Below are 57,671 nucleotides of genomic sequence, written 5' to 3'. Positions count from 1 at the left end.
TGAATAATTTCGCCCAACAATGGATTGGATTTAAGACAAAAGTAGCTTTGAAGCGAGATTGGGGTGTTCGATTTTAGTTCAATTGAGTTGAAATTCGCTTCAAAATGCCAAAAAATCCGTTATCGAACAGTTATGTACCGAACTTAATGCCTTATTATAGCCGAAGCAGCCAAACCTAGGAGCCGCGACCAATTGAAAAGGCACGCCATCAGAATACCTTTAATCTGAAATAATAAAGGGGCTGCCCAAAAGTGGACAGCCCCTCACCGAAATCAATGCAATGTTTATGGCATCACGGTATGAAACGTTTGTTTCTCCCCATTACGCCAACGAATCTCAACTTTCTTAACCGTTGCCTTCAACTGCGGGAAAAGTTCTTCATTTGTCCATTTTTCCCCCGATTTCTTCCACAGTTGCAATGTGACGTACCATTTTGCTCGCGTTTTTGCCCCTCGTACAAAACAATTCAATACGGAACTCTCGTCCCTTACCGGATGAAGCCCATGACAACTGATATTTTCTATTCCCTCCCAGCCCATGAGCCCTACCATAGCCAATTGGTATTCCCCATTATCTAAAATCATCGCCTCCTGCCCTTTATACTCGATTTTTTGTGAATGAATAGGACGATCCTTCCATTTTGGAAGGGCATAATGCCCCAACCGAAAGGCCAAAGGCTTATCGGAAAGTAATTGATCACACCTCAGAATTCCATTCGTTATTGCCCGCTCCGATAAGGCTATATGTATAGTCGTATCCGAAGCTAAGGTCGCCATACGACGATAGACCCCTTGCTCGTATCCTTTAAATTGATAAATACGAAGTGATTCCCACTTCTCTGACGGGGTTTGAAATGCATAATTCATTGAAATTTCTCCGTTCTTTCCGTCTGCCTGCCAAGGAAATGCACTGTTATAGGAGAGTTTATTGTAATTTTCTGTTCCTTGATAATAGCCTACGATCTTACTTGTATTCCAAGATCGAATTTCGGAAGCACCTATCCTATCATAATCAGTGATTAACATTTCAGCACCTTCTACATAAGTGTTTAGTACCTTAGCAATTGGAATTTGATGATCCCAAGCACCCTGATTTTCTGAAGCAGTCCAAAATTTACTGTTTTCCGGAACCAATAGACCTAAAAAGAATTTTCCAAACCAATATACACTTCCCCGACAGCTATATTCCTGTACAGCAGGGTCAAAAGCGCCATAAAAGCCCAGGTTCGGAATACCATCTGAAAGAAAATCCGGGTTTTCTAAAAACTGTAACAAGGTACCTGATGCAATTCTTCGCATCCAACCATAATTAATGGACGGATCATCCAATAGCCCTAATAATGGAAATGGCACTGCAGCCCCCATACGATAAGAAATACTACGTCCCCACATAATCATTTCGCCATTACGGCTAAACAAATAGGGGTAACTTTTCACCACATCACGGAGGTTTGATTTGAATTGAACGGCAAGTTCGGGATACATTGTCGAACCATAGTTATTTGCCCATAGCGTTCCATAAAGCTGAAAGGCCCACATACTATAGTAATCATAGTAAGGACTATCATTGTACCAGCCATCACCATGATAGTCTTTAAGACATTTTTCCAATAAATCCTTGAGGTATTCTTCCCGAACAAGATAACCTCTACTTTTAAAAAAGCTCAGGATCATGATATTGAAAAAGCGCCAATTCATCTGTATCGTTGGTCCATTGCCATAACTCAACATGGTCTGTGCAAGTGCGTTTTTTATATTTTCCGGCAAAGGATCCCACAACACTTCTGGAGCTGCCATTAGCGCAACCGCCAAACCTCCAAATTCGACCAGCTTTTGACTCGGTCCTCCTTTTTCCGGGAGGGGTGCAATATAGCTTTCAGAAGTCTCATCCGATAGCAGTTCCAATTGATGCCTATAATAATCTGCTACGCGAATACCTCTAATCTCATAGTCAGCATTTTTCTTTAAAAGTGGTACTGCGATGAAAAGCGTACGGCACAGCCCCTCCAATCGTTCCGTTTCGTTATGCAAGCCATCTCTAGGATAGCTACGCCCGGGTTGCTTGGGAAATAACATGGGGCTATTTAAGTCCTGAACAACAGAAAATGCTCCTTCCAACAAATAGGATGCGGCATCCATCCAATGTCGGCGCGTCAGTCCAGTGTAAGGACTTTTGTTAAAATCTGGATTTTTTAGTTCGAAAACTGAACTATTCTGGCTTAGAGCGGTTGTTGCGAAAGCAACATAAACGCAGGTAACCCCCAGGATTCGAAGTATGTCCTGTTTTATTTTCATGTTGCTTAATTTTATCATTTTCTTCTCCCTTTGTCGCGCCATTCCAACACTTTTACTGCTGTTGGCCCCGTTTCTGCTAATCCCTCACCATCTTTCTGTACCGTAGCTTGTACGAATAGCGCAATTTTACGTTTCTTTCGCCACAACTCGGTATCGTAAGTTGGTTCCCATGCTTCTACAGATTCTTGACAAAGATCAGTAATCTCCGGGGATGCTTGCTGCATATCCTGTAACGTCAAAATCGAAGGCCGGCTGCCCCTCTCCTGATCACGAAAGATCAATGTTAATGCAATCTTTTTATCCTTACCCCGAACCAATAGCTGCGGTCTTGCAATAGGAATCTCCTTTGTACCACCACCACTTAAGCTAAATGGGGTTTTTCTAAAATCAAAAGATCGCACCTTCCATTCGCCATCCTGTAAATAAATAACTTTATACTGCGGAATCTGTGATTCAGGAGCACGCCAATAGCTTGCAATAAAAGGATTCCCCTTCTCGTCAGCAGCAATTGATGTTTGATTAATCAATTCGTGTTGCTGCGGAATCCGGGCAGCATACTCTACTGTGGACGCTTTCATCGGTAGATCATACCTTATCCCATTGCTTCGCTCCCATGTTAATCCGCCATCTTTTGAACAGGCATAAGCCATATCATGATTGCTCGCCACATTCGGGCTTTCACGCCAGACCCAAGAGAGATGTATCGTACCCCGAGTATCGACATAACTTTGCCAATACGCATTTCTCTTTCCCTCCCCATCAATCAAGTTACTGTGGACACGTTTCCACTGCTGCTGTTTTATATCATAGCTATTCACCACGAGATTGCCATTGCCGGATCCACCATCCCTATATAGAAATAATAGTCGACCATTGGGCAGTTTTAAGAATTCGGGATAAGTAACCAGTGTTTCATTTTGACCTACCATAATCTGCTCGTAACCAAGCACGAGGCTATTCGGATGGATGGAACGGGCATATCTCAATCGACCATTATGCTGATCCCAGCATACGTGAAGATATCCAGCCTGATCTACCATAATGCTAATCACGTTATGCGCATCTTTAGCATTGCCGGTATAACCTGTTCGACGCAGCTGCCAAACCTTTCCTGATAGCAGACGTCGACCTAACACGAGATATTCCTCGTTGTCGTAATAGGCTATATATTGATATTTACGGTTACTGATTAAAGAATTTTTGCGAAATACGGCTGTGTTGACCGTATTCTTTGCCCATCCGCTTCCGGCTATTGTTTCCTTAATTTTTTGTCCCTGCACCGGACACAGAAACAATAAGAATGCAACGCACAACATTCCTATTTTTAAAATTTTTCTCCGATATCTTTTCATTCATTATTTTAATTGAGATGCACTATTGGTTTTTAGAGCCACTATTAGTTGATAGTTTTACTCGAGTCCTTGGTCCAATCCTGCCCTGACCAAATACGCTTGGCACTCCAGTCTGTCACTTCACTTGTCCAGAAAGGATCTTCATCCGGCAAGCCCAAAGGCAAGAAAATTACTGCACAGAGATAAGGGCTACCTTGATTGTTATACGAATCTGCCAGGCCGGGCTGGTCACCATACACCCCTAATGTCAACCAGCCATTTTGGTAGGTACTTGGATTTTCTGTCGTCTTTTTCAACACAGCAGACAGCGCTCCGCGAACCTGCCCGTTGGTCAGTTCTTTAGGAAGTCGCTTCTTGAACGCCATATCAGCTAAGTGATGAAAAGCCGCAGCACGATAAACTACGGATCTTCCTGTTGGCGGAAAACTACCATCCGCATTGATTAATCGCTCCTGAATAATAGCATATCGTTCGTTACGGAGTCTGATTTTCACAAACATGTTATCGTAATTTTTGGTTTTCAATTGGATCATATCCATGATCCCCGCCAAAAAAGGATGAATAACATAACTATTATAGTAATCAAAGGCATAATGTGGACCATCCATATACATGCCATCGCCAACATACCATTGCTCCAGTTGCTGCAAGGCATAGTCGACCCGCATCACATCCCAATCATCTGCATATTTCGCCAAAAAAGCTTCATTCATCGCCGAAAAAAGCAACCAATTCGAATAAGCTGGACGAAATTGACGCGTTACCTTTATCGATGATATCAAATTCGTTCTGGTTTGATGATCGATATGCTCCCATAGCCACGGACTACGCATAAAACCTAAAGCAATAAAGGAGGCGTCCACAAGCTGCTGCCCGCCGAGATCAAAGCGCATAAAATCACGTGCATTACTATCCAACGCGTTTTTAAGCGCCAGAACAGTCCAAGTTCTATATTGCTCGCGTAGCTTTCTTTCCGCTTCCGACCCTCCATCCAATGAAAGCCAAGGAGCAATACCTGACAATACTCTTCCCAATACCTCAACATATTGCACTTTAATACGATGTTGTTTGTTGTCCACCTGTGCCGATACCATCTTAGGCATGTTTATTCGAAGACTGTCATGTGCTAAACTCCGCAATACAGGACGCAGCATACGATCCATTTCCTGAAGCCAGAAAGTTCTATTTGTCTCATCATTGCCTGTAGATTTCTTTTTTTTGATTTGTGCTTGGACAGCCCCTATTACTGACAGCAGCAATAGAAAGAATAATAAAATTCTATTTTTCATTTATATGATTAACTTATTTTCTATCCAGATAACGATACATTTCTGTACCGGCCAATAAGAATGCTCCTACCCCGAATGGAGCTGTAGAATTGGCATCAACCAACTGTCCGGGGATAGCCTTCTCACCGATAGGCTGTACGAAGCCGATTCTACCGTCAGCTTGTAAGGAAATTTCACTGAGGTAGTTCCATCCCTTAAGTGCCGCTTTCGAAAACTTCGGATCAAGTAGTATTCCTTGATTTATTCCCCAAAGTAGACCGTAGGTAAAGAAGGCAGTCCCACTAGTTTCCCTTCCGGGCGCATGTTCCGGATCCAACATGCTTCGTGTCCAAAACCCTTCTTCCTGCTGGCAGCTGACGATCGCAACCGCCATGTCTTTGAATCTTTCATGGTAATAATTGTAATGTTTATCCTGCTTGGGCAAATCTTGAAGAACCTTTGCCAAGGCTGCAAACACCCAACCATCACCTCGCGCCCAAAAATCCTTCTTGCCATGGAGGCTTTTGTGTTTTGGATAGACATATTTTGAATCGCGATAGTATAAATGATCCTCCTGATCGAACATGATACTATCTGCATAGCGCAAATAGGTATACATTTTATCAAGATAAAGTGGATCTTGGGTCAATTTGTACATTTTGGTCATGACAGGCATGACCATATACAAACCATCAGCCCACCACCAATAATCAGTGTTGGCTGAATGAATCTGATAGTCCATAACTTCTTTAGCCCGAGCTATCTTTTCCGGACTTGGCGACAAATTATAAAGATCAATATAGGTCTGGAAACAAATCTGCCAATCTCCAAAAAGCACATAATCATCCGTTTCACCATAGCCATATTTCCAATGCTGCTTGTTGGTTGATTTAGCACCTTTCCAATCATTGAATCTTGCCCAATCTTCAGAATATTTCAAATCACTTTGTGAATTTGAAATCTTATAGAATTCCATATTTCCAGTATGATAAGCCGCCTGGTCCCAAAATGCCCAAACTTCCGGATTGTGATGAGATTGCCAATAGCCGTTTGCTCTTTTGAGCTGAGAAAGAACAATTTCTTTTTTCAGTTTCTGTCCAAAAGAAAAATGTCCAATAAGTAATAGGCACAAAATAAAATTGATACGCATGTCTTGAGATTTATAAAATTTGATTCCCAACCGGGATAAACAAAACTACTTCAAATCGTTTTGGAAGATGTTTGAATAAAGACTAATCATAACCCAAAATGGGATCATTTTAGGCCTAAAAGGCTAAATGATCATGTTTAATGGCTTCACTCTAAATAAGCGTACAATATACACTTATTTGAAAAATATTTGTATCTTTAATCAATATAAACCTAAAAAATCTTAACGTGGTCTGTCTTTATTCGCAATATAATACGGATGTATTGAAGCGAAATGCTACCATACGCTAACGTTAAATCTAGGAGATCGAGCGCTGCAACTATGGTTGGGTAAGAATTTTACCAAAACTGGATTGGACAGGTCGAATAAAAGCTAATTAAGATGAGCGCATCTATCCGGCAAGTAATCGCATTTTTGCATCTATATCTATCCCTAATAACTGCTGTATATAGTCAACAGATGAGACTTGACCCCGTGCCAAAAAATTATGAGCTTCCCTCACTAACGATCAATCAGACGATACAGGATCGAGAGGGATACATCTGGTTTGCGTCCACACAGGGCTTAAGTCGCTATGATGCATATAATATCCTGAATTTTAAACTAAGGGATTCAGCGGGGAAAGTAACAAGCCAACAAGCTATTCGAACGCTTGTAGAATTAGAAAATAAACTAATTTTGGGAGGAGAGAAAGGTGTTTATGTATTAGATAAGCGCAATTATAAGGTCTTCCCGCTAAATGATCCACGTGTGGCAACTGTTCGTGTCAATACTTTGATGGTTGACCGTTCGAAACGGCTCTGGATCGGTACAGATGATGGCATTTTTATCTATGACAGTGCATTAATGCCTTTGACAGATGCGCAAAGCGCGCACTTCCTGAATAATAGGATGAGGGGCAAAACTATTAATACGATCTTTCAGGATAGCCAAGCTCAGATCTGGCTAGGTGTCTGGGAAACTGGCTTATTTAAGCTAAGTCTTGGCAACAATAAATTACAGCCTTATCCTAGACTTGGCCCACGCAACAATCCTTTCAAACTCATGGAAGACGATCATGGACAACTCTGGATATGTACTTGGGGAGACGGCATTTATTTATTCAATCCACAGGATCCGAATAATCCATACAAAGAAATTAAAATCAAAAATAAACGCCGTCATGGCGGTAAGGAAGATCTATTTTACAACATCATTCAAGATCGAAGCCGTCATTATATCTGGATTCTCTCTTTCTCAGGGATATCAACACTTCAATATCAAAATGGCCAATTGCAAGAAATCGATCTTTCTAGTTACTTCGACAATACGACGAATATCTTCAACGATATTTACCAAGATAAATATGGGACATTATGGCTTGCTGTCGGAGGCAAAGGAGTGTCAATGTTTAGCTTTAACAAACCAATTGTTAAAAACTATAGTTTCAAACAGATCAAAGCATTATATAGTATTGCCCCGAACCTAAATATGCTCTATCGAGATCATACAGGTATTTTATGGTTTAATCTCGAACGCTTTGGATTTGGTAGCTTGTCCCCAAAAACAAATCAATTAAATACGTATAGTAATTCTAATTTCAGAGATTTGATTTCAATACGCGCAGTGACCTGTGCTACAGATTTTGGAAAAGAACTATGGGTAGGTTCAGCATATGAATCGTCAATAAATGTTTTTCAGAAAACCAACAATAATATTAAATTCTTACGGAAGATCGATTTAGTGCAACAGATCGAACACCGGGGAATTCCCTCTTTTTTCGTCTCAGATCGACAAAAACGACTTTGGATCGCAACGACACAGGGACTGCTATTAAAAAAGTCGGAATCAGAAAATATCAGGATCATCCCAGAGATAAAGGATCAACCAGTAGCTATTGCACAAGGTCAACAAAACCATATTTGGATCGCAACCAAAGAAAATGGAATCTATTGTATCGATAACCGTAATCTACGATCCATACTGACTCATCTTGGTAAAGAGACTCCCGGATTAAATAGTGACCAAATTGAGACGATGGATGTTGATCTAGACGGCAATTTATGGATCGGTACCAAAGATAACAGATTATTGAATTATCAACTTGCCACCCGAAAAGTATCGGAAGTCGCCAATAACACATTATTTGAGAAAAACCAGCTTCTTGATGTTATCTGTCTCAACCACAATACTTGGTTATCTACGACACGTAATTTATACAAGATCAACAACGCAAGCAAGAATATCAGTGAATTTTCTGCAGCTGATAGCCTCCAAGTCAATATGTTCTCAAAACGAGCTTTTGCTGTGGATACAAATTCCAATACCATTTATTTTGGCGGTTACAATGGTATCGTTCAACTCAATGATCAAAGTATCTTACCCATTTTCAAAGAAAAGGTCCTTATTTCCGACATAAAAATTAACAATAAGTCCATTATCCTGCAATCAAACCAGGAATTGTTCAGCGATGACCAGACTGAACTAACACTGAATCCCCAAGATCAAAACATTGAAATATCCTTTTCATCACTGCCTTTTACGCAGGAAGATAAGATACGTTATGCTTATAAACTGGAGGGGGTCGACAAAGATTGGATCTACGCTCCTCGAGATCGCATCTTTGCAACATATAACAATTTGAGTAAGGGAAGATATAGATTTTTAGTCAAATCAACTGACTTATATAACAAATGGAATCCCACTTTTACTCAAATTGAGATTATAAAGAAACCTTCATTCTATGAAAGTAATCTAGCCTATTTTATCTACGCCTGCATCCTCGGTGGCATCGTATTGTTTTTTATTAATTACTCCTTCAATCGCCTCAAGTTGAGAGGAGATTTAAAAATCGCTCAAATTGAAAAAGAGAAGGCTAAGGAACTCGCACAATCCAAACTCAGCTATTTTACCAATATTTCACACGATTTGCTGACTCCTCTGACTATTATCTCCTGTTTGGTTGATGATGTTCAGATGTCTACAAATAACAATTTGGAACAATATGATAAAATACGGCTTAATCTAAGTCGGTTAAAACGATTACTGCAACAAATCCTCGATTTCAGAAGAATGGAAAACAATAGCATGAAACTCCAAATCAGTGCATCAAATTTCCCAACTTTTGTTAATCAATTGGGGGATATGCATTTTGGCCCAATAGCCAAAAAGAAAAACATTGTTTTTGAAATTCAACACGGGGACTGTCCAGAAATTCTCTTCTATGACGTCGATAAAGTCGACAAAATTCTTTTTAATCTCTTATCCAATGCTTTTAAATATACAGACCAAGAAGGCAAAATTACACTTACGTATCATGTGGAGGAACGAAAAGAATACAGTTGGCTCCTAATCTATATTCGTGACAATGGTATTGGAATATCTCACGAAGATATAGAGAAAATTTTTACGGTATTCTATACCAATAAATCAACAAAGCATCTTGAAAGTAACGGCATAGGGCTATCCGTTACAAAGCAGCTGATAGAGGCGCATTATGGTGAAATCCGTGTGGAGAGTCAACTCCATATCGGGAGTATGTTTGAGATTACAATTCCTGTCGATAAATCATTCTATTTAAAAAAGGGAATTGAAGTTATGGAACAACCATTCGCCGAAGAAATAAAAAATACCATTGTCGAATCACATGAAACTGAAAAAAAATTATCGAACACCGTCTCAGAGCCAAGGCTGAACCTGTTGCTGGTGGAAGATAATGAAGAACTCAGTTCAACTATGGCCAGCATCTTAGGCCAAAATTACCAGGTACACATAGCTTATAACGGTGTCCTTGGCTTGGAAGTGCTCGAAAACACTGAAATAGACATCATAGTGAGTGATATCATGATGCCTGAACTCGACGGGCTGAATTTTTGCAGAACCATTAAATCCAATGCGGAATTTAACCATATTCCAGTTTTGCTGTTAACTGCCAAGAACAGCATCGAAGATCGTATCGAATGCTACCAAGCTGGTGCGGATGGTTATATCAGTAAACCTTTCGAGGTTAAAGTATTGGAAGCAAAGATCCAAAGCTTTATTATCAACAAACGCTGCAGACAACTGGTTTTCCATAACAATACGAAGATTAACATTTCAACACTTAACCACACACCGCTGGATGAAAAATTTGTTCAAAAAATGATTCAAGTTATCGAAGAATATCTGTCCGATGACCAATTCGACGTCATTAAACTTGGTAATATCTTGGGATTGTCCAAATCCACACTCTATCGGAAGACAAAAGTACTCCTGAATTTATCTCCAAGCGAATTCATAAAAAACATCAGGTTAAAACATGCTTGTCAAATTATGGAAAAAGATAAGTCTATTTCTGTTAGTGAGGTAGCGTTCGAAACAGGTTTCTCGGATCCCCGTTATTTTGCTACTTGTTTTAAAGCAGCATTTGGAATAACTCCGAGTGAGTTTCAAAAGAGATCGACTTCAAACTCCTTCGTAATCTGATAACTTATACTAAAGGGCTGCCACGGTAGTTTTACATTTCCGATCAGGGTACTTTCGAAAAAGGAACTATTAACCTGTGCATTATGCCCTTTTTAGTCAGATTTATATTTCTTAATATTCGATTTAATCAACATATTCTTCAACACCAGCCAAAATGATACAAAAAACTTAATTTTTAGAATTATTGAGAACCTAACAGCCACATAATTCGATGTGGCTTTACAACATTTATATATTTATTTAAACGATCCCTATTTATATGAGTTGACTGAACTGGATATTTGCCAGCTATCCCCGTCACGTACCAATGTCATAAGATCAGTCTTGGTAAAGTTTTCAAATTTTAGAGTCACTTTGGCAACCATATAGTCTACTGACTCTTCTAAGATGTCTGTGCTTACCGCACAGTTCAACTTCTCTCCTTTTTGTTTTTTCAAAGATTTAACCACTGCTTCACGGTCATGAGATTGTGAATAGGAAGTTTGAATCTTTTGCTTGAAATCTTCGGCAAACAACTGCTCTACTCCTGCTGACTCGCCTTCTGTCGTAACCGCAACATAATGCTCCAGAGCAAAGTCTGCGGTTGAAAAGTTAACGTCTGCTTTTTCAGATTTTGATGTTTTTTTGTCAGCTGCCATAGCGAAGGTAGATACGGCGATTAAGGTTGCTGTTACGAATGTTTTTACGAGAGTTTTTTATCGAAATGATTTGTTTTTTATTTGATGATAAAGCATGAGTGCTTTTTGAATACACTCATGATGGTTCATAATGTCTTTATTTTATTGTGTTAGTTTTTTATCTGTTCTTATTTGTTGACTCAAAACTACAACACAATCAGTCCCTAGCCTATGGGCATTAGACCAACGAGCAGGAAAACTCGGTAAATGGCGGGAATGGGAAGGTGAATTTACACTTCTACCATTGTTTTTTAGACCTTATAGCCCAGCCGGATTTTATAAATATCGTTCCCCTATATTGTGCTTGCTGTAAGGCTTTCTCTCAATGAAGCAAAAGGTATCGCCAAGTATATAGAACTAAAAAATCGAATAAATAAGTGCGAATAATAGATCAACCCCCACGAATACCAAACGGTCAAAATCATTTCATTTCCTTGCCCTACTTTTACTGCCAGAGAATTAAAACATGCCAAAAAAAAGCATGTATGGTTTAACAAAAAAAAGTAAAAAATGAAAAAATTAGTAATGAGTTTGGTCGCAGTAGCTGCGTTATCAACTGCGGCATTTGCCGGAACAGGTTCAAAAGCTTCTAAAGAAAATGCAAATGTAAAAACAACCAATTACAAGCTAGCTAAAAAAAACGCTAAGGTTAAAGTTACCGAAGCGTCAAAGGAAAGCAAAAGCATGTTGACAAAATGTGTTTATACCCTAAATGTTTACAATAGCAGCGGCCAAGTGATTGACACCTTCACTTCGCAAACTTACGTAGAAAATTCCTGTTCAGGATTCTTCGCCAACTGCAGAACGATTTATAGACATATGCTTGCAAGTGGCGAACTAGGGATATAGTCTGAGAACTATATTTCAATTGAATTACAATGTAAAAATTTAAGCGGGGCTAAGGCCTCGCTTTCTCCAATCCAACGACCATGTACAAATATTCTTTATTCTTTGTATTCTTATTGGCCACAGCAGTTTCTTATGGCCAAAAACTAAAGGCATTGTACGAATACCTGCCATCGCCCATGGCAACTTTTCGGGAAGAGGTTTATTTTCAGGATGGGACAAAAACGTCCGTTCGCGATTCGCTACCACAGCCCAAGCCCAAGGCTACTAGCAATGGTGATGATGAGGAACTGAGCGGCAGTATGTCGGTCACCCTAGATATGGGCAAAATCTACCGAAACATTGTCATCCAAAAAAACGATGCGACGCAACTGCTCGAAACCCGCTCGCTAAAAGGGAGCAACTACCTCGTTAACGACGAGCTTCCGCCCTTAGCGTGGAACACCAACTTCACTGACGTAGATACCCTAGGCAAACATATATGCCACAAGGCCACCGCCATCTACCGTGGTACCACCTTAGTCGCCTACTATACCAACGATATTCCGATACCTGCCGGGCCCTACAAATTTGGTGGCTTGCCCGGGCTTATCGTCATGCTATATAATGAAGGCGCCAACCCGCACTATTGGTTGCTTAAAGAAATTGAATACCCCTACACAGGTGATGTGCCCGTTAACGAAAAATACATAAATACGTTGCCCAAACTCAGCTTAGAGAACTACATAAAAAAAGAAGATTTAGAAACCGAGGAGCGGATGCGCATGATGATGAGCAAAATGCCCATGATGGAAGGTGTAACCGTAGAGCGTAAAAAAGTTCGTGGCAGTGTAGAACAAGTATATGAGTGGGAAAAAAATTAAGCATAGAATAGGATGGCTTTTCCTATGTCTATTGCCTATATTTGGGCAGGCACAGGTAGCCATACATGGGAAGGTCAGCGCCAAAGGCGAGCCTTTAGGCGGTGTACGTATTGATTTGCGCTTTGCCGACGATTCCCGAATGCTGACCTACACCTTTAGTGATGGCCAGGGAAATTACCGCTTGCAAACCACACAACGCGGAAAATTCATTTTGCAGTTCAAATCACTTGGCTCGGAACCGCTTAGCCTGGCTATTGCTCAAACACAAGCTGACACCCTTATTGACGTGCAAATGCGCCCCGGTGGTGTACAGCGCTTACAAGAAGTGATTGTACATGCCAAACAACCCTACCGAAATGGCCGAGATACCCTTGAACTGGCGGTAAGCTCTTTTTTGCAGGGCGATGAACGCAACGTAGAAGATTTGCTGCGCAAAATTCCAGGGATCAACGTAGGTAGCGATGGCAGCATCAAAATAGGCAAAAAAGAGGTGGAAAAGGTCATGGTCGAAGGTGACGATTTTTTTGAAAAGGGCTACCGCCTGCTTACGCAAAATATGAGTGTGCAGTCGCTGGAAAAAATCCAGATACTGCAGCGCTATTCCAGTAACAAACAATTAAAAGGCATCGAAAACTCGGACAAGGTCGCCCTTAATCTGCAACTGAAAGCGGATAGCAAAAACCAGTGGCTGGGTTCAGTGGGATTGCAGGGCTCACCAACTGGCCCAAAGTATTATCAAGCCAGCGCTAACCTCATGAATTTCGGCAAGCGCAACAAATACTACCTTTTGGCCAGTGGCAATAATAATGGCTACGATGCCGTAAGCAGCATCAACCACCTTATACAGTCCGGTTCGACTAATGAACCTGGACAAATTGGCGTGGATGTAAGCACGCCTATCCTAATTGACAATACACCCAACCTGCCCAACTTCGATTATCGGCGCACGAATTTCAACAACGACAAGCTTATCTCATTAAATACCATTTTAAATCCGATAGCTGCATTCAAAATCAAATGGCTGGGCTTTGCCAATCCAACAAAAAAATCGTTTTACCGCAATACCGTACAGGAGTATAACTTGGAAGACATTCAATTTACCACAAACGAAAACTATGAATTTGCGCGCAAAATCGACAATTATTTTACCAAAGTGGAACTGCAATACGAGCCCAGCCCCCATACCTCACTGAAGTATACCGGTACACTGGGGTCTCTGAACAGCAATGAGCTGGGTACCCTGATTTTTAATAACATAGCCAGCTTAGAAACTACCAAAAACAAAGGCTACCTCACCAACCACAACCTATCATACAGCTATAAGCTGTCCGAGCGCAAAGCGCTGGTCAGCTCCGTCCGCTTTATCAACCAGCAGTCGCCGGTTGATTACAGTATCAATCAATATTACTACCAAGACCTCTTCGGATCTAACTCGGTGAGCGAGGTGCAACAGCATATAGACAACAACCTGCGCTATCTGGGAGCTACCACGCATTATGTAAGCCGGCAACAAAACGGCAATTTTTTCGAGCTAGGATTGAGCTCAACCTATCAACAGCAAGAGCTCAACACCCTGTTGCGGCTACTGTCTGGCCCCAAAGCGGAGAACAAAACGGTAGTGTATCCACCAAAATTTGCTAATGAAATGACCCTCCGCTTGTTTCAGACTAACATCATTTCTAAATACACGGTTAAGCACCGCAGCTGGGAAATAACTCCCCGTCTGCAATTAGGTATAGCAAACAGCTGGCTGATTAATTTTGAGAAACAAAAACACAAAAACAGCTTGCAACTCTCTCCCGGCCTATCGGGAAAATGGGCCATACACCGCAAAGGGCGGCTGGAAACTGATTTGTTTTTTCAACAGCAGAACTCCAAACTTACCGACCTGATACCTAACTATTACACCACGGGTGTGCGCAATTTCATTAAAGGAATGGATAACATGGCAACCTTGAGCAGTTCGGGCGGAACGCTTCAATACACCTACGGTAATATGAGCGACCGTTTTTTTACCAACCTCTGGATCGGGCATCAGATCCTGTTTGACTATATTGGAACGGAAAGCGACCTCAACCCCAATTTTAACCTCGTGCAACAGCGCTTACTCAAAGACAAAACTCTGACCTATGGTAAGGCCGAGCTGAATTATTTTGTAAAATCCCTAAACGGAAATTTAAAGTTGGATGTGGGCTTCAACACGGTCGACTATGAAAATGTCGTCGTCGGCTTGGGACTTAGGAAAATTCGTACAAACAGATACGACTATGGGCTTTCGTTCAGAAGTTCGTGGAAATCCTGCTTCAATATGTATACAGGGTATAGCCTACAAACCAACAGCTACCGTATGGAAGGTGAGACAAATACCTTGACAAATAGTCAAGCTTTTTTAAATCTCTTTTTGCGCTTTGGCGACAATCTACAGTTCAGCCTCAAGAACGAATCTTATCGCTTTGGAGCCATGCCCCAACAAAAAAACCAAACTTATTATTTTTCGGACTTCTCAGTATTTTACGAACTCAAAAGATACAAGACCCGCTTTGACATAACAGCCAAAAACATCTTTAACACCCGCTCTTTCAGAAACGCCATGCTCACAGACGTTTCGCGTTCCACCACCGAATACCGGCTCTTGCCCCGGTACATAAGCTTTGGAATAGACTATAATTTTTAAATTTTTAGTAGAGGACTTTCGTGAAAATTGCCGGCCTAATTCAGCTATAAATAACTGGAAAGTATAACGTTACACTTCCATGCGGATAAGAGTGTTATACTCAATCAATATTCACTGCTCGAAGAAAGTTGATACAATAAAAATAAAAGCCACATCTTTCAATGTGGCTCTACTGCATATGTATTTGCTTGAGATGGCTCTTATTTATAAGTGTTGACTGAACTGGATACTTTCCAGCTATCGCCTTCTCGCGTCAAAATCACGAGATCAGTTTTTGTAAAGTTCTCAAACTTCATTGTCACCTTGGCTACCATATAGTAAATTGACTCTTTGATGATATTGGCATTTACTCCGCAATCCAAGCGTTTACCCTTTTCTTTTTCAAGTATTTAACAACCGCTTCACCGCTGTTGGTCTTTGCATTGGAAGCTTGAACCTTCTGGCTGAAATCTTCGACAAAAAGTTGTTCTACACCTACCGGCTCTCCCTCGATAGTTGCTGCAATATAATGCTCTAAAACGAAGTCTGCTCTTGAAAGGTCACTAGGAATAAATGGATATTATTTTTTATTTTTATATCAGACAATTTAACAAAAATTATCACTGTTAACCGTTTTATGAAAGTACAAGTATCAGCAAGTTTTAAAAAACATGCACGCAAAACAATTTTATCTATTTTCGTTTTTGCTTTTACCTATATTTTCCTGCTCTTATTTGCTATAGGAATAACAATTGGTTTTACCTTTTTAGGCTTATTAGTCTTTACCTCCAAACCGATGTTCTTAACGGCCATTGCCTGTATAGGTTTGTTCGCCTCCGGTCTTACTGTCTTATTTTTTCTTATAAAATTTATATTCGCTTCGACAAAAGTAGATACCGATCATCTCACCGAAATTACCGAGCATGATGAGCCTGAACTATTTTTGTTGATCCATCAGATTGTTAGCGAAGTCGACACCAGCTTTCCAAAAAAAATATTTTTATCTCACGATGTGAATGCTTCAGTATTTTATGATTCCAGCTTTTGGAGCATGTTTCTTCCAATAAGAAAGAATCTACAAATTGGTGTAGGATTGATCAATGCTGTAACTCAACAGGAATTAAAAGCTATTCTTGCGCATGAATTCGGACATTTTTCACAGAAAAGTATGAAAGTTGGAAGTTATGTTTATCATGTCAATCAAATTATCTACAATATGCTTTACAAAAATGAATCGTTGGACAATATATTTGAAAAATGGGGAAATGTTAGTGGCTATTCGGCTATTTTTATCGGTATATCGGTCTTTATCATCCAACAGATTCAAAACATCCTGAAATACTTGTATAAATATGTTAACCTAAATTATCTGGCATTGTCCCGGGAAATGGAATTTCATGCAGATGAAATTGCAGCTCACGTGGCAGGTTCTAAAGCCTTGGCAGACTCATTGCTGCGTCTGGGTTTTGCAAATCATGCTTTAAATTATATTTTTAATTTTTACGATGGAAAAATCAGCGAAAATATCCGGAGCAACAATATTTATCACGAACAGAATTGTGTGATGCTTCTTCTTGCGGAAAGATCTAGGTATCGAGTTCAAGAAGGATTCCCACAGATCGAATTAGCAACATTAAAAAAATATGATAAATCAAAATTGAATCTCGAAAATCAATGGGCTTCCCATCCGACCGATGAAGAACGCGTGAAAGCCTTGTGGAAACTTGATATCATAAAGAACAATGTTTCAAATGAACCTGCTATTGCTTTGCTTTCAAATGGTGCAGCAATAGCTGATCAAATTTCTGAGAAGTTATTTTCGCATATTCAATATCAGCAGGTACCAGCAACTTTGAACCTTAGTGAATTCAAAGATAATTTTGAAAGCCAGATCAACAGATATACAATCGATCCAAAATTTAACGATTTCTATGATTACAACAATCCTCTACTAAAGGGAGACTTAGCTACTGCTGAAGAACTTGAAGAGCTGACATTTGACGAATTGTTTGCAGATCGTAAAATCGAGTCATTATATGAACTCAACAGTCTAAAAAGTGACAAGCATATCGTGGAAGCCATACAAAAGGGAGACATCAAATTAAAAACCTTCGATTATGATGGAAAAAAATATCGGGATATCGATGCCGATGAACTCTTGATAAAAATTGAGAATGACATCCTGGATATAACACGTCAGGTAGATAGTTATAATTATCAAATACATCATTACTTTCTACGATTATCCATCGCACAGGAGCGTAAGGAAGAATTTGATCAGAAATATGACGATTTTGAAGCTTTCCACAAAACATTTGATGAATCTCAAATGATATACGATGATATGAACGAAAACACGGCATTTTTCTTTCAGACTCTGCCATTTGGAGAAATTGAAGCGAGAGTGAGTGATCTCAAAAGAAGGGAAGTATCTTTCAAAAAGAGATTGTCCAATCTTCTATCACTACAGGAAAACATACAGCCCCCAATGGATGCAACCTTATTGTCAACACTCAATAAATACATCAATACGGACTTACTATACTTTAATGTAGATGAGTACAAAGAGGAAAACCTTCAAATTTTGCTCCAAGCGATTGCAGAATATAAAAGATTACTAGATGATATCTATTTCTCAAAGAAAAAGACATATTTAGATTTTATACTTAGGCTTGAAGAAGACAAAACCCGACAATAAAAATAAAAACCACTTCTTACGACCTGGCCATACAACTTATATATCTGTAAGGAATAACTCTTATTTATACGAATGAAATGATCTGAAAACCTTCCAACCATCATTTTCGTAGGCAAAGGTCGCAAGGTCAGTCATGCTAAAGTTTTCAAATTTCAGTGTAATTTTTACAATCATATAATCTGCCGATTTTTCGACGATCTTGATATTCACTTTGCAGTTCAGAATTTCTCCATTTTGATTTTTCAATGATTGGATCACTGCATTACGCCCGTAGGTCAATATACTGGAAGCCTGTATCTTTTGACTAAAATCCTCAGCAAACAACCGCTCTACGCCCGCTGATTCACCCTTCGTCGTTACCGTAACATAGTGATCAAGGGCGAAGTCTGCTGTGGAAAGATTCACGCTTTCTTCCTTTGATCTTGAGCCAGGTCCTTCTGCTGCCATAGCGAATGCAGATATGGCGATTAAGGTTGCTGCTACAAATGTTTTTGCGAATGCTTTCATAATGTCTTTATTTTGTTAGTTATATTGTTCTTATCTTTTAATTCAAAACTCCTATCTAATATGCATGTAACCTATGGACTTTAGGCCAATGATCTTTGAAAGGTTTTATCACCTGCATGCCAAATACTATACCATGAGCCGAAATAAGTCCATTTATGGCTTCTAGGTCGAATAATGGTTTTTTCAAGGTTTTTTTCTAAAAAAGGAGATGTGCGGATTCGAACAGTTTAGAAACATTTTGTTCGCACGCGTACAATCCGCTCTCCACAAGGTGCTCTTATACGTCTAAGAAAATCAATGTTTATTGATGATAATATCACCTACCATCTCATTATTTTGAGCTGGATTCCGACCCATTTGTATTATAATCACGGACAAAAAAGCATTATATTGGTATTCAAAACAGATATTATGCAGAGAGTATTTGCAAAAATGTTGTTCAGGTCTTAAAAAGAGATCGGAATATTATTGGATTAGCAGTCGCTGGCTCCTGGCTAACCAGTCAAATTGATAAGTGGTCTGATCTGGACCTGGTTATAGTCACCAAAGAGGATCTGAACGCCGACAGCTCACGGATGGTCGAATATGCTAGCCTCTTTGGCAATCTCTTGTCGGCTTTACCAGGTGAACATGTAGGCGAAAAAAGATTGTTAATCTGTTTATATGACGCCCCTCTATTACACGTAAATATTAAGTTTGTCACTCTTGAGGAATTTTGCATCAGGATTGAAGATCCTATTATTCTATTAGATACCGACAATATTTTACAAAAAGTAATATGCACAATTTCCGGTTTCTGACTTCCAATGGATCGAAGACAGATTTTGGACCTAGTTACACTATGGGCTAACAAAAATTGGAAGAGGTGAATATATTGAAGCCCTCGATTTTATGGCATATTTGCGTATGGTAGTATTTGGTCCTCTACGTCATATCAAAAATAATAATCTTCCGAGGCGTGTACGTAAAGCAGAAAATCCCGTCTTAAAATATATGGAAGACTTACGCAACTATTGAAATAATAGAACAGACTCTATCAAATTTGCTAGCCAATGGAAACAATGCTTTTATTTTTCCTGCGCAAAAATTGCTCCTAGTCCGTCAGCTGCCATAGTGAACCGAAAGGGGAAGGTGAAACCTCTGTGGGCAGCACAGATTTCTAATAACCCTTTTTTAAGGAAACTTCGTTGAGCAAAGGTTGCCCAGCAGCCATTCTTCTATAATTATCCACCAATTGCAAGACCGAAGAGCCAATATTTGTCCTACTCGCGACATGAGGTGTTATAAAAATAGAGCTGCAATTCCAAAATGGATGCTCTTTGGGCAATGGTTCTTGTTGAAACACATCGAGGTAAGCGCCGGCAATCTGTCCTTTGTCGATGGCTTCTATTAAATCGTCATCCACAAGATGGGCGCCCCTACCAACGTTAAGTAAAACAGTTCCCATCGGGCAAAAGGAGAAAAACTCATGATTCAAAATTCCGCGGGTGGCATCAGTCAATGGCAAAACGTTCACAATAAAATCCGTCTGCTCAACTGCTGAACTAAGTCCTGCGATACCTGTAAAAGAAATTACCCCCTGTATATTTTTTGGAGAATTGGACCAACCATTAACCTTGAAACCTAGCTGAGCCAATCTTTCGGCGACATCCCCCCCTATTTCACCTAATCCTAAAACTGTTACACACGTTTGACCAATGGACTTATACACTAGGGGATGCCAATGTCTTTTCCTCTTTTCTGTAGAATAGGCTGAAAAATTCTTCATTGAATGCATCACACAGGTCAAAACATGTTCAAACATATCGCTTTTTAGCATGTGATCTACAATCCTACAGGTGTGAATATGTGAGGGAATGGTTTCAGGAAATAAATGATCGATCCCAGCTCCCCCAGACTGGATCACTTTTAAATTGGGAAAATGAGCATAATAACCCGCCTCAGGCTTCCAGCAAAGCGCAAACTCGACCTCATCATAGTTTTGGATATCCGGATAGATCTCGACTCTTGTTTCAGGCAAATGCTTATTGATTTCGAGCTTCCATTCTTCGGCTCGGCCGCTATTCAGTATCAATGCTATACTCATATTTCTTTCGTTTATACGAAAATAACATTTATCTTAAAAACAGCAATACGTCTTGATAAACCTCCTACTGAAAACTACCCGAGGAAGGCTATGGTTTTGCTTCCACCACGTTTTTCACCGTACCAAGTAATCCCGGTTTATCGAGCATACGGTCGACAACAGGATATCGGTGTCCATTGCATTTTTTGGAAGTACGACGGTATCAGCTATGGGTGCAGCCGAGAATAAGCAGTCGGCGGCAAGTTTCACAGGATTCAGTGACCGGCTATGCCATGTAACGCAGCTGATCATTGCGCGAAAATTCAGTTCGAAATTATCACTGACTGTTGTCCCTTCTTATCTTCATCGGAATTATATAGCGTACAATGACCAAAATGATCTCTTTGCACTTGGGATTGGCGGTCGGGGTCAAAGTCAGTAATCGGATGGCGCTTGTCGCAGACTATATATTTCCTTTCCGGAAAATCATCAAATAAAAAATATCGCGAGGAAGTGAGTGGTCAGCGCTATTATAATGCAGTGGGTGTCGGTCTGGAAATGGACACCGGAGGACAAAAGTTAACGCCGAATTGTCGCCATGCTGTAGCGACAATTCAGCGTTAATGCTCCTCATGCACAAATCGTATCACTCCCGATGGCAAGTGTCAATACCCGAATTTCGCCAAACGCCCATACATCTCCACGAAAGCACATTGGTCTAACAGCCATTTTGATTTTTTAGGATTCTCCATGGTCCAGTCGGTATCAAAAAGTCCATGCTGATCCCGCATCCGAAGCCATGCGAAATCAAGATTTTTCGCAAAAATGTCTAAATATTTTCGATCTCCATCCTGTTCGAACAGGCTGATATAACCGCGCATCATTACGGCATGGAACCATAAATTACTGTTTTTTAAGAGAGGAAAATCTTGTCCTGTTTTTGTCTCAAAAAAATAGCCCAGGCAAGCTTCGGCAAGCTGTTGCGCATCATCCAGGTATTTCTTTTCTTTGGTCAACTGATAGAGCAAGGCCGCAGCCTGCAGCATCTGACCTGAATTATAGGAATACTTGGCTTTGTCAACTTTACCATCGAGATGTATATTATCCCAATAAAGTTTATCATTTGGGTCCTGCAAACCTGCTTTTGTCCATTCATACAAACGTTGGCCTTCAAGAAGATAGTCCTTCTGTTTGGTCGCCTCAAAAAGTTTTAAAGCAAATACTGCAGCAGGCGCATTCGAACAGCTATTTTTAGATTCTTTTTTTTGCTCGCACCAATAAATACCACCGCCAAGCTTATCGTCTTCACCACTTTTTACAAAGGTCCAAATTTCCTTTGCATGCTTAAGATAATCCGTCTTTTTGGTCTGTATGTAGCTATCTGTAAAATCAATGCCCAACCAGATATTATCATCGTAAAAGCGATCCGATGCCGGCGCTGAATTGATATAGGAGGCATACCCCACTGGTTTACGCTTTTCGTCCCGATATTCACTGAGCCCTACGAGCACTTTCTGGTCCAATATTTTCTGATAGGCTGTTTTATTTTTTGACTGTTCCATCAGTGCATTGACCGCCGAAAAACTACCCGAGAAAGGCCAGAGATAGGCATATTTTTTTTGCTGTTCTGCCTGTGTAGTATTATTCAAATAGTCCGCCTTAAAATTTTCGTCAAAGGGATATTTCTCGGCCAGTAATTTATTTTTGGCGTTCCCATATTTGTCATAGATCACATCCAAAGTCTTCTGGGCATAATCAAAAAATTGACCGTTTTTAACCTGCGCCTGAGCTGTTAGACAGTATAAACCTGTCATGAGTGCTATCGTCGCTATCCTATTTATTTGTTTCATCAGCATCTATTATTCTAATATAGCCATCAGGACCTGACTGGTAACCTAATGGCTAGTGTATAATCTATTATTTTACCTTCGTCTGATAACGTGCCACACTCTCAAACAGCATTGCAGCGCTGGCATAGGCTGTAATTTCACTGTTTCCGACCGGCGGCTGCGACCAGGAAGAGCCAAAGAATAAGGTCGAACTATCCCTTTCGCTGAAAAGTAAAATGCTATAGCTTTATCGTATTTGGTTATCCCCTCTCCTAAGCGATATACAATAGATCTTTAGTGAACAAGAGAGGGATCGTGTCGGCATTTCCAAAATCTGGGCCCTAGCTGAACTATTGATACATCCATAGGATTGAGTAAAACAAATATAATGAAACTAAAACGGTTTTGCTTATTTCGGAAGAAAATTATAGGATAGAAGGCGAAGAACCGGCAAAGTATCGAACAAAAATGACGACTGAAAATAAAAAAACAACACAAAAAAGAAGGGACATTAAACCCAATTAACTAACTTCATCTATATAATAACATTTAAATCAAATATCCTAACATACATTCAGATTGACAATTTTTGTTTGATCAAGATATAAAACTACAACTGTATATGGAAACTACTATCTCAACAGAGAAATTGCTATTAAAGCCTGTCGAACTGTCCGATTTGCAAAATCTGCACAATCTCAGGACCAATCCTCAGGTTGCTAAATACATTGGCAGAGATATCAATAAAAGTCCTGAAGAGACAAGACAGTTTATTGAGATGGTCAGAAAAAATAAATTTTATTTTACGATTAAAACAATAGATCAAAATGAATTTGTGGGAACTATAACCTTGTGGAATATTGACCGGAGCAAAAAATATGCAGAACTAGGTTACGAATTACTTCCGCAATTCCAAGGAAAAGGATTGATGAGTGAAGCCGTAGAGGCCCTATTAAAATATGCTTTTGATGAAATGGGAATTGAGGCTATAGAAGCGTATACACATCGCGAAAATATAGCTTCCAAAAAGCTGCTGGAACGCCGCGGTTTCAAATTGGTAGCAGATAAAATTGATGCGGACAATTTAGACAATATTATTTACGGAATAAATAAAAATGAACAAGAAATCTCAATTGATCACTACTGATCTAATTTTATTAATTTCGTAGGCATTACATACCAGATAACAAAGGAACAGATGAAATTTAGCTTTCTAATTGTAGCACTATTTGTTTATAGCTTTGGCCACGCACAGGATTCAGATGCGTCAAAAAAAGCCAACATCAGTCATATTATCTCCCTGTTCAAACAAAAAAACATAGATGAGATTTCAACGGTCATAAACTACCCCTTGAAGCGGGAAAATCCCATTCCAGCGATAACAAAACCGAACGAATTCAAGCAAAGGTTTCAGGAGGTTTTCGATCAGACACTCGTGGATCTGATTGCGCATTCAAAACCGGACCAATGGACAGTAGTTGGCTGGCGCGGAATCATGCTGGATAATGGCACACTATGGATAGATAGCGAAGCCGGAAAAATAACCGCAGTAAATTATCAGAGTCCATTTGAAAAAAATTTAAGACAAACACTGATTCAAAAACAAAAAGAACACATACACCATTCTTTAAAACAATTCAAAAAACCAGTTTATACAATAAAATCTGAAAAATACCTGATCAGAATAGATGAATTAACCAACGGAAAATACAGGTATGCTTCGTGGAATTCCGAAAAAAAAGAAAACATGCCACCTGACATTATCCTGAGTAACGGCAAACTGGATTTTGAAGGAAGCGGAGGTAATCACGTCATCGTTTTTACCAACGGGATTTATACCTATGCTATCTACCGAAATATTATAGCGGAAAAAGATGCAACGGATATTACGCTTGTTGTCAAAAAAAATAAGCAAAAAATTTTAACGCAAGGGGCAACATTGATAGCGGAATAAATATTATTCCTCTTCTTTGTTAAACATCGTTCTGAAAAATTCCAAGGTTGATTTTCCTCCCATGGGAAGATAAATAAATCCATGACCACCCTTCGCTACTGATTTCAGCACCCATTTTTTCTGTTGTTTCTTATGCTATCTAGTTTTTATTTGTTGATTCAAAACTACCACATAACGCAATCTTAGCCTATTTTCTTTAGACCAACGGAAAGGAAAACTCGGTGAATGGCAGAATTTGGGAGGTGAATTGTATCAAGCACTGATGAATTCGCATACATTGATTTCCGCATGGAGAGAAGATACATTGGTGGACTGGGAAATGCAATTTCAGCTGGCCACCTTGTCGTTTATTACCCGAACCACTAGTCCATCTTGACTATCAAGGCAATGGGATAGGCCAGCTTATTCTGGAAAAAATGCAAGATATCTATGTTCATTTTTCATATGCAAATACTTACAGCAGACGGGAAATCTGTAGATTTCTACAAAAAGAACGGGTTTGAGAGAGCCGGAAAAACTGAATCAATGCGGATTTATAAGGGCAATGAACATTAATCAATAAAGTGCTATCTATTATGGCATAGCACTTATCAACTGCCTTAGCAAATGTGGACACTAGGGGTAAAACTGCTCTTATTGCTTATTTTACACCAAAACAAAACAGCAGGCTAGCATATGAGACACAGGCTAAACAATCGGTCAAATTAGAAGATACTGAAGACAATGAAAAATTAGGAATTCAGCTCAAATCCTCGATTTCATTTTGAATATTGAGTCGTGCCTTTTCTTCATATTTTTTATAGAAAAAATCCGTTTTAAATATTCTTTCCATCTCGAGAAAACTTTGTAAAACATGCTTTCTACCCTCATCAAAATAAATTGAATCTCCATATTCTTTACGGATACCAGCGACGTATTTTGCATAAGATACCTTATCAGCTCCCAATATAGACATGTCAGCATCAATAAAATAATTGATATCAGAACTGCTATTCATTGAATGTGTTTTTGTTGCCAGAATCATCTCCTGACAAATGTTGATCAAATCCGATGGATAGTTCAATCTACGTAAATGATCCACCGCAACCAGTGCACTTTTTTCTTCATTTGTACCATCCAGCATAAAGTATACGATATCATGATAGATCAGGGCCAAATAAGCCGTAGGATAATCTGACAAATGATGTTTACAAAGATCCAACTGCCGGCTAAAATGTTGCAGATGTGCCAACGTATGGTAGCCTCTTCGCTGATCGGAATATGATGCTGTGATTTCATTCCAACATGACTCCAATAGCGGGATATCATCGGTATATGGTTCCAAGCACGAAAAATATATCGCTCTCATTTTTAAGTGATCAACTATCATAAGTAAAGCTAACTATTTTTATGCGTATATTCTTTTTCAGACAATTTATGAAGGTAACTTTAAAAAGGAATTAAAAAAGAATGACGGATGTCCGTCCTATAAAATCTGTAAACTGGAATATGAAAACAAACCACCAGTATATACCTAAGCCGAAGATAGCTGGTGGAAACATAAAAAAGCCACATCTCACGACGTGGCTACTAAACTAAACTTATAAACTTACGATTCACTAATAGTCAGGCTACGAGCTCTAACTTGACTCACCATTAGTTTTTATTCTTTATCTTATTTATAGGCATTAACTGAACTGGACACTCTCCATGCTCCATGCTCATTGACCAGTGTCACAAGGTCTGTCTTTGTAAAGTCTTCAAATTGCATCGTTACTTTCCCTACCATATAGTCTGCTGACTCTTCGATAATCCGGGTACTCACTTTACAGTTGAGCTTCTCGCCGCTTTGCTTTTTCAGGAATTTGACAACTTCTTTTCGGTCATTTGTTGTTGCATTTCCCGACTGGATCTTCTGAGTGAAATCTGCTGTAAATAATTGCTCTAAACCGATAGACTCCCCCGCAGTGATCACCGCAACATAATGGTTAAGAGCAATGTCTGCCGTGAATAGATTAACTATGGATTTTTCGGATTTTGAAGAGGTTTTATCTGCTGCAATAGCCAAGGTGGATACTGCTATCATTGCTACTGCCAGGAATGTTTTTATAGATGCTTTCATAATGTTCGTTCTGTTGTGCTTATTTCTTAATTCAAAACTACAGCGCAATGGTTGTCTAACCTATCAACTTTAGGTTAACGGATATAAAAACTCGGTAAACGAAGGAAATAAATAGGTGAAATTTAAAAAGCAATCATTAACAAAGAAGGACTTGCGAATCAAACAGATCTAAAAGCAATACTTTTGCTCAAAACTAAAAGCAAATAGTAATTTCCCATAAGTTATTTGTTTTTAGTCCACTACTAATTTATGAACACCCATTCTATTCTGGGTTTGCATAGGACAAGTTTTCACATCTGCTTTTTAGCGATTATAAGATATGCGCCTCGTAAAAAATCTTTCCATTAGACAGGAATTGTTATCTAGCACTTATTAGGATCGATATTTGCCAAATTTTGTCTTCTGTGTTGATACGTCAAAAATATACAGGATAGTACATGACACTTATATCAAATTTATTTGTGATAATAGTGGATAATTCCGGATTTTCGGCTGACCTCAACCCTAAAATATGGCACCATTTATAAACACTCTGCTTCAAAAAGTTATGATATCAGGATTTATATGTATACTTTCTATCAGTACCTTTGCCCAAAAATTAAGCGTAACTGACCTTAAAGTAGAACACCTTAAAAATCCTATGGCAATAGAAACCGATAGTCCCCGGTTCAGCTGGAAAATACGTTCTTCAGTAAAGAATACCATACAGTCTGCTTATGAAATCAGAGTAGGCCGTGATAAAGCCGCAATGAATGCAGGAAAAGATCTGGTGTGGAAAGCGGCGGTATCAGGAGATCAGTCAGTACTGATTAAATATGAGGGGGCTGCCTTACAATCAAAAAAGAGATATTTTTGGCAAATTCGGGTAAAAGACAATCATGGCAATACTTCCGCCTGGTCTGAACCCGCCTTCTTTCAAATGGGAATAAGTCCCATGGATTGGACAGCGACATGGATCAAAGTGGCCGGCAAAGATACTGCGGCAAGAAGCCCTCTTTTCAGAAAAGAATTCGTCGTCAATAAAAAGCTTAAATCGGCAATTGCCTACGTGACTGCGAAGGGATTATACGAAGCGCGTATCAATGGTCAGCGTGTCAGCGATACCTATTTTGCTCCGGGATGGACCAGTTACAGGGATCATTTGCAATACCAAGTTTATGATGTAACCACGATCCTAAAAAGCGGTTCCAACGTATTCGGAGTTAGTCTCGGGAACGGCTGGTATAAGGGACGGATTGGCTTTGGAAATCAGCACAATTTTTATGGTGATACGCGGGGATTGCTCTTGCAGCTTGTCATGGAATATACAGATGGGACGACGGAAACGGTCCAAACCGATGAAAGTTGGAAATATGCTTACGGACCGATTATGGCATCGGATATTTATGATGGTGAAATCTATGACGCCCGACTGGAAATAAGCGGATGGGACAATATTGGCTATCGGGAAGATAATAAATGGAATGCAGTCGGCACGATGGAGAAAGGATCGGAAAAACTTGTGGCAATGAGCGGTCCACCGGTCAAAAAGCACGAAAAGTTCAAAGCGCTTAAAGTCTTTAAAACACCGGCGGGCGAGACTGTTGTGGATTTCGGACAAAATCTGGTAGGCTGGGTCATGCTCAAAGCCAAAGGTGCCGCCGGAACCAAGATCACGCTGAGCCATGCTGAGGTACTTACAAAAGAAGGTAATTTTTATACCACAAACCTAAGATCTGCAAAGGCTCAGGATATTTATATTTTAAAGGAGAATACCGAACAGGTCTTTGAACCTCATTTTACGTTTCAAGGCTTCAGGTATGTGAAGGTCGAGGGCTATCCCGGAGAATTGACAACCGAAGACCTTACCGCTGTCGCGCTATACTCTGCGATGGAGACCACTGGAAAATTTGCTACGTCCAATAGTCTACTGAACCAGCTACAACATAATATTCAATGGGGGCAGAAGGGAAACTTTTTAGATGTACCAACGGATTGTCCACAACGTGATGAGCGTCTAGGCTGGACGGGGGACGCACAAGCCTTTGCCAATACAGCGGCTTACAATATGGATGTTGCGGGATTTTTCACGAAATGGCTTAAAGATGTGAAGGCCGATCAACAGCCTAACGGTTCAATCCCCCATGTGATCCCCAATGTACTGGGTGCGAATGATGGGGCATCAGCAGGCTGGGCAGATGTAGCTACAATTATTCCATGGGATATGTATGTGGCTTATGGTGATCGGCAGATGCTGGAAACACAGTTTGAGAGCATGCGAAAATGGGTTGATTATATCTCCTCCGTGGCCAAAAATAATCTTTGGAACTCCGGTTTTCATTTTGGAGACTGGCTTTTCTACCGCCCTCATGATGACAATGACGGAAGAGCCGCAGTTACAGATAAATACCTGATTGCCCAGACTTTCTACGCACACTCTACCCAATTATTGATCAATGCAGCTAAAGTATTGGGCAAACAGGAAGATGTCGCGAAGTACAGCGCATTGCTGGCAAATATTAAATCCGCTTTTGTGAAAGAATATATGACCACTACGGGACGATTGGTTTCCGGAACACAAACGGCATATGTCCTGGCGCTACAATTTGACATGTTGCCCGAAGAACTTCGAGCAGCATCCGCAAATCGCTTAGTAGCGAACATCCGTGATTATGGTAATCATCTCACCACAGGATTTTTGGGTACCCCCTATTTATGTCATGTGCTGACCAGATTTGGCCATAATGATGTCGCATATGACCTCCTGATGCAGGAAAGCTATCCTTCATGGCTTTATCCCGTCAAAATGGGTGCTACAACAATATGGGAACGATGGGACGGAATTAAGCCGGATGGCTCTTTTCAGACGCCAGATATGAACTCTTACAACCATTATGCATACGGAGCAATTGGGGACTGGATGTACAGAACGATTGCGGGCATCAATTCGGTCGCCGAGGAACCTGGCTATAAATCCATTATTATTGCACCCAAACCAGGTGGAAAAATAACGAACGCCGCCGCAGAATTAGAAACCCCATATGGTCCAGTAAAATCGGCATGGACACTAGAAAATGGGGTATTAAAACTTGAGGTCACTATACCTGCAAATACCAAAGCAAAAGTAATACTCCCCGAGACAACAAGAGAAATCGGTTCGGGCACCTATTATTTTGAAAGTAAACTTTAATTGCTTAAGGTCACTTGTTATATCCTTATCTTCAGAAATTAGCTCGCGAACAACACATTGAAATGGATCTTCGCGTAGCCCCGTCGTGCTCTGGTCGTCCAATTTCGTTTCGGTAGATGACTTCACCGTTTTTATATGGCGGCGAATGGCGTCAGGTTGCCCCGTCTCGCGCTTCGAAAGGTTTCATTTTGAATTAATACCTTTTTTATATAAATTTAATATCAATTTTGTTTCTTTAGACCAACAAAAACCTATGTACTAATGGATTTGAAAGGATTTCCACTTGATTTAGAGGAATTTGAACGATTTCAGATGGCTGATGGGAGAGTTTTTCGAAAAATTTTTGATTGCTATAAACCCAGTTTACAGGAGAAAGTATGTCGTTTGACCTCTTCTCCTACCGAGGCCGAAGAAATTGTACAGGAGGTTTTTGTCCAGCTATTTCTCAAACGAAAGGAAATTCCGTCCGCTGAAGCAATATTTCCCTTTCTTTATGTGGTAGCCAAAAGATTGGCGATATCCCATTTCCGAAAAGAGGTCATCCGAAAACAATATCGAATGGATAGCGGAAACATCCAACTGAATACCACATCCTGCGCACACATACAACTGGAACAAAAGGAACGTGAGCAAATGCTGGAAAAGATTATTGACGCGCTTCCCGCACAACAAAAACGGATTTATCAAATGAATAAATTTGAGGAAAAGAGCTATCAAGAAATTGCGGAGCATATCGGTATATCCCGAAATACGGTCAGAAACCATTTGACTGCCGCCTGTAGTTTTGTCAAATTAAGACTTCAAAAAATCCTCTTCACGCTAGCCGTCCTGCTAGTGCTATGCTAGCAAACTGCTTTTTTGCGGCTTTCCACAATTTTTTATCATCCATTTCCTTTTTAAAAAATTTTATTTTTTGACTAGTACATTTTGATAGCTGATGCGAATAGATAGTAAAGCATGTAGAAATCAGCATCGATGTCAAAAATAGAAGCTTACAAAAGATTAATCCGTCAGTATTATGACGATAAACTCCGAGGAGAGTCGTTAACGCAGTTTGTAAAATATATGGACGATGAAGATTTTTTGGATGCTTGGGAGCAAATAAAGCATGAGGAAGAGACCGTAAACAGGTTCGAGTCCGAAATGAACGACCAAGATATGTTTGAAAAAATCATAGCTGATGAGCGTGTCAAACATCAGTTGCAGGAGCTGGCTCCGCCAAAAAAAACGGTTATGTTCCCATGGCGAAGTATAGCTGTTGCGGCCCTGTTATTAGTCGTCGGAGTCGGTTCACTTATTTATTTTATCGGAAGATCAAACGGTTCACTGATCAATGAGCAGCAGCTCACAACCCATGGGATCGAATCGGTTGTTCCGGGTAAAGATCGTGCCGAGATTATACTAGAAAACGGGCGGCGAATTGATCTGGAAAAAATCAAAGGCGACACCATTATAGACCATGGCGATTTTGAGATCATCAAAACCGCAGCCGGCGGGATTTCCTACCATATCAAGGATGGTGTTAATCCCCATAAACTTGTTTACAACAGCATTGTTACACCAAGGGGCGGTGAGTATAACCTCACATTGCCTGATGGCACACAGGTATGGCTCAATGCATCTACTACATTAAAATACCCTGTTGTCTTTGATAAATCAAAACGAGAAGTAGAACTATATGGTGAAGCTTTTTTTGATGTAGCAAAACGAACCGAACTGGGAAAACGAATCCCCTTTATCATACACACAGGTTCGCAATCCATAGAGGTATTGGGAACTTCTTTTAATGTGCAGAACTATGGAAAGAAAATCATAACAACTTTGGTAGAAGGCAAAGTAAAACTGAATTTTAAAAATACGACAATATCTGATCAATTCCTGCGACCCAATGAACAGGCTACATTTGAGCAGGTATCGCATCAGTTTTCGATAGATCCGATTGATCCCTTTTATTCTATCGCATGGAAGGACGGTAATTTTGCTTTTTATAAAACACCACTTGTCGAGGTGATGGATATTATCGGACGCTGGTACGACGTTCAGGTGGAGTTTAAATCTCAATTTGAAGATTTTCAATTTTCGGGTACAATATCAAAATATGGTGATATCAAAAAATTATTAAAGACCATCGAACTTGTCGGTGGTGTTCATTTTGAATTAATAGGGAGGAAAATATATGTAAAAAACTAACCTTTTACAACCAAAGGCTTCAGAAGCGTTGCGACCGCTCCTGAAGCTGGTCTCATAGAGACAGTTGACACATCTTATCAAATATTAACTTAAAATATCAACCGAATGCAAAAATACAAAAAAAATCGGTCTGTTCTTCCTATGGATTTTAGGGAGAATATCATCCTCAAACCATTGGTTATGAAACTGTCTATCGCAGTGCCTCTACTCCTCGCAACTAGCCTAAGCACGTATGCTAGTTCTTTCGGACAATCAATCAATCTCAAAAAAAATAAAGCAAGCCTCGAAACCTTGTTAAGGGATATTCAGAAGCAAAGTGGATATAATATCCTATATAAAGAATCGCTTTTGCCAAAAAAACGCACAGCGGATGTAAAATTTATCAATGCGCCGCTGGAATCTGTACTGGATGAATTGCTGAGCAAATATCAAATTGTCTATAAAATAGTCGACAAAAATATTATTCTTAGCAAAGCTGCCAATACGGCACATGAAGCTATTGAAGGAAAGATTACCGCAGTCCAACAGAAGATCGTAAAGGGGAAAATCTTGGACGCAAAGGGAGTTCCATTGGCCAATGCGACCGTAAATGAGGTGGGAGCAGTCAATAGGACTTCCACACTTGAAGATGGTTCTTTTACGCTATCGGTTTCCGGCAATACGCCCACACTTCATGTCAGTATGGTCGGGTATCAGGCGATAGACTATAAGGTCACATCAAACGAAAATATCGAGATCAGACTCCAACAAACCGTAACTTCGATGGAGGAAGTGGTGATTGTAGGATATGGTACTCAAAAAGCATCAACCGTCACAGGGTCTATTGTTGATGTCAAAGGGGATGTACTGGATAGAGCTCCCGTAATGAACGTCACAAATACGCTTGCGGGTCGGCTACCGGGTTTAGTGGCGACAACGACTTCCGGGGAGCCTGGGAGTGACAATTCCACACTTCGGATCCGGGGAGCCAACACCCTGGGAGACAACTCACCACTGATTGTGGTCGATGGTATCGCCAACAGATCTATTGAAAGGCTCAATCCGCAGGATATTGAAAGTGTGACGATATTAAAGGATGCATCGGCGGCCATCTATGGTTCGCAAGCCGCTAATGGCGTTATTCTCGTAACAACAAAAAAAGGAAAAAGCGGTAAACCGCAGGTCAGCCTAACACATAATCAGGGATGGTCCCAGCCCACTGTTATCCCAAAGATGGCAGACGCCGCGGAATATGCGCAAATGCTTAATGAGATCGGCCTCTATGCTGGCCAGAAACCAAAATATAGTGAAGAGGAACTAGCCTTATTCCGCTCGGGTACGGATAGCTGGAAATATCCAAATACAGATTGGTTTGCCGCCACATTTCATGCGGCTGCACCGCAGCATAAAACCGCGCTCAATATCACGGGCGGTTCGGAATACCTCAATTATTATATCTCGGGAGGGTACGATAAACAGGATGCCATCTATAAAAATTCAGCAACGAAGTTTAACCAGTACAATTTCAGGAGCAATCTAAACGGAAAATTCAATGATTATATAAAATATGGGGTTAATGCCGCATTGCGTGAATATAACCGAAATTATCCGACGCGCTCCGCAGCGGATATCTTTGGGATGATCTTGCGAGGTAAACCGAACATGCATGCCTACTGGCCTACTGGACAAAATGGTCCGGATATAGAATACGGAAATAATCCCGTCGTTATCACAACCAATCAGACCGGTTACGATCGAAATAAAACCATGATGCTCGAATCAAGGGCTAATCTAGAAATCACAGTTCCCGGAATCGAAGGTTTGTCTGTAAGTGGAAACGTTGCGTATGATAGGACATTACAGAGCGACAAATTATGGCAGACTCCATGGACATTGTACAATTGGGATGGCAAATCCGTGGACAATAACGGCACACCCATCTTGGTCGCCGGACTGAAGGGATTCACGGCACCACAGCTCCGACAAGACTTTGACACCAAAAACCTATTGACTTTAAATGCGCTGATTCGTTACGAACGAAATTTAGGTGAAAAACACCATTTCAATGGCCTATTGGGACTGGAAAAAATCAAAGGTGATAATATGGAATTTTACGCCTTTAGAAAATATTATGTATCTGCTGCCATCGAAGAGCTATTCGCGGGCGGCGATGCTGAAAAAGATAATTCCGGTCAATCCGCCATGCAGGCCAGACTCAATTATTTTGGCCGTCTGAATTATGACTTTGACAACAAATATTTATTGGAATTCTTATGGCGTTATGACGGTTCCTATAAATTTCCAAGCAACAAACGATTCGGTTTTTTCCCTGGAGTATCCGGAGGATGGCGCTTATCCAATGAGACATTCTGGCAGCCGATCAAGTCTGTGATTTCAGACCTAAAACTAAGGGCTTCATGGGGGCAAACGGGTAATGATCGCATAGATGACTATCAATTTATGTCAAGTTACGGTTTCCTCACAGGCGCTTCCAATGTCTACGTTTTTAACGGTACACAAGAAAATAAAGTACTGAATGAGCTCAGAATACCCAATCCAAATGTAACCTGGGAGGTTGCCAATCAATCCAATTTTGGTCTAGACGCCAAATTTTTGAATAACAAGCTAACGCTGACCGCTGAATATTTTTATAATATCCGAACCAATATACTATGGAACAGAAATGCCTCCGTTCCCGCCACTTCAGGACTAACCTTACCTAAAGAAAATATTGGCGAAGTGACAAACAAAGGATTTGAATTGCAGCTAGGTTATGCTGACCAGGCCAATGGTTTTCACTACGCTGTCAATGGAAATATCGCCACCAATCATAATCGTATTCGCTTTTGGGATGAAACTCCGGGAATCCCTGATTATCAACAGTCCACAGGCAGACCTATGAATGCTAAGCTCTATTACAATGAGATAGGTATATTTCGAGATCAGGCAGCTGTCGACGCTTATCCACACTGGGCCGGAGCAAGGCCCGGGGACATCATCTTTGAAGATGTGAATAAGGATGGTAAAATAGATGGTCTGGATCGTGTGAGATCCGAAAAAACAGAACTTCCGACATTGACCGGTGGATTTAATATTGACTTATCTTATAAAGGATTTTATACAAGCTTATTCTTCCAAGGTGCTGCGGGCGCCATTCGTAACAATTACTATGAGATGCAGGGGGAGGCAGGTAATTATCTCAAGCAAAATGTCGAAGGGCGATGGACAGCGGATAATCCTGATGCTTCAAAACCGCGTACGTGGAACAGATACAACGAATATTGGAGATCCAACGATAATACCTATTGGTTGCAAAGCTCCAATTATGTCAGGTTGAAAAATTTCGAATTTGGTTACAATTTCTCCGAAGATATCTGTAAAAAACTCCGATTGACCAGATTGCAGCTATATTTCAGTGGACAGAACCTGCTGACCTGGACAAAAGTAAAGGACTTTGATCCGGAAACTACCGCAGCAACGGCGTACCCACTAAACAGAGTCTATAACCTGGGCCTTTCACTAACATTTTAATCACCATGAAACGACAATTTAATCTATTCATATTGCTAGCAACGTTGGCACTTGGGTCTTGTCAAAAGGACTTTTTAAATACAGATCCTTCAACGGAATTTTCCGAAAACGCGGTCTGGACCGACCCCGCATTGGTAGAGACATTTATCAATCAATTGTATTTCCGACTGGACGAGCCCTTGACAGATGGCCGGTTCAAAGCCAACCTGGTCGATGAAGGGCATTACCGTGGAAACGCAGCTTCCCTAAATTTTAACCGTAGCATCCAGTCTCCGGATGACCTCCTGGGTTGGGGAGTATCGCGTTATCGATCCTGGGCTGATTTGTATAAAAGTATACGGTATTGCAATCTCTTTTTTTCGAAAGTTGATCAAGTTCCATTCTCCGCCAATCTCATTGATGGGAAAACGATGAAAGATCGTATGACTGGTGAAATGCATTTCATGCGGGCATATTACTATCACCTACTGACAAGTACTTATGGTGGTGTGCCGTTAATCACGGAGCCGTATGCATTGACTGATGAATTTCAGAAAGAACGAAGTTCGTATGCGGATTGCGTCAAATTTATGACGGCGGAACTTGACAAAGCTGCCCAACTATTGCCGCTCGACCATACGGGAGCCAACCTGGGACGCGCAACCAAGGGAGCAGCACTCGCATTGAAGGCCAGGATCCTGCTTTATGCAGCGAGTGACCTTTATAACAAAGATGTATTTCCGGGATTTGAAAAACCTGAATTGATTCGTTATATGGACGGAAACCGCTCAGCAAGATGGCAGGCGGCAAAAGATGCGGCCAAAGCTGTCATTGATCTGAACAAATATAGATTGTATAAAGCTATCCCGGCTGTAACGGATAATATTTCCCAAAACCTTACGGAACTTTTCCTTAGTAAAAACACCGAAGAAGATATTTTCATTAAATACTTTACCATTCCTATGGGCCAGCGTGTGGGCCTCTACTCTTCGCCCAATGGTTACCATGGCTGGGGTACAAATGCGCCGCTCGGAGACTTTGTCGATGATTTCGAAACCCTGGACGGTAAAAAGTTTGATTGGTCCGATCCAGCTATGGCGGCAGATCCTTACAACAATAGAGATCCCAGATTTGCAGCAACAGTGCTTTATAATGGTGCCTCCTGGAGACAAAGACCAGATGATGCGAAAGGCCTGGATCCTGAAAATAAAGTACAGACAGGAAGATGGGAACGTTGGAACGCTACTACTGGCAAAATTGACCTGGTTTACGGTGTCGATACTCGAAAAAGCACGATCGAAGATTGGAACGGCGCATATACAGGCTATTATTTACGAAAATATATCGATCCTGCAGTAAACGCGCAATACGATAAGCAAGCGGTGACCTGGCGTTTCATGCGTTATGCGGAAGTCCTTTTGAATTATGCTGAAGCCTGCATTGAATTGGGACTGGAGGACGAAGCCCGCATCTACTTAAATATGATCCGTAAAAGAGCCGGGATGCCGGTCATTACCGACGTAGGAGCCGCGCTAAAAGAAAGGTACCGCAATGAAAGAAGAATAGAGCTGGCTTTTGAAGAACATCGTTTCTATGATGTCCGTCGTTGGCTATTAGGGCCTCAAATTTATAACCGAACGACAAAGGTCGCAGACATTGTGTACAAAATGAACCCTGACCACAGCACGGCAAGCATACCGACGATCAGACATATTGATTTTGAGAAATACAGCTGGATGGATAAAGCTTATTTTCTACCTATCTTACGCGATGAATTAAAAAAGAACAATTTACTCATTCAAAACCCCGGATATTAACATGAAAACATTGCATCTCATGATCGCTTTACTCCTGTTCAATAGTTTGTTGGCTATTGGACAAGAAGATATCAAAATAACCCATCTCCCTTTTATCCAAGGACTGACCGAACATTCGGTGTCCATTGTTTGGACAACAGATCTACCGGCAACGGGATGGGTAGAGCTGGCACCGGAGGACTCGAGCCATTTTTACTTTAAAGAGAGACCCAAGTATTTTGCATCAGCCTACGGTTTTAAGAAAGTTGGCACGCTACATCAGGTTAACTTGAACAATCTGAAACCGGGAACACGATACCGATACCGTGTATACAGTCAACAAGTTTTAAAACATGAAGGTGTCAATGTACAATATGGAAAAGTTGTGGCCAGCAACGTCTATCGGCAGGCGCCATTATCCTTTCAGACACTTGGCAATGCTGCCTCGACTCATTTTACTGTTGTCAACGATATCCATGAACGCAACGAGGTTCTGGATAAACTATTGGATGTCGGCGATTTAAAAACAAGCGATTTTGTTGTTTTCAATGGAGATATGGTCAATAATCTCCTGAGCGAGAAACAACTATATGACGGATTCATGGACACGGCCATTAAAAGATTTGCGAGTGAAAAACCCATGTTCTATTCACGGGGAAACCACGAAACCCGTGGACCCTTTGCGACTGAGTATCCAAAATATTTCCCCACACCGACAGGCAAACTCTATTATCAGTTCCGACACGGCAACACAGGTTTCATCGTACTTGACTGTGGCGAAGACAAACCCGATACGGATATCGAATACAGTGGTATTGTCGAAATGGATAATTATCGCACAGAACAGGCTGCTTGGCTGGCACAGGCGGTTGAAGATCCGTCATTTAAAGATGCCAAATATAAGATAGTCATCTGTCATATGCCCCCTTTCGGAGGTTGGCATGGCGAACAGGAAATCTTAGAAAAATTTGTTCCCATCCTAAATAAGGGCGGTGCGCAAATTATGTTATCTGGCCATCTGCATAAACATATTATCCAAAATGCAACAAACAGCACCCATTTCCCCATTATTGTAAACTCAAACAACAATGTACTTCGGGTGGATCTAAACAATGAAAAAGGAACATTTAAAATCCTGGATCAGCAAGGGAAAGTCGTGGATCAGGTTGTGATCAATCCGCTCAACTAATTCCCATTAATTTTCTGACAAAAGAGGAGTTTCCAAAGTTTTTGAAACTCCTCTTTTTCTTGGATCTTGGCCCAATCATCTTTTGGCATATTTCAGCTATTTTATTCTGGACGTAAGTATTTTACGTTTCAGACCCCTCCTCTTCTTCGTCTTTAAGGGTTACATTAAGTTGGCTGTTTGACAAAAAGCGATGATTACATTTGATTTTTGTAACTTTGTAAAATCATGAGTGAAACATTAGAGACCATACAAGATTATTACAAGCGATTGAGCCATCTGCATTCCAACGATGGGACAATATTGGATGTGGAGCTCGGAAAATCACATTTTAATATATCACCCCGTAAGTACTGTGATTTTAAAACGCCTTACAATAGACGTGATTTTTATAAGATCAGTCTGATCTTGGGGAAAGGTTGGTTTAAATATGGTCCACATGAGTTGTATATAGATCGGCCTGCTCTTTTTTTACCAGCATTGAATATTCCTTACAGCTGGGTCTGTGACACAAATAAACAAGAGGGATACTTTTGTTTATTCAACCAAGAATTTTTCACTGGTAGTCAAACATTTGAACCTTTTAAAAAGACCTCATTATTCAAAGAATGGAGTAAGCCGATTGTTTTTCTGGATGCGGAGCAACTAAACCTAGTTACAACTTTTTTTGACAATATGTTCCGTCTGAATAACTCCGGTTATCCTTTGCGCTGCAGTGCGATCAAGAGCAATTTAGCTTCAATTCTCCACCTTGCACTGGAATGGCGAGTGGAAGATGTAGCCCCACAGGATCAATCCGGAAGTCTCCGAATGTATCGCTTATTCGACGAACTGCTACATAAACAGTTTCCTCTGGATTCCCCTGCATATCCACTGGCCTTACATACAGCGGCAGATTTCGCACGACAGCTGAATGTTCATGTCAACCACCTAAATGCTTCTGTCAAATCGGTTACTAATCTGACTACTACCCAAATTATCAAAAGAAAAATTTTTGAAGAAGCTAAAAATCTATTAATCTACACCGATTGGAATGTAGCCGAAATCGGTTATACACTCGGATTTGAAGAACCAGCTCATTTCAACAACTTCTTTAAAAAAAATGCAGGAACATCCCCGCTTAAATTCAGACATACAAACAAGTAATATTTGATTTTCGTAATTTTTACTTTATCAAATAGTACTAACGCTATCAAAAAAGTCTCTAGTTTTGTTTCATAAAAAAGAGCAAGACAATGTTGAGAGAAGCATCCGCACACCGCATTAAACTAGTTACGTTCATGGCATTTGTATCCATGCCCCTTTCTGGGTTTGTAACGGACATCTACCTGCCTTCGTTTCCGGCAATGGCTAAAAGTTTACATGTTCACGAGCGGGATATTCAATTGACGTTAACAAGTTATTTACTCAGTTATGGTATCTCCCAGTTATTTATAGGCAACATTCTTGACAGTATCGGCCGTTATCTTCCGAAAGTCTCGGCTTTGATACTGTTGATACTAAGCAGCCTTTTGATAACGCATACAGACAGCGTATTTTTGATTTGTCTCTTAAGAGTAGTCCAAGGTGTGGCCATATCCATTCTGGTGGTGGCCACGCGTGCGCTTTTCGTGGATCTTTATGCCGGTGAGCGATTAAAGAATTACCTGAGTTACTTTACAATTGTCTGGTCCTGCGGTCCGATACTTGCGCCATTTCTGGGCGGCTATTTGGAAAAAATATTCAATTGGCGAGCCAACTTCTATTTTCTTACTTTTTACGCCAGTGGCTTATTGTTGTTTGAAATCCTTTATAGTGGAGAAAGTATTGCCGAAAAGAAAAAAATCAACCTACGGGATAACTTGAACCTGTATAAAATGATGTTGCAGAATAAGCGTTTTATATTGGGGATTTTGGTGTTGGGATTTAGTTACTCCATTGTTATGCTGTTCAATATTACAGGCCCATTTATTATCGAAAATACATTTCATTTTTCATCCGTTACAATTGGCTACTGTACTTTGATGCTTGGTTTTTCTTGGATGATCGGTGGGTTTATCACAAAAAAGTGTATGCATCTTGACTTCGTTGCACGTGTGATTGCTCCAGTTCTATTGCAGTCATCTCTTATTATCGCTTTAATGGTGGTCGGCATATTTCAACAGAATCTATACATTATGGTAGGTTTTGCATTTTTTATTCATACGATTTCGGGCGTCTTGTTTACAAGCTTTTTTACCACTAGCATGTTATTTTTCCCAAAACATGCAGGTACTGCTGGCGGTTTAATGGGTGGAATGGTTTATATCGTAACATCGCTATCTAACATCATTGTTGCTATAAGCGGAAAAGTGACAACGCAAAATGGGCTGGCTTGGCGTTATTTTATCTTTTCGGCCTTCCTGATCATTATCATGCTATTTATGTGGAAATTACAGAAAGTTAACGCTGAGCAGAAGAGTTAATCACAGCAGTCCAATCAATTTCGAGGAGAGATAAGATGTTTTATTATTTTTAAACATGCCAAAATTACTTTCTATTGTAAGAAATCGAACTGTTTTTTACATTTAAAATCGAAAAATGTTCCTTAGGTATTGATAACTGATTATTAATGCGAGAAAAAATATCAAATAAATGGACTCAAACGATAATTTTGAAGCCCCTATCAATCCAGGATGTCACATCATTTTATACCTGGCTAAACGATCCGGAAGCAATTAAATATTCCCTTTCTTCATTTCAATCTTTGAATACAAGAGAAGCAATCGATAAATGGTTTATCTCTGTGGTCAACGATTCAAAAAATTATAACTGGGGGATTTTTCTCACTAATTCAAATACACTTATTGGCTATGCTGGGATCTGTAATATTTCGACAGCAAACAAGCTTGGCGAGTATTTTATCTTTATAGGAGACGCCTAAGCCAACCAAGGCTGCCGATATGCTCGATTTAGATAAAATCGTTTAATAACATCTTATTTAAGTCCATTTTTGGTTTCAAATTGCTTCCTTTTGGTATGGAGTTTTTCACTGCTTTTATAGACCTGTTGATAACGAATTTGTTTTTCTCGGGCAAGTACAAGCAGTTGATCCTGTGCATCATATTGTTGTTCCTTTGTTCCGCTACGCATTCGTTTCTCCTGTTCTATTTCTTTTCTGGTAAACATAAAAAGATCCTTTAAAGCTCTATAGTAATTTATAGCTTCCAACTGAACCTCCTTTCCTTCTACCAGACCGACAATGTCCGCCTTCTTAATATCGTTAATAATGGAATCAAACACCAGCTCCTGCTGATCAATGGTATGTAAAGCCTGACCATATTCGTGTGCAATAAGCTGCTTCAGTTTTGTAGATTCGAGCCCTTTCTCGCCCACGAGCATAGAAAATGCCCGGGATTCTTTAGTTGAAAGAAGGGAATTGAATGTTTCAGCTTTTTTATTACTACAAGAACTCAAGATTATTAGCACTGAGATGATGATAAAAATCTTTTTGAAGATATTATAGATCATGATGCTGTAAGAATTGATATCACTAAAAATACATATTTTTTCCATAACAAGTTAAACTGAACGCTAATCCAGTAACAAGGAACCAATAATATGTAATGAGGAAATCTCTGTTGCCATACCAACCCAGAAAAATTTTAGCATAAAAAAGCCACATCTCCCGACGTGGCTCCATATAAACACACGACCACTATTTTCGCGCCATTGATAGAAAATCAGCTGTTCTGGATGGGCTCAGCAACTCCCAAAGGGAAGCAACAGTCCAACCAGGGGCAAAAATATCGTTGTAAAATCCTTTCCCATTTTTTCCATAATCCCAATTCGTATGTTGTACGACCTCTGGATAATATCCTATTTTTGCGATATTAAAAAGATGGTCTTTAACCGGCATCAATTGTAACATGGAACTCTTAATCACACTCGAAAAAGCGGAGAGCCGCTGTTCTTTGGTTTCCTTGGCGAGCCAATCGAGAACAGCTGCGAATTCAAAGATAAAAACATCGACATGGTTGTTCTCAACAGAGACATTTCCCCAGCCACGGGATTTAAAACCAACATCGCCCAACATTTGTCCGGCGGCAAAAGGCACATCCCAGGTATAGTACCAAGTGAGACAAAAATAAGCTGCTTTCTTACACTGCTCCAAATAATATTGACGCTCTTTCCCTTTACTTACCAAGGCCAAATAATACATTGCTGTAGAAGCATATAAAGATGCTTCCTTATCCTCACAATTGGCATCTAAGGTGGACGAAAAGTAATCTGATTTAGAAATAATCTCCCGTTCTAAATATATTGCAGATTTTTGCGCCTGTTGAAGATATTCCCCTTGTTTAAAATAAACAGAAGCCATAACCAATGGAACCGTGGCCGAAGGTGTGCTACCGCCGCTGCCATCTTTTACCTGTAGCTGATCGTCAAATTTACGGGGAAAGCTTCCATCCGCCTGCTGGAGTTTTGCAAAATTGCCAAGTAACTTTTTAATACGCCGTTCCCATTCAGGATGCTTTCTACCCTTTTTCTGTTCATAACCGAGGTAATTTAGCATCGCAAAGATCCCCTCCGACTGTCGTCGAATACTGAATTCTTTTGTTTCGTTGTTGTGTGTAAAATCGACGAACTCCCTAAAAAATCCACTATCGGTAAAACCATGCTGTAGATAACTGTCAAATATTGCCTTAGCGTTGCTGACCAATTGAGTCTGCCCGTGAGTTTCTCCATATTCAAGTGCATTGTATGCGTTGAGCAAGACTCGCCCCACAAATCCCACTTCTGCGGATCCGGTATTGTTGCAATCATCTGTCCGCATATGTACTCCTGAATAGTATTTTAGTTCCTTGTCACCGACATAACTCTCCTTAAAGAAATTTGCTAAAATATCTTTGGCTTGATCCGGAGTATAAACAGTCGGAAACGTCGACGGCTTCTGCCTGTCGTAGGAATAAGTCCATGCCTTGGACACAAAATCACCATAATTATCGGCTTTACCTTCATTGATCTCCCAGGAAAGATGTCTTGTTTCACCTTTTTCAAGTTTTTCAAAGGCAACAACCTCGGGAGCTAAGGTTAATTTTCGGAGATAAGTCTTGGGTGCTTCGTGATAAGGAAACCCAAAGACCAAAGCTGAGGTTCCATCTACATTTTTAAATCCGGTAAATCCAAGATCAGTTTTACCACTTAGAATCACCTCTCCACCTTGAAGTGGGGTCAAGGCATCCCGTTCTATTTTATCTAATCGGATAACGGTATAATATGTATTAGAAGCCGCATTGAAAACACCAGTCAAAGGTGTGCTAAGGCGGTCTTCCCGTACCTGCCAGCTATCGCTGGTTTTAAAGGAAGGTGCCTCCTGCGGTGACCGCATATTTTTATGATACCAGAAACCCGGCATCAGAAACTCACTTTCGGTATGTGTATACTTTTTAATTTTAAATGTTTTTTCAAAATTAAAGTATACCCGTTCTTTGGCAGTTACAACTACATTGACAATTGTTGTCCCTCCATTTTTGACAATAGTCTGCTTCACATCCAAGGGCATAATCGTAGTGGACTCCAGTGTCTGCCCACCATTATCAAGTAGTTCAAAGCGTTTGGCCGGATTGCCCGGTGCCTTCAACAGGATCGCCTGGCTCATTTCCTGAGCGCTCAGGGCATACGAGTTTGCGACTAATAATAAAGAAATTAAAAAGTTTTTTTTCATTCGAATGATTGTTATTGAGTACCCATTTCTGGCTATATATATTTTGCTGGTTTATTTTCTTTTTATTTTCGGGCGAATAATTTCGGGGGATATCTTCATCAGGGGAACCGCATCCGTCGTCCAACTAACATCGGCAATGTACATCGCCCGTGGATGGATACTATCTTTGCTATGATGCGCATGGAAAACGATTTTGAGTTTCCCGTCTTTATCCCAAAAAAGCGCATTATGCCCTACTCCTACCAGATCCACGGGCAACTGCAGAATTGGATTGCCAGCATATTTTGTCCAAGGTCCTGTAGGTGAACTTGCTGTAGCCAGACCAATACCGTAGCGCTGGCTTTCGTAGCTATTCGCCGAATAGGTCATGTAATATAGGTTATTATGTTTAATGACAAATGGACCTTCATTAACCAATCCCCATACTTTTTCCCATTCCTGTGATACCGAGATATGCTGTTTCAGGGTGTTACCATCGATCGTTTTCAGGTCAGCAGCGAGTTTCGCCGACCACACTGCGGATCCATTATTAAAACGGACAAAATAGAGGTAGGCCGTACCATCATTGTCGATAAACAGGCTATTGTCAATGGCCTTTTCATTTGCTAGCATTGGTGTTTTTGGCTCCTGAACAAATGGTCCCAACGGGGAATCTGAGGTCGCAACACAAATATGTTCGTTGGCACTGTAATACATATAGAACTTCTTTTTATCCTTGATATAGTAGATTTCGGGAGCCCAGAACCAACGTCCACCCCAGGAATCCTCACCTTTCAGTGCCAGTGCATTTGATTTGCTCCAATAACGAAGATCATCCGAAGTATATACTTCGATACCATTTTCGGCATTTGTACCGTAAGCGTAATAAGTACCTTCATATAAGAGAATAAATGGATCACCCAACGGCACGGCAGGTTCGAATATAAAATCACTTTTTTCGGATTTTGAGCAGCTGAAGCTATACAGTGAAAATAGCAATAGTAAACAGATATAAATTAGTTTTTTCATTTCCTATAAAATTTATACGGCCAAGCCATTAATAATTTGGGTTTTGCTTTACATTTGGATTATTGTTGACCTCATCTGAAGGAATTGGCAATGAGCGATGTTTCCCTAAGGTAAAATTATTAAAATCGGCATCCCTTTGCTTCAATTCGGCAAGCCCTTCTTGGGAATCTACCAGACCCCAACGTTTTAGATCTGCCCAGCGATGTCCTTCCGTAGCTAGTTCCAATACCCTTTCGGTCTGCAATCTTTTCAGGAATGCGGTTTTATCAGTCGTTGCGCCGGGGTAATTCAAGGCTAATTTTGGCATATTTACACGTTCACGAACACGGTCGACAAGGGCTACAGCCTCTGTTAATGAACCATTTGAGGCTGCAATGCATTCTGCATACATCAACAACACATCGGAAAAACGAATTAAACGCACATTTGTTGGATTATAGTAGTCATCAAAATCACGGAAGTAATCTGACCCATATTTTCTAAAAAAAACACGTCCGGGCCAATTGCTCCACTGGGCGGCATCACTTGTCAATCGATAAATTTTGTTATTATTCGGAAAATCATCCTGCATTCCATTATAAAATGCCGTATACCGCAATCGTACATCAAATCCATTGTCCATATTTTTTTCTTTCTTAAATGCATCAACTAACCAGGGCCGAAGTTCTCCATCTGTCCAACCAATGCCCGGAGGGGCAAAAAACTGTCCACGGTTCAAGCCTAGATTAGGCCCCACATCTAAGTCACCATCGCCCGCAGGAGAGGGATTGGCGTCTGAATATTGGATTTCAAAAACAGACTCCACATTATTCTCTTTCGCTTTATCGAAATTATCAAAATAATTGGCTGTCAAGTTATAATACCCCTTCCCGGCCCCTGTTACCAGCCAGGCCAAATCTGCCTTTGCTTCATTCCATTGGTGCAGCTGCATATATGATTTTGCACGAAAAGCCAATGCCGCACCTTTGGTTGCCCTTCCTTTTTCGGAACCACCCCATGTGTCAGGCAATAAGCTTTCAGCTTTACTAAAATCTGCGATTGCCTGCGCATAAACTTCTGCTTCGGTATGCCCTTCCGGTTGAATTCCCGGGGTTGAAGGTTCCAATACAATTGGAAGACTGGGATTGGTACCACCCCATAATAGCGCGAGGTAATAGTAATACAATCCCCGCAAGAAATACGCTTGCCCGAGGATGGGATCCTTATCTGAGGGGTTGGCAAATGTAATATCCGGCGTATAATGCAGGACTTGATTTGCACGGAAAATAGCCTCGTAGCAATCGCGATAGGTCCAGGCATTTCCTTCCCAGAAGTTGTAGTTATTGTACCGAAACTGTGTCCATTCTTTGAGTTCGGCCCAGGGACTTTGACTAAATCCTTCGTCTGAGGTTAGATCCAAACGAAACCACATCCAGCGACTAAAGGTGCCCGGTTTATAGAACATATTGTACACTGCATTGACCCCGCGTACCGCATCCTGTTCGGTTTTCCAATAGGTCTTTACGGTAATGGTGTTGGGATTTTCGACATCCACTTTGCAGGCTTGCATTAGGCCTGCCGCCAAAAAAATATAGAGTAGCTTTTTCATTGCGTTCAAAGATTAGGTTAAAAAGTAATTTGGGCTCCGAAAGTGAAACCTTTGGCATTGGGAAATGCGCCACCATCATAGCTTCGATCCCAGATATTGCCATTCAAAAACTCGGGATCCAGTCCACGATAGGAGGTAAAGGTGATCAGGTTCTGTGCATTGACATAAAACCGGACCTGCTTCAAGGTCTTTCCTAACAACGTACGCGGCAGGTTATAGCCCAAAGCGAGCTGTCTGATCTTAACATAATTTCCATTCTCCAACCAACGGTCCTGATCGCCGCGAACATTTCGGGAATCCGCATAAATGGGACGCGGGTCTTTGGCATTGGGATTTTCTGGCGTCCAAGGATCATAATCGGCGCGGTAGTTTGAATTGTCATCAAAACGGTCATACGCACTGCGTGGCCCATTAAAGGATTTGAAGCCAAATGCACCTGTCAACTGTACCTGAAAATCGAAACCTTTGTAATCCAGGCCTAGATTCATCCCCAATTGATATAATGGTATGCTCCGTCCCAGATACTGTCGATCAGCATCTGTAATCTGTCCGTCATCGTTAAAATCTATATATTTTACATCGCCGGGTTTGGCGTTGGGCTGAATCAATTGCCCTTGACTATTTTTATATGCCTGTACTTCCTCATCTGAACGGAAAAGACCATCCGTTTTGATCAGGTACCAGTTACCGATGGAGCTGCCAACTTTGGATTTTGTATCCCATTGCGTAAACTCCTTTTTGTCATATCCTAATTTGAGGATCTTATTCTTAATATAGGATGCATTGACGCCAATCTGATAACCAAATTCACCCATATGATCACGCCATACCGTTGCAAGTTCAATACCTGTATTGCGCAGGGAAGCAGCATTTACGTAAGGATTTCCGCCGTTGTTGCCCGTAGCCATTAAGATCTGCATCGGTGTCAATACATCTTTGGTTTTTTTGATAAAATAGTCCACGGATAGTTGGAGCTTGTGCGAGAATAACTGGGCGTCAAATCCGGAATTGAACTGTGCTACCTTCTCCCATTTGAGATCGGCATTGGCCAGTTTGACCTGGGTCATCCCATTTTGCACGGTCTGATCAACTCCAAAAGCGACCTGAGGGAACACATTGATGAAAGAAACCCAGTCCCAAACACCGATATTGGAGGTACCCAAAACACCGTAATTGGCGCGCAGCTTTAAATCATTGATCCAAGGTACCTGAAAAAAATCTTCTTTACTAATGCGCCAGCCTCCGGAGAAAGATGGGAAATAGCCCACCCGATATTCCGGATTAAATTTAGAGGATTCGTCGCGGCGCATCGTAAAACTGAACAGATACTTATCATCATACGTATAATTAACCCGGCCAAAGACGGAAAATAACTTTTCGAGATCTTGATAATTACCGGTCTTTGGGTTGTCCAGTGCAGCATCCAAGTTGGTAAAATAGTTTTTTCCAGACATGAGCACATTATTTTTCGTTCCCCACAGCTGTTCATAATTGGAGGTCTGATAACTGATACCCGCAACGGCAGAGACATCATGCTTGTCAAACTTCTTTGCATATTCTAAGGTATTATCATACACCAATCCACGGTATTGGGCCTGGTTTTTATTTAAGGAGGAAGGATCATAAGGTTGGTTATAGGTCCAGAAACCTTCCTTCCGAAGGTACATGTGGCGATCGTTACTCAGGTCAAAACCAAAATTAAAACGGTATTTGAATGACTTGAACAGTTCCAATTCAGTAAATACATTTCCTCTGGTCCGCAGATTCCCATTCTCGGTTTGCTCAAAATCTTCTTTGGCAAAAGGATTGGTTCCAAAGGTGACATCCCGATTCCCATCGCCTATACCATATCCTCCTTTGGCAGCATTATTTTCATCGTAGATCGGAATGGTTGGCAGCATGCGATAGACATCGACAATTGGATTGGTATTGAGTTCATGCACATTAAAATTACTCAGCACAATATTCTCACCGATACTTAATTTGACGTGCTCTCCAAAGTTGCGTGAAGTAGACATATTGGAGCGTAGCGTAAAACGTTTACTGGATGTTCCGATCGTGGTCCCTGTGTTGGACTGATAATTACCCGAAATATAATAACGGCTTTCTTTGCTTCCACCTGAGAAAGCAATCTGTTGATCCTGCAGCCAGCCTGTTTTGAATACCTCTTCCTGCCAATCGGTATTCCCCTCGAAATGGTTGGCCGATTGCCTATTCCCATTGCTAAATGCCAGGTCATTCAAGCTCAGCCATAGATTTCGGTCGGCTAAGTTGTAACGTGGCAGCCATTGTGCAGTGGCCCGGGAGGAAAGTTCAATTTTCATCTGCCCCTCTTTGCCCTGTTTAGTTGTTATGATGATAACGCCATTCCCCGCCCTGGAACCATAGATCGCAGCTGCGGAGGCATCTTTCAACACCTGGATACTCTCAATATCGTTGAAATTAAAATCCCGGTTTGCTCCCGACACGACCCCATCGACGACATATAAAGGAGTGCTTGACCCAAATGTTCCTGTACCACGGATCTCAACCTTACCTTCTGCCCCCGGGTTGCCTGCCGTGCGTACACTGAGCCCGGGTAAAGTCGCCAGAGCATCCCCTACTGTCCCGGTTACCGTGGTATTTTTCATCTCCTTCGGATTAAAGACTGAAACGGCACCCGTCAGGTCCGATTTTTTGATCGTTTGATACCCAATCACAACAACTTCTTCCAGGTCTTTGTTTTCATCCTCAAGTGTGACATCCAAGGCTGCCTCACCGTTAAATAAAATTGTTTTGGAATGAAAACCGATCAGAGAGAAGATCAACTCCTGCCCGCTACTGGCAGCAATTGTATAACGGCCATTTTCGTCCGTCGTCTTTGCGGTTCCTGATGCTTTTATGGTAACGGTTACACCCGGCAATGGCCGCCCCTCTTCACTCGATACCCTCCCTTGAAGGTTGCTCGTTTGTGACTTTACCGTAAAGGACAGCAAGCACAAGAAAAGAATGAAAAATTTTCCCTTCATAATTTGATTTATTAGCGTAAAACTGGTTATTTATAATTGGTCAAAGACAAGAATCCATGGCGAACTTTTATCTTTAAACCTATTTTCAAATGTAACGGGCATTACAGTAACAAAATGGCAGATATGATCCAAAAAATGGTAAAAATAAGTCATTCCTGCTTTTTGACCAATTTGTACATCTTTTAACCGACAATTACCATTTATCACTTATCAGCCATATCAACAGAATCATTTATTAGTTTTATTTTAGTTGGTATGAAAGGGGCGCTCATTTTTAGAATTGTTTTTTTGTATATGCTCTGCACGATCACGTGCCTGGCACAACGCTATTCAAATTTTCATTTTAGAAAGCTGCAAGTGGAAGACGGTCTTTCTGAAAATACGATCTATTGCATTGTCCAGGACCAGCAGGGATTTATGTGGTTTGGGACGAAAGACGGATTGAATCGATACGATGGAAATAGTTTCAAAAATTACCATTACCAACCGGAAAAGAAACAGTCATTGGGAAATAATTTTGTCCGAAGCATTACTGAAAAATCGCCGAGTCACTTGTATATCGGAACCGACGACGGTTTGTATATCATGGACAAGATTACAGCATCCTTTCAAAAGATTGAGCTTAGCATAAGCGGCAAGGGAACGTTTAACTCAGCGATCAATGCCCTTCATATCGACCGGCAGGGAAGCCTTTGGATTGCAACCATGTCGCAGGGTATCTGGAAATATGATCCAAGTACAAATAAAGTTGCACAGCTACAACTCGACGGAGCCACGTTGGGTCAAAATGCGACCTGGGCCATTCTACAAGATCGTTCCGGTGTTATCTGGGCTGCCACACGTCTTGGACTCCTTCGTTTCAACAACCAGCAGGCACATTTTGACATCGTTGGTCCGCTGTTTAGCGAGGTTGGAGATTCCCAATTTGAAATTCTTTCGATGTGGGAAGACCCTAAAGGAGACCTATGGCTAGGTACCTGGTCACAGGGCCTGCTTCGTTATAACAAACAGTCCAACGAATTCAGTCGCTTTCTTAACAATACAAGGCATCCTTATGTCACGCATATCCGTGCCCTGCGAGAATTTCGCGAAAACCAGCTTCTCGTTGGTTCAGATGACGGACTCTTCCTGTTTCACACCGAAACGGGGACATCCGAAAGATTAGACGTACCCTATTACAAACATGGTCTCAGTGACCAGAACGTCTACTCCATAGCGAGGGATCGCGAAAATGCCATTTGGATCGGCACCTACTTTGGTGGAATTAATTATCTCAATACAGCATTGCTTTCCGTAGAGACTTTTTTCCCGGATGTTCTTCCCGGCTTTTTGTCCGGAAAAGCTGTCAGTCAGTTTTGTGAAGATACGAAAGGAAACCTGTGGATCGCAACGGAAGATGGTGGTATCAACTATTATGACAAAGAAAAGAAACAAATTTCGCAACCGATAAGAGCTTCTTACCATAATACCCATGCCCTGCTTTTGGATGGCGATCATCTTTGGATCGGGACTTTCTCCCGGGGGCTCGATCGTTACAATCTGGCAACCGGTCAACGTCAAAATTTCAGACATGATGCCAACAACACCGGAACAATTAACGATGATTGTATCTTTTCGCTGTTTAAAACAAAAAACGGGGATCTTCTGATAGGAACTCCTGCCGGACTTAGCCGATATGATCAGCAAAAAAAGAAATTTATCCGTATCCCTGAAGTCACCCAGTTTATCTATGACATCAAAGAAGATGATGAAGGTAATATCTGGCTCGCCTCGTACCAATCAGGCCCCATAAAATTTGACCTACGCAAGCAAGCCTGGATTCATTATAGCTCGATCCGCCCAAATGATCCCATTTCGTCCAGCAAACTAACCAGTATTTATGTTGATAGCCAACATCGATTATTATTTTCAAGTGAGGGAAAAGGAATATTTATTTATGATAAGGTGAAGGATAGCTTTCGCAATATCGGGCAAGCCCAAGGGTTGCCAAATAATGTGATTTACGGCATACTGGATGACGCCCTAGGCAACCTTTGGCTCAGCAGCAACAAAGGCATTATCTGTTTTCACCCCGACAATCCCAAAAACTACAAACTCTATACAACGGAGAACGGATTCTCAACGAACCAGTTTAATTTTAAAGCATCTTTCAAAGCTAAAGACGGCCGTTTTTATTTTGGTGGTATCAACGGGTTCACAAGTTTTTATCCCGATGAAATCAGTGCTGTTAAAAATCAAACCGTACCAAATGTTTTCATTACGCAGATACAATTACTGAACAAGCATAACCCCAATTTAGAAAAAGACATTCAGGTTCAATTGCACAAGAACGAAAAGATTGTTCTAACCCACCAATTTTCTTCATTCAATATCTCTTTTGTAAGCTTGAGTTTTGCATCACCTTCCAAGAATCAATATGCCTATAAGCTGGAGGGAGCCGATGACGAGTGGACCTTGGCTGGTAATACGAAAAGTGTGAGTTATGTTAACCTTTCGCCGGGAACATATGTTTTTCACGTAAAAGGATCCAACAATGATGGTCTATGGAATGAAAAAGGCACAGTGGTACAAATTGAAATATTACCGCCGTTTTGGCGCTCCATTCCTGCAAAAATAACGTATGCGATCTTGTTCATTGCATTGTGCTATGTCTGTTTACGGTATTATATTCTAGCGAACAAGCGTAAACAAGCCCGTCATTTAATGGCTTTCCAGGCTGAACAGGAACAAAAATCTTTCCGATCAAAAATTGATTTCTTCACAAATATCGCGCACGAGATCCGTACGCCTTTGAGCTTAATAACGGCACCTCTGGAAGAAATACTCCTGTACGAAAATGGAGATAAAGAAACCTCGCACAATCTCCGGATCATAGAGAAAAATTGTGAGCGCCTTACCTTACTGATCAATCAGCTACTTGACTTTCGTAAAATGGACGAAAATGGACAGCCGCTAACCCTGGAGCCTGTCAATTTGCGAAATTTGGTAGAAGATCTTTACGATAGATTCAGAAAGTCAATCCACCGCAACAAAGTTCGCTTTGATCTAACAATCTCTCAGGAGCAAGACCTCATTATCGAAACCGATTTGGATGCTGTCATGAAAATTGTGAGTAACCTCCTGACGAATGCAACAAAATTCGCTTATTCCTATATCTCGATCGGCCTAGAAAAAAACGCGGACAATTCTTTCACGATTACGGTCTCGGATGATGGTCCCGGAATACCGGATGACTTTAAAAAGCTTGTATTTGATCCCTTTTACCAGCTTAGCACAAATAAAGACCGCAGTGGAACTGGCATCGGACTGTCCCTGGTCAAGCACCTGACGAACCGGCTTGGCGCCGAGATAAAAATTGAAGATATGTTGCCCCAAGGCGCTAAGTTTATTTTCACGATCAGGAGCATACAACTCGCTCATGAAGCTACAGGTCCAATAATTGAGGAACAGCCCATTCCACTTGACAGGCCGGAATACAATCTCACCCAGATTTTGGTGGTTGACGATAATCCGGACATTACGGCTTTTATTAGCCATTCGTTAGCCGTATCGTACCATATTGATATTGCTGATAGTGCGTCAAAAGCCCTGACCATGTTAGACAATAAAGTTTATCATCTTGTGATCTCCGATATCATGATGCCAGAGATTGACGGAATTACATTTGTAAAGCGTTTAAAAAATGACATTAATTATTCGCATATACCCGTTATTCTACTATCTGCCAAAATACAAAATGCAACGAAAGTTGAAGGCTTACTCTCCGGCGCCGACGTATTTATTGAAAAGCCTTTTTCGATGACCTTCCTAAAAGCACAAATCAGCAGCTTACTACAAAACCGGAAATATCTATTGGAGAATTTCCATGCTTCACCATTATCTTCTTATTCTTCTTTGGCCACAAATGCCCATGATGATGCATTCTTAACACAGCTCAATGCTGAGATCGAAAAACATCTTTCAGACGAACAATTCAATGTAGAATCATTGGTAGATACATTTAAAATCAGCCGTTCTAATTTTCAACGAAAATTAAAAGCGATCAGCGGAACTTCTCCCGGCGACTACGTGCGAAATTACAGGCTAAAACGCGCCTGCACGTTACTGATTGAATCAGATTATCGTATTAACGAAGTGGCGTTTCTCGTGGGGTTTAGTTCAGCATCCTATTTCACAAAAGCGTTCATAAAAGCATTTAATTTGACTCCAAAAGAGTTTATTCAACAATCGCGTTTACAAGCCAGGTAAAATATAGGCTATGTAAAACAATAGTTCGATAAATTCAATGCACACTACAGCCCCCACGAAAGTGTTTAACCCAATTTATCGAGGATTATCTAGAATAAACTGTTTTTTGATATAATTTCCTGAACGCGTTATACACTCCTTGATGGATAACGGTTGAATGTAATTCATCGGGCATATAGTCAAAAATAACTTCCATCTTTTTATTGTTGCGCAAAATATCGTAAAACGCCACGGCATCCTGATACATTCTGAGATCTTCATCCTTATTAGGGACCCCAAGGTAAACCCTTACCTTTTTTCTTAGGTTGGCGGTTAATAGCTTTTCGGTATTTTTCAAAAGCTCCTGTTGCCCCCACCATAAACTCGGACTGATAATAATATAATTATCAAAAAGATCAGGCTGTTTAAGTAGGAGCTCTGCAGAGAAAAGGCCTGCCAAAGACTCGCCGATTACAGTTCTTTCCGCTTTTGCTTTATAGTGTTTACTGATATAAGGCAGTAATTCATCTTTAAGAAACGCGATATACTTTTGCGATCCGCCATAGGTAGGAAAGCTTGCTTTTTGAAATCCTTCTTTCTCCAAGAAGTTAATATCAGGAACTGCAAATGTAAAATCCCGTCTTCGGGTATTGCCCTCAATCCCCACGACAATGCTATTAGGAAAACGTGCTATCCAAGGTTGTGTATCAAAACGAACTATCCCGGCGATATGAAAAAAATCTTCTTCCATGCCACCATCGAGGACATACACAACAGGATAGGTCAACTTGTCATTTTCCCCATAATTATCCGGAAGGTAAATATTGATCTTTCGGTCTTCATTTAAAATATTTGAATGTAGTGTAGTAGATTTACCGATGGTCAAATCACGGTCTTTGGTCTGTCCAATAGCGCAATAATGACAGATGAGTAAGGTTAAAAAAAATAAAATTGTACGCTTCATTTCAAACGTTAATTAAAAATAAGCCCGATCCCGCACGGCAGTTCTCCATGACAAAAAAAACGGCGGCAATGTCCTATAACAACTTTCGAAAGTAAGTTTAAAAATCAATAAAAAAAATTTTTATACTTATTTCCTGGTGCCTTTATAGATTATGTCAAGCCATCCCCACAGCTCAAATGTTATACGATCCGTTCACATTCATACCCCCAGTCAAACATCTGCTTCATAACGCTACTGGCGTCGATATCCGACTGAGAAGACTCTATTCTTAAAATATTTTCATCATCATCAAGATCAAAGTTAATTTTATATGCGGAGAACAGCCCCAGAAGCGTTGTGACAATTTGTTGTGCTTCCCTGTATTTACAGACGTTCGTTTTAAATATTTCAACCCTTTTCATTGTATTATATTTCACTAAATTCACCGAATTCTATCACACGCGAATAACTTGCTCAGCCTTTCGAATTACTTTCAATCACTCTTTTTACGTAAGCCTATATCCTGTTGACCTGTCTTTCAGATCTCTACTATTTATTCTTTAATACCTGCTGTAAATCTGTAGGATACCTCGGCTCTGCTGTAGGCACTGAATCCGTATGATAGACTTGTAAAACATCATGAAAAACTTCGTTATCTTTCTTTTTCCCAGTGTTCGAAAACAACGCTATAATTGCCACAAATAACAAAAGAATCAATGCATTAAAAAGATGTGCCATACCTGTAGAAACTAAATTATTAATATCTAATTTCCAAAAAGAGAGCAAGTTCTCCCAGATACTTTCGGTGAAAGGCACATTTAGCTCGGTAAACGAACTCTTTTTTCCTTTTAACAACATAATGCTTTTCTTTATTTAATCATTCGTATCGAATAAAATCTACTGCATATTTTATCAAAAAAAAGAAGAGGCAATGCTTCTGATGCCAAAAGCCAACGGCACTAAATGAAGTACAAATTGCACAAAGAAAAAACCACATTAGAAAAAAATGTGGCTTCGTTGGTATATGGATTAAAATGGCCTCTTAGAAGAAACTGTTGTGTTAATATGCGTGGGTTATCTGATCTGATCGCCACCACGGCAAACTGCCCGGCACTACCATCTATTTGTCGCTGCGCATCTTTGGGACAATGTACCCAGCGCAAGTTGTCGCCTCCATACTTAACTCCCATTAGTGAAAACCAAGGGATTTGTATCCATTACATCGTTTTTTATATTATAAAAACACTGATCCAATGGCTAAGCAAATGTATACAATACCATTTTTATGATCACTTCACATTTACAATTCGTTTAAGGTGATTTATTATTCGTTTAAATAAAAAGAAAATACGAATAGCACTTTCATCAGGTTTCTGCAGAAACCGTAAACTAATTTGAAACAGAAAAAAAAGACACAAATGTGTAATTTTTAAATAAATAAAAACATTTACAAATTTTATAAGCACATTTGTTTATCTAACCAATAAATTAAAAAATGCTTCTGAAAAATTGGACATTACTTTTATTCGCATTTGGACTGGGTTTAATTTTAAGTTGTACAAAAGATCCTGTGATCAAACCCAAAATAGAGCCGCCCACGCCCACAGACACAACGAAGGTTACTGTTCCCAAACCCAAGGACTCACTTTTTGAACGCAAATCAGTCAGTTTTGTGGTCAAAGAACACTTTGTCGATGAAACGGTAGATCAACAACTATTTTTAGGTAGCCTTTGGAACCTTAAAGACACCACAAAGGGTTTATATTTGGAAAACATTCAGTCCAAAGCAAAGAACTTTCCTATTTATGTCATGGCGAATTCAGCAAAAGAAGAAATTGGACATTTTTTACCATCCTATGTGAGCATATTGAATTATGCCAATTTATTCAGGAACACTGATCTCTCGGGATCGCTAGAAATGGATTCAAGAGATTTTTCCGATTATGCTGAGATACAATTATATATTCCTCTAAACAGGGATATCGAAAAAGCGCTCAATCTTGTCAGGCATAGTGATTCGACAACTGTCCGAAAGGCTCACAGTACCTTCAGACACACCTTGGTGAGGAGATTAACCTTAGATACCGATCAAGTTGATTATTTCTCAAATTACCGGGAGTCAGATCTGAATAATCTGAAAAAATTGGGTTATTCCCCCTATTTTATTCTATCCGTCAATTATGGCTATCAACTTGTCATTGCAGCGGAAGGTGATTTCACAAGAGCTGACATGAATAGAGCTATTGATAAATTGTTGGAAGGAAATTCATTGGATAATATGGATGAGCAAGTTCTCAATGCAACAAAACTACTTATCTACTATAGAGATGGAGGTCAGGAAACCTTTATTCGACATGCTGTCAATTTTCAGGAGATCAAAAATACAATTTCTGCGTTGAACCTTCGAATGGAAAGTAATTTTGATAATTTTTCTTACCCGCTAAGTTATCTTGCCATGCATATCAGCACAGGCGAAATTTTGGGGTATACCAATTCCTTTGATTTACAGGTGAAGAAAAAAAGTAAATAAGGCCACCCGATCAGGCGGCGATTGTAAAAAATCAGATTCGACATTGAGAGAATATACTTTGTCATAAAGTACGTTCTCTCATCAGTACAAAATCATTCTTTCTTCAAAATACCCTTTTTGACTCCCGCATCAATCAAGTTTTCCGCATACC

Annotated in this window: 40 protein-coding genes (1 of these 40 only partly in view); 21 read left to right on the top strand and 19 right to left on the bottom strand. The window is 40.5% G+C overall.

The genetic code is table 11. From position 1 onward, the window contains the following. Positions 1-284: 284 nt before the first annotated feature. The 4 genes from D7322_RS22185 to D7322_RS22170 are packed head-to-tail and all read right to left on the bottom strand — an operon-like array spanning position 285 to position 6,064. Complete coding sequence (locus D7322_RS22185) at positions 285-2,294, bottom strand: DUF2264 domain-containing protein (RefSeq protein ID WP_183078806.1); 2,010 nt, start codon at positions 2,292-2,294, stop codon at positions 285-287. Between the two features lie 14 nt (positions 2,295-2,308). Continuing rightward, on the bottom strand, positions 2,309-3,646 hold the full coding sequence (locus D7322_RS22180; protein WP_183078805.1) for a BNR repeat-containing protein: 1,338 nt from the start codon (positions 3,644-3,646) through the stop codon (positions 2,309-2,311). A gap of 44 nt (positions 3,647-3,690) precedes the next feature. Then, complete coding sequence (locus tag D7322_RS22175) at positions 3,691-4,935, bottom strand: DUF2264 domain-containing protein (protein WP_121126398.1); 1,245 nt, start codon at positions 4,933-4,935, stop codon at positions 3,691-3,693. Positions 4,936-4,948: 13 nt separating this feature from the next. Next, positions 4,949-6,064 (bottom strand): glycoside hydrolase family 88/105 protein, encoded by a 1,116-nt coding sequence (locus D7322_RS22170; RefSeq protein ID WP_121126397.1) that lies wholly within the window; start codon positions 6,062-6,064, stop codon positions 4,949-4,951. A 381-nt stretch (positions 6,065-6,445) separates the two neighbouring features. On the opposite strand from D7322_RS22170, the gene D7322_RS22165 reads away from it, so the two are divergent. After that, complete coding sequence (locus D7322_RS22165; RefSeq protein WP_121126396.1) at positions 6,446-10,507, top strand: hybrid sensor histidine kinase/response regulator transcription factor; 4,062 nt, start codon at positions 6,446-6,448, stop codon at positions 10,505-10,507. 251 nt (positions 10,508-10,758) lie between these two features. Here the strand turns inward: D7322_RS22165 and D7322_RS22160 are convergent, their stop codons facing one another. Further along, a complete protein-coding gene (locus D7322_RS22160) occupies positions 10,759-11,145 on the bottom strand; it encodes a nuclear transport factor 2 family protein (protein ID WP_121126395.1) in 387 nt (128 codons plus the stop codon). A 549-nt stretch (positions 11,146-11,694) separates the two neighbouring features. Here D7322_RS22160 and D7322_RS22155 point away from each other — a divergent pair. From D7322_RS22155 to D7322_RS22140, 4 genes are all read left to right on the top strand, one after another. Next, entirely contained in the window at positions 11,695-12,033 is a 339-nt protein-coding gene (locus D7322_RS22155; protein WP_121126394.1) for a hypothetical protein, read from the top strand. A gap of 80 nt (positions 12,034-12,113) precedes the next feature. Continuing rightward, positions 12,114-12,893, top strand: coding sequence for a GLPGLI family protein (locus D7322_RS22150; protein ID WP_121126393.1), 780 nt, complete (start codon positions 12,114-12,116; stop codon positions 12,891-12,893). Continuing rightward, the gene (locus D7322_RS22145; RefSeq protein WP_121126392.1) at positions 12,874-15,567 is read left to right on the top strand and encodes a porin family protein; all 2,694 of its coding nucleotides are present in this window, start codon (positions 12,874-12,876) and stop codon (positions 15,565-15,567) included. Before D7322_RS22150 ends, D7322_RS22145 begins: the two co-directional genes overlap by 20 nt. 616 nt (positions 15,568-16,183) lie before the next feature. After that, positions 16,184-18,244: a M48 family metallopeptidase gene (locus D7322_RS22140; protein WP_121126391.1), complete on the top strand. Its 2,061-nt coding sequence runs from the start codon at positions 16,184-16,186 to the stop codon at positions 18,242-18,244. A gap of 60 nt (positions 18,245-18,304) precedes the next feature. Here the strand turns inward: D7322_RS22140 and D7322_RS22135 are convergent, their stop codons facing one another. Beyond that, the gene (locus D7322_RS22135) at positions 18,305-18,751 is read right to left on the bottom strand and encodes a nuclear transport factor 2 family protein (RefSeq protein WP_121126390.1); all 447 of its coding nucleotides are present in this window, start codon (positions 18,749-18,751) and stop codon (positions 18,305-18,307) included. A gap of 389 nt (positions 18,752-19,140) precedes the next feature. On the opposite strand from D7322_RS22135, the gene D7322_RS29295 reads away from it, so the two are divergent. After that, positions 19,141-19,551, top strand: a complete 411-nt coding sequence (locus tag D7322_RS29295; protein WP_220700156.1) for a nucleotidyltransferase domain-containing protein — start codon at positions 19,141-19,143, stop codon at positions 19,549-19,551. Between the two features lie 359 nt (positions 19,552-19,910). Here the strand turns inward: D7322_RS29295 and D7322_RS22125 are convergent, their stop codons facing one another. Continuing rightward, complete coding sequence (locus tag D7322_RS22125) at positions 19,911-20,837, bottom strand: 2-hydroxyacid dehydrogenase (protein WP_121126389.1); 927 nt, start codon at positions 20,835-20,837, stop codon at positions 19,911-19,913. Between the two features lie 139 nt (positions 20,838-20,976). On the opposite strand from D7322_RS22125, the gene D7322_RS22120 reads away from it, so the two are divergent. Further along, a complete protein-coding gene (locus D7322_RS22120) occupies positions 20,977-21,258 on the top strand; it encodes a DUF5777 family beta-barrel protein (RefSeq protein ID WP_262707662.1) in 282 nt (93 codons plus the stop codon). A gap of 11 nt (positions 21,259-21,269) precedes the next feature. Next, positions 21,270-21,440, top strand: a complete 171-nt coding sequence (locus tag D7322_RS28570; protein ID WP_183078804.1) for a hypothetical protein — start codon at positions 21,270-21,272, stop codon at positions 21,438-21,440. Positions 21,441-21,481: 41 nt separating this feature from the next. Here the strand turns inward: D7322_RS28570 and D7322_RS22115 are convergent, their stop codons facing one another. Beyond that, positions 21,482-22,666 carry a glycoside hydrolase family 76 protein gene (locus tag D7322_RS22115; RefSeq protein WP_220700152.1) on the bottom strand — a complete coding sequence of 395 codons (1,185 nt, stop codon included), beginning with the start codon at positions 22,664-22,666 and terminating at the stop codon, positions 21,482-21,484. A gap of 601 nt (positions 22,667-23,267) precedes the next feature. Here D7322_RS22115 and D7322_RS22110 point away from each other — a divergent pair. Together D7322_RS22110 and D7322_RS22105 are read left to right on the top strand one after the other, a co-directional pair. Next, positions 23,268-23,792 (top strand): GNAT family N-acetyltransferase, encoded by a 525-nt coding sequence (locus D7322_RS22110; RefSeq protein WP_121126387.1) that lies wholly within the window; start codon positions 23,268-23,270, stop codon positions 23,790-23,792. A gap of 51 nt (positions 23,793-23,843) precedes the next feature. Next, the gene (locus D7322_RS22105; protein WP_220700151.1) at positions 23,844-24,599 is read left to right on the top strand and encodes a hypothetical protein; all 756 of its coding nucleotides are present in this window, start codon (positions 23,844-23,846) and stop codon (positions 24,597-24,599) included. Positions 24,600-25,338: 739 nt separating this feature from the next. On the opposite strand, the gene D7322_RS22100 is transcribed toward D7322_RS22105, so the two are convergent. Both D7322_RS22100 and D7322_RS22095 read right to left on the bottom strand, forming a co-directional pair. Then, positions 25,339-25,947 (bottom strand): HD domain-containing protein, encoded by a 609-nt coding sequence (locus tag D7322_RS22100; RefSeq protein WP_121126386.1) that lies wholly within the window; start codon positions 25,945-25,947, stop codon positions 25,339-25,341. A gap of 306 nt (positions 25,948-26,253) precedes the next feature. Further along, a complete protein-coding gene (locus tag D7322_RS22095) occupies positions 26,254-26,700 on the bottom strand; it encodes a nuclear transport factor 2 family protein (protein ID WP_121126385.1) in 447 nt (148 codons plus the stop codon). Positions 26,701-27,211: 511 nt separating this feature from the next. Between D7322_RS22095 and D7322_RS22090 the strand changes: the two genes are divergently transcribed. The 9 genes from D7322_RS22090 (at position 27,212) to D7322_RS22050 (ending at position 41,432) form a co-directional block, all read left to right on the top strand. Further along, complete coding sequence (locus D7322_RS22090) at positions 27,212-29,869, top strand: glycoside hydrolase family 78 protein (protein ID WP_121126384.1); 2,658 nt, start codon at positions 27,212-27,214, stop codon at positions 29,867-29,869. A gap of 261 nt (positions 29,870-30,130) precedes the next feature. After that, complete coding sequence (locus D7322_RS22085; protein WP_121126383.1) at positions 30,131-30,715, top strand: RNA polymerase sigma factor; 585 nt, start codon at positions 30,131-30,133, stop codon at positions 30,713-30,715. Between the two features lie 129 nt (positions 30,716-30,844). Beyond that, the gene (locus D7322_RS22080) at positions 30,845-32,059 is read left to right on the top strand and encodes a FecR family protein (protein ID WP_121126382.1); all 1,215 of its coding nucleotides are present in this window, start codon (positions 30,845-30,847) and stop codon (positions 32,057-32,059) included. A 105-nt stretch (positions 32,060-32,164) separates the two neighbouring features. Then, on the top strand, positions 32,165-35,569 hold the full coding sequence (locus D7322_RS22075) for a TonB-dependent receptor (RefSeq protein ID WP_245971415.1): 3,405 nt from the start codon (positions 32,165-32,167) through the stop codon (positions 35,567-35,569). A 5-nt stretch (positions 35,570-35,574) separates the two neighbouring features. Continuing rightward, on the top strand, positions 35,575-37,365 hold the full coding sequence (locus D7322_RS22070; RefSeq protein ID WP_121126381.1) for a RagB/SusD family nutrient uptake outer membrane protein: 1,791 nt from the start codon (positions 35,575-35,577) through the stop codon (positions 37,363-37,365). 1 nt (position 37,366) lies between these two features. Then, complete coding sequence (locus tag D7322_RS22065) at positions 37,367-38,533, top strand: FN3 domain-containing metallophosphoesterase family protein (protein WP_121126380.1); 1,167 nt, start codon at positions 37,367-37,369, stop codon at positions 38,531-38,533. 225 nt (positions 38,534-38,758) lie between these two features. Then, positions 38,759-39,676: a helix-turn-helix domain-containing protein gene (locus D7322_RS22060; protein WP_121126379.1), complete on the top strand. Its 918-nt coding sequence runs from the start codon at positions 38,759-38,761 to the stop codon at positions 39,674-39,676. Between the two features lie 89 nt (positions 39,677-39,765). Continuing rightward, on the top strand, positions 39,766-40,974 hold the full coding sequence (locus tag D7322_RS22055; protein WP_121126378.1) for an MFS transporter: 1,209 nt from the start codon (positions 39,766-39,768) through the stop codon (positions 40,972-40,974). A 146-nt stretch (positions 40,975-41,120) separates the two neighbouring features. Then, positions 41,121-41,432, top strand: coding sequence for a GNAT family N-acetyltransferase (locus D7322_RS22050; protein ID WP_121126377.1), 312 nt, complete (start codon positions 41,121-41,123; stop codon positions 41,430-41,432). 53 nt (positions 41,433-41,485) lie between these two features. On the opposite strand, the gene D7322_RS22045 is transcribed toward D7322_RS22050, so the two are convergent. The 5 genes from D7322_RS22045 to D7322_RS22025 form a co-directional block, all read right to left on the bottom strand. Next, positions 41,486-42,064, bottom strand: coding sequence for a hypothetical protein (locus tag D7322_RS22045; protein ID WP_121126376.1), 579 nt, complete (start codon positions 42,062-42,064; stop codon positions 41,486-41,488). Between the two features lie 142 nt (positions 42,065-42,206). Further along, positions 42,207-44,216: a hypothetical protein gene (locus D7322_RS22040; RefSeq protein WP_121126375.1), complete on the bottom strand. Its 2,010-nt coding sequence runs from the start codon at positions 44,214-44,216 to the stop codon at positions 42,207-42,209. A 51-nt stretch (positions 44,217-44,267) separates the two neighbouring features. Further along, the gene (locus D7322_RS22035) at positions 44,268-45,224 is read right to left on the bottom strand and encodes a glycoside hydrolase family 43 protein (RefSeq protein WP_121126374.1); all 957 of its coding nucleotides are present in this window, start codon (positions 45,222-45,224) and stop codon (positions 44,268-44,270) included. Positions 45,225-45,252: 28 nt separating this feature from the next. Continuing rightward, the gene (locus D7322_RS22030; protein WP_121126373.1) at positions 45,253-46,812 is read right to left on the bottom strand and encodes a RagB/SusD family nutrient uptake outer membrane protein; all 1,560 of its coding nucleotides are present in this window, start codon (positions 46,810-46,812) and stop codon (positions 45,253-45,255) included. A gap of 17 nt (positions 46,813-46,829) precedes the next feature. Further along, on the bottom strand, positions 46,830-49,820 hold the full coding sequence (locus D7322_RS22025) for a SusC/RagA family TonB-linked outer membrane protein (RefSeq protein WP_121126372.1): 2,991 nt from the start codon (positions 49,818-49,820) through the stop codon (positions 46,830-46,832). Positions 49,821-50,114: 294 nt separating this feature from the next. Between D7322_RS22025 and D7322_RS22020 the strand changes: the two genes are divergently transcribed. After that, positions 50,115-54,068, top strand: coding sequence for a hybrid sensor histidine kinase/response regulator transcription factor (locus D7322_RS22020; RefSeq protein ID WP_220700150.1), 3,954 nt, complete (start codon positions 50,115-50,117; stop codon positions 54,066-54,068). Between the two features lie 85 nt (positions 54,069-54,153). Here the strand turns inward: D7322_RS22020 and D7322_RS22015 are convergent, their stop codons facing one another. From D7322_RS22015 to D7322_RS22005, 3 genes are all read right to left on the bottom strand, one after another. Continuing rightward, a complete protein-coding gene (locus tag D7322_RS22015; protein WP_121126370.1) occupies positions 54,154-55,011 on the bottom strand; it encodes an alpha/beta hydrolase in 858 nt (285 codons plus the stop codon). Between the two features lie 179 nt (positions 55,012-55,190). Next, on the bottom strand, positions 55,191-55,412 hold the full coding sequence (locus D7322_RS22010; protein ID WP_121126369.1) for a methyltransferase type 11: 222 nt from the start codon (positions 55,410-55,412) through the stop codon (positions 55,191-55,193). A gap of 127 nt (positions 55,413-55,539) precedes the next feature. Then, positions 55,540-55,848, bottom strand: coding sequence for a hypothetical protein (locus D7322_RS22005; protein WP_121126368.1), 309 nt, complete (start codon positions 55,846-55,848; stop codon positions 55,540-55,542). A 637-nt stretch (positions 55,849-56,485) separates the two neighbouring features. Here D7322_RS22005 and D7322_RS21995 point away from each other — a divergent pair. Continuing rightward, a complete protein-coding gene (locus tag D7322_RS21995; RefSeq protein ID WP_121126366.1) occupies positions 56,486-57,520 on the top strand; it encodes a hypothetical protein in 1,035 nt (344 codons plus the stop codon). 92 nt (positions 57,521-57,612) lie between these two features. On the opposite strand, the gene D7322_RS21990 is transcribed toward D7322_RS21995, so the two are convergent. Further along, positions 57,613-57,671: the 3' end of an HD domain-containing protein gene (locus D7322_RS21990; RefSeq protein WP_121126365.1), read on the bottom strand. It continues 535 nt past the right edge of the window; 59 of the gene's 594 nt are visible here — the last part of the coding sequence; its start codon lies off the right edge, out of view; its stop codon occupies positions 57,613-57,615.

This window comes from Sphingobacterium puteale (assembly GCF_003627955.1).
Taxonomy (GTDB): domain Bacteria; phylum Bacteroidota; class Bacteroidia; order Sphingobacteriales; family Sphingobacteriaceae; genus Sphingobacterium; species Sphingobacterium puteale.
The sequence above is the reverse complement of the archived record's forward strand: the minus strand, read 5'-3'. Positions and strand labels throughout refer to the sequence as shown.

Bases quoted from the DNA above. Each gene is read 5' to 3' on its own strand.
- D7322_RS22045 (WP_121126376.1), bottom strand. From the start codon at position 42,064: ATGGAAAAAATATGTATTTTTAGTGATATCAATTCTTACAGCATCATG.
- D7322_RS22020 (WP_220700150.1), top strand. From the start codon at position 50,115: ATGCTCTGCACGATCACGTGCCTGGCACAACGCTATTCAAATTTTCAT.
- D7322_RS22060 (WP_121126379.1), top strand. From the start codon at position 38,759: ATGAGTGAAACATTAGAGACCATACAAGATTATTACAAGCGATTGAGC.
- D7322_RS22065 (WP_121126380.1), top strand. From the start codon at position 37,367: ATGAAAACATTGCATCTCATGATCGCTTTACTCCTGTTCAATAGTTTG.
- D7322_RS22175 (WP_121126398.1), bottom strand. From the start codon at position 4,935: ATGAAAAATAGAATTTTATTATTCTTTCTATTGCTGCTGTCAGTAATA.
- D7322_RS22085 (WP_121126383.1), top strand. From the start codon at position 30,131: ATGGATTTGAAAGGATTTCCACTTGATTTAGAGGAATTTGAACGATTT.
- D7322_RS22180 (WP_183078805.1), bottom strand. From the start codon at position 3,646: ATGAAAAGATATCGGAGAAAAATTTTAAAAATAGGAATGTTGTGCGTT.
- D7322_RS22145 (WP_121126392.1), top strand. From the start codon at position 12,874: ATGAGTGGGAAAAAAATTAAGCATAGAATAGGATGGCTTTTCCTATGT.
- D7322_RS22115 (WP_220700152.1), bottom strand. From the start codon at position 22,666: ATGAAACAAATAAATAGGATAGCGACGATAGCACTCATGACAGGTTTA.
- D7322_RS22185 (WP_183078806.1), bottom strand. From the start codon at position 2,294: ATGAAAATAAAACAGGACATACTTCGAATCCTGGGGGTTACCTGCGTT.
- D7322_RS22005 (WP_121126368.1), bottom strand. From the start codon at position 55,848: ATGTTGTTAAAAGGAAAAAAGAGTTCGTTTACCGAGCTAAATGTGCCT.
- D7322_RS22155 (WP_121126394.1), top strand. From the start codon at position 11,695: ATGAAAAAATTAGTAATGAGTTTGGTCGCAGTAGCTGCGTTATCAACT.
- D7322_RS22055 (WP_121126378.1), top strand. From the start codon at position 39,766: ATGTTGAGAGAAGCATCCGCACACCGCATTAAACTAGTTACGTTCATG.
- D7322_RS22035 (WP_121126374.1), bottom strand. From the start codon at position 45,224: ATGAAAAAACTAATTTATATCTGTTTACTATTGCTATTTTCACTGTAT.
- D7322_RS22160 (WP_121126395.1), bottom strand. From the start codon at position 11,145: ATGGCAGCTGACAAAAAAACATCAAAATCTGAAAAAGCAGACGTTAAC.
- D7322_RS22125 (WP_121126389.1), bottom strand. From the start codon at position 20,837: ATGAGTATAGCATTGATACTGAATAGCGGCCGAGCCGAAGAATGGAAG.
- D7322_RS22150 (WP_121126393.1), top strand. From the start codon at position 12,114: ATGTACAAATATTCTTTATTCTTTGTATTCTTATTGGCCACAGCAGTT.
- D7322_RS21995 (WP_121126366.1), top strand. From the start codon at position 56,486: ATGCTTCTGAAAAATTGGACATTACTTTTATTCGCATTTGGACTGGGT.
- D7322_RS22090 (WP_121126384.1), top strand. From the start codon at position 27,212: ATGGCACCATTTATAAACACTCTGCTTCAAAAAGTTATGATATCAGGA.
- D7322_RS22110 (WP_121126387.1), top strand. From the start codon at position 23,268: ATGGAAACTACTATCTCAACAGAGAAATTGCTATTAAAGCCTGTCGAA.
- D7322_RS22070 (WP_121126381.1), top strand. From the start codon at position 35,575: ATGAAACGACAATTTAATCTATTCATATTGCTAGCAACGTTGGCACTT.
- D7322_RS22075 (WP_245971415.1), top strand. From the start codon at position 32,165: ATGCAAAAATACAAAAAAAATCGGTCTGTTCTTCCTATGGATTTTAGG.
- D7322_RS22095 (WP_121126385.1), bottom strand. From the start codon at position 26,700: ATGAAAGCATCTATAAAAACATTCCTGGCAGTAGCAATGATAGCAGTA.
- D7322_RS22170 (WP_121126397.1), bottom strand. From the start codon at position 6,064: ATGCGTATCAATTTTATTTTGTGCCTATTACTTATTGGACATTTTTCT.
- D7322_RS22135 (WP_121126390.1), bottom strand. From the start codon at position 18,751: ATGAAAGCATTCGCAAAAACATTTGTAGCAGCAACCTTAATCGCCATA.
- D7322_RS22025 (WP_121126372.1), bottom strand. From the start codon at position 49,820: ATGAAGGGAAAATTTTTCATTCTTTTCTTGTGCTTGCTGTCCTTTACG.
- D7322_RS22100 (WP_121126386.1), bottom strand. From the start codon at position 25,947: ATGAGAGCGATATATTTTTCGTGCTTGGAACCATATACCGATGATATC.
- D7322_RS22040 (WP_121126375.1), bottom strand. From the start codon at position 44,216: ATGAAAAAAAACTTTTTAATTTCTTTATTATTAGTCGCAAACTCGTAT.
- D7322_RS22165 (WP_121126396.1), top strand. From the start codon at position 6,446: ATGAGCGCATCTATCCGGCAAGTAATCGCATTTTTGCATCTATATCTA.
- D7322_RS22140 (WP_121126391.1), top strand. From the start codon at position 16,184: ATGAAAGTACAAGTATCAGCAAGTTTTAAAAAACATGCACGCAAAACA.
- D7322_RS22080 (WP_121126382.1), top strand. From the start codon at position 30,845: ATGTCAAAAATAGAAGCTTACAAAAGATTAATCCGTCAGTATTATGAC.
- D7322_RS22105 (WP_220700151.1), top strand. From the start codon at position 23,844: ATGAAATTTAGCTTTCTAATTGTAGCACTATTTGTTTATAGCTTTGGC.
- D7322_RS22030 (WP_121126373.1), bottom strand. From the start codon at position 46,812: ATGAAAAAGCTACTCTATATTTTTTTGGCGGCAGGCCTAATGCAAGCC.
- D7322_RS22010 (WP_121126369.1), bottom strand. From the start codon at position 55,412: ATGAAAAGGGTTGAAATATTTAAAACGAACGTCTGTAAATACAGGGAA.
- D7322_RS22050 (WP_121126377.1), top strand. From the start codon at position 41,121: ATGCGAGAAAAAATATCAAATAAATGGACTCAAACGATAATTTTGAAG.
- D7322_RS22015 (WP_121126370.1), bottom strand. From the start codon at position 55,011: ATGAAGCGTACAATTTTATTTTTTTTAACCTTACTCATCTGTCATTAT.